Below are 41,128 nucleotides of genomic sequence, written 5' to 3' on the forward strand. Positions count from 1 at the left end.
GGTACTTCGTGTTCTACAATAGCCGGCGGCCCCATTCGAGTCTCGGCGGGATGACCCCGGACGAGCGCTATGCGAGGTCGTTGCCGGCGCCCGCGGCAACCCACAACACCGCAGCATGATTCCACTTATCGCACAGGGCCCGGCTGTTCAGATAAACGGAGCCACCTCTCCCCATGAGCAGATGAGATGGGGACGGTGCGGGAAAGAGGGCTGACTTGGCGAGGTGAGAGGCAAGGCAGAGGGTGCGGAGGCACTGGGAGGGAGTCCCAGAAGGGGAACTGAAGGGCGACGCTTGACACTTTCTTCAGAGCAACCTATACTTTCCCTTTGTCCGACCCGTTAGGCTGCACCGCCGACGGAAGGAGCGAACGAGACGTTGGTGCTGGGACTCACATAGCAAAACTCCGGTAGATGACGCTGAGCGTGCAAAGCGGCTTGGTGAACATCGAGCCGCTTTTGTTATGCCCAAAAAACGGGCAGTCTCGAAATCCTCGAAGGCACTGACCGTAGTTCAGTATCTTCGAGGGAGTCGCAAGGCTCCCGGAGCCGCAGGGGAAAGACCCGGCGGCGCGCACATTGACAAGTGAAGAGCGAGTAGAGAGAACGTGACGATCGAAGACTGAAGAGTCTTCGACGCCGAAGCTTCTCGTCAAACCTTAATGTAGGTCAAGCTACTAAGGGCCGACGGTGGATGCCTTGGCGCCAAGAGCCGAAGAAGGACGCGGTAAGACTGCGAAAAGCCCCGGTGAGCCGTCTAACGGGCTAAGCCGGGGGTCTCCGAATGGGGCAACCCCGCCGACTGAACGTCGGCGACTCCACGCTGAATCCATAGGCGTGAGAGAGGTAAGTGCGGGAACTGAAACATCTTAGTACCGCGAGGAACAGAAAACTATTCCGTCAGTAGTGGCGAGCGAACGCGGAAGAGCCTAAACCCGAAGGATTCAGTGGACTGGGTCCTATATCTTTCGGGGGTTGTAAGAACGGCACGCAGGTCCCAGGCCTGCAGCAGAGTTATCAATCCAATCCCTAGCCGAACGCTCTGGAACGGGCGACCGCAGAGGGTGATTGTCCCGTAGGCGAAAGGGAGCGGACTCTGGCCGGTTTCTTGAGTACCACTGGGTATCCGTGGTGCCTGGTGGGAATCTGGTGCGCCCACGTACCAAGGCTAAATACTCTTGGCGACCGATAGTGAACCAGTACCGTGAGGGAAAGGTGAAAAACACCCCGGGAGGGGAGTGAAATAGATCTGAAACCGTCGGCTTACAAGCGGTCATAGGTCCGATTTATCGGACTGATGGCGTGCCTATTGAAGAATGAGCCAGCGAGTTACTGCATGTGGCGAGGTTAAGGGACTGGAGTCCTGGAGCCGTAGCGAAAGCGAGTCCTAAATGGGCGATCAGTCGCATGTAGTAGACCCGAAACCGTGTGAGCTACCCATGGCCAGGGTGAAGCGAGGGTAAAACCTCGTGGAGGCCCGAACCTATGACACGTGCAAATGTCTGGGATGAGTTGTGGGTAGAGGTGAAATGCCAATCGAACACGGAGATAGCTGGTTCTCCCTGAAATGTATTAGGGTACAGCGTCAAGCAGTAACTGCGGGAGGTAGGGCTCTGAATGGGCTAGGGGTCGTAAGATTACTAAACCCAATCAAACCACGAATGCCCGCAGTGGAAGCTTGGCAGTGAGACAGTGGGGGATAAGCTCCATTGTCATGAGGGTAACAGCCCAGATCATCAGTTAAGGCCCCAAAGTAATGGCTTAGTGGAAAAGGATGTGGATTCGCTCAGACAGCCAGGATGTTGGCTTAGAAGCAGCCATCATTTAAAGAGTGCGTAATAGCTCACTGGTCGAGGGAATCTGCGCCGACAATGACTCGGGGCTCAAGCCATTCGCCGAAACTATGGGATGCATCGGGAAACCGGTGCATCGGTAAGGGAGCGTTCCCAGCGCGTCGAAGTCAGCTCGTGAGGGCTGGTGGAGTGCTGGGAAGTGAGAATGCTGGCATGAGTAGCGTGAATCCTGGTGAAAACCCAGGACACCGGAAATCTAAGGTTTCCTACGCAACGTCAATCGGCGTAGGGTTAGGCGGACCTAAGTCGAGGCCGTCAGGCGTAGACGATGGACAGCAGGTCAATATTCCTGCCCCGCCTTTGATTCGTTCGATGCCGAGAGGGAGAGCAGAAGGATAGGCAGAACGCACCCACTGGACATGGTGCGCCCCCGATCGTAGGAGAGTCGGCCGCAGGCAAAACCACGGCCGGCGCTACCACCTGAGGAGAGGGGATAGTCTTGGGTTCGCCCAGGACCAGTTTGCTGAGTCCATGCTGCCGAGAAAAGCCTCGCGGCTAGAGTCAGAGGCGACCGTACCGAAATCCGACACTGGTAGATGATCTGAAAGCAGATAAGGTGGACGAGAGAACCCTCGTTAAGGAACTAGGCAAAATTACCCCGTAACTTCGGGAAAAGGGGGGCCCCGCTGTGTGAAGGAGCATGCCTCCGTAGCGCGGCAGGGCCGCAGGTAATCGGCTCGGGCGACTGTTTAGCTAAAACACAGGTCTGTGCCAAAGCGTAAGCTGAGGTATACGGGCTGACGCGTGCCCAGTGTCGGAAGGTTAAGGTGAGGGGTGTATGCCCTGAACTGAAGCCCCGATGAACGGCGGCCGTAACTATAACGGTCCTAAGGTAGCGAAACCCCTTGTCGGGTAAGTTCCGACCCGCATGAATCGCGCAACGACTTGAGCGCTGTCTCAACGAGGGACTCGGCGAAATTGAAGTACCCGTGAAGATGCGGGTTACCCGTAGATGGACAAAAAGACCCCGTGAAGCTTTACTGTAACTTGGCATTGATTCGAAACGACTGCTGCGTAGGATAGGTGGGAGGCTGCGAACCTTCACTTGCGGGTGGAGGTGAGCCAACGGTGAAATACCACTCTTCGGTTGTTTTGGGTCTACCTTGCTCTATGATCTAGAGCGAAAACAGTGCCTGGTGGGCAGTTTGGCTGGGGCGGCCGCCTCCCAAAAAGTAACGGAGGCGCCCAAAGGTTCCCTCAGGGCGGATGGTAATCGCCCGTCGAGTGCATTGGCATAAGGGAGCTTGACTGCGAGACCTACAAGTCGAGCAGATGCGAAAGCAGGGCAAAGTGATCCTACGGCTCCTCGTGGTAGGGCCGTGGCTTAACGGATAAAAGCTACTCCGGGGATAACAGGCTGATCGTGCCCAAGAGTTCACATCGACGGCACGGTTTGGCACCTCGATGTCGGCTCGTCGCATCCTGGGGCTGCAGGCGGTCCCAAGGGTCCGGCTGTTCGCCGGTTAAAGCGGTACGCGAGCTGGGTTCAGAACGTCGTGAGACAGTTCGGTCTCTATCCTCTATGGGCGCAGGAGATTTGAGGGGAGCTCTCTCTAGTACGAGAGGACCGAGAGGGATCAACCTCTGGTGTTCCAGCTGTCCTGCCAAGGGCATAGCTGGGTAGCCATTGTTGAGAAGGGATAAGCGCTGAAAGCATCTAAGCACGAAGCCCCCCCCAAGATGAGATCTCCAGTTGGAGCAATCCAAGTAAGACCCCAGGAAGACTACCTGGTTGATAGGCGGCAGGTGTAAGGACAGCAATGTCTTCAGCTAAGCCGTACTAATCGGTCGAGGGCTTGACCTACATTAAGGTCTGGTGAGAAGCAATTTCGGCTAATCGTTCTCTTTTCCGTTCTTCACTCGACGCGGGGTGGAGCAGTGGCAGCTCGTCGGGCTCATAACCCGAAGGTCACAGGTTCGAGTCCTGTCCCCGCTACCAGTGAGTTGAAACAAAACGGGCCCGGGTCCATACCGGGCCCGTTTCTTTTTGTGTGACAATGGAAGCCTATGCCTACTCACAAATTTTCCAAGTTCCTCTTCGCTAGCATCGTCGGTATTTTCATGCTGGCAGCTTGCATTTCCTCAGGGGATGAAGAGCCGCCACAGCCTACCGCCACAAGAGAAAGCGCACCGACGGCGACGTTGGAAGCGACGGCTGTCCCCTCGCCATTAGCGGCAACGCCCACAAGCGCGCCAACACCGACAAGGCCACCGACGATCGCCCCTACAGCCACGTCTCCGCCGACGGCAGTCGTTCTACCGACAGATACCGCAAGGCCCACGCTCGCGCCTACAGCGACCAGGACATCGGCGGCCACTCCTGTTGCAACGCCTACCCAGGGCCTACCGCCAGGCCCCACGCGCCCACCAACGCCCACACAGAGCGGCACTCCTGAGATCGCGCAACTGCGGGTCTACATGCTGGACCTGATCAACGCAGACAGGGCAAAGTTCGGAAGGCCGCCCGTGCGGCTGGGAATGAACGCGGCGGCGCAGCAGCATGCGGAGGATATGCTGAACAATTTCTACATCGGGCATGTGGATAGCGGAGGGATGAAGCCCTACATGCGCTACAGCCTGGCAGGCGGCCTAGGGGCCATGGGCGAGAACGCGGCCTATGCGGGGACGGAGGACCCGAACGATACGAGGCTCTATGCGCCCATCGTGCCGCGGGAGCGGCTGGCGCAGCTGCAGTACGCCATGATGTATGACGACGCCGATTCCAACTGGGGGCACCGGGACCAGATACTAGAACCGCAGCACCAGGTGGTGAATATCGGCATCGCCTTCACGCAGACGCGACTGGCGCTCATCCAGCACTTCGAAGAGAACTATGTGACCTTCACCCATGCGCCCATACTGGCGAACGGGGTGCTGACACTCGGCGGAACGGTAGACGCGATGCTGGGAGCACTACGCTCAGTAGACATCTACTACGACCCGACGCCTCGGGCCTATACCCATGCACAGCTTTTGGCGCAGCCGCACTCATATTCGGTTGGGACAAGCACCCGTCCGGCGATCCAGGTAATCCTACCGGCTCCGCCAGGCTCGTTCTATCCCAGCCTGCCGACGTATGTCAGCGTCGCTGAATCATGGACGGGGACGGGCACGAGCTTCCAGATCTCGGCAAATATCGCATCTCGTATCACACAGCCGGGGGTCTATACGCTGCTGCTTTGGTCTGCGAATGCGGACTATCCGCTGACCACCATCGCGCTGTTTGCGGGGTAGAGCGCTTGCCCCTCCAGGAGTAACCTGGAGGGGCAAGCGCTCTTAATCTTAAGCCTAGCTGACACCAGCGGCGACTTGAATATGGGTTACCTGGGCGATTGTAAGGCCCATCCCTAAAAGGCCATCAACGCCAAAGTTAGCCAGAATGTTCTTGGCGGTCTCCGGGTCTACAGTGGAGACTTCCGGCTGAGATGCGGGCGAGAGTGTCTCCGAGAGGACGGGCTGGGCCATCGCGCCGCTTGCGATGAGTTTGAGCTGGGCAAGTTGCTCGAGGCTTAGGCCCATGTTCCGCAAGCCCTCCTCCCCATAGTTTGAGAGCATCTCTTGGGCCTGCTGTTGACTCATTATGTCTTCGGCATGTGTGACGGCAGGTAGGATAGAGCCGACGAGCAGAACGCTCGGAACCGCTACCAACGCCAACCTCTTCCAAATTTTCATTTGGCTTCTCCCTTTTTGCGCTGTTTTGCTTGCCTCGCACTAGGAGAAACGCCAAAGGCCCTTGTGGGATAGGAATTAATTATCCGCCAGATTCACGCTTCTGGAGAGAAGCCGTACCACTTTGTTTGGAAGTAGGTAACAAGGGCATGAGAAAACGGTGAGAAAGGGCAAACGTGACGAGCGAGGGTGCTTACAGCCTGCAGAAGAACAAAGAAGAAGCTAAGAGAAGACGCCGCTGGCCTTGAGACGCTCGGCTTCAGCCGGGGCAAACCCCAGAAGTTCCAAAGAGACATAGGGGTTATGCTGGCCCCAGAGCGGGGCAGGGCGAAAGATCTCGCGGGGTGCGCCAGCAAGGCGGATCGTGGAGGCGGCGATGCGACGGTCCTTGGTGATGGGATGAGGATCGGGAAGGTAGGTCTTGCGAGCGATAGTGTGTTTGCCCTCAGTTACTTCCTTGATGGAGTACATCGGGCCAGCAGAGACTCCGTGACGCTGAAGGAGGGCAAAGGCCTCATCGCGGGTGATGGTGGCGGTCCACTGCCCTACAAGGCGCTCAAGCTCATCTTGACGCTGGAGTCGGCTTGCCTCAGTCGCGAACTCGGGCCTTCGGGTCCACTCCGCATCACCCGTCGCCTTGCAGAAGGCCTGCCATTCGGCTTCATCACGGATACTGATGGCGATCCAATCATCGTTCCCCTTGCAGGGGAAGAACTCATGGATGGCATGGTGCAGGGTCCGGCTGCCATTGCGAGACCACATCCGGCCGTTGACGGCGCCATCATAAAAGGTGGCAGGGATGGCGTTCGTGGCAACCTGGGCTTCCGAGATATCGGCGTGAAGGCCCTGGCCTGTGATGCGCCTCCGATAGAGGGCGGACATGACCAATTGGGAGGCATACAGGGCCGAGACGTAGTCCGTGTAGGAGAAGGGGCAAATCTCGGGAGGGCCGTCCTTCCAGCCGTTGAGGTTCATGATGCCGCCGACGCCCTCCAACACGGGGCCGTAGGCGACGAAGCTCCTGTCCGGGCCGGTGGCGCCAAAGCCGGAGAGGGAGATCATAATGAGATCGGGGCGGTACTTGCGAAGCTCGTTATAGCCCAGGCCCAGGCTATCCATAGTGCCTGCGGCGAAGTTTTCGACAACGATATCGGTGACGGAGACGATCTGCTTGAAGATGCCCTTGGCTTCCTCTTTGCGGAGATCAAGAAGGAGGCCGAGCTTGTTCCGGTTCAGCTTGTTGAAGTAGTAACTCGCATCCAGATCGCGCTTTTCCCCAACCCAGGGATTGGTGTAGCGGATGTTGTCCGGGCGCTTCTCCGTCTCCATCTTGATCACTTCGGCGCCCATATCGGCGTACATGCTGGTCTGATAGGGGGAGGCGATGGCCGCGCCAAGCTCAATGACGCGGACGTTCTTGAGCGGCAAAAGGGGGTGCGTCTTCACAGAACCCCTTTCCGGCGAAAGGTATTCAGATGAGCTTTGGGGATGCCAAGGCGCTTCCCCAGGACTGTATTTGTGTGCTGGCCGAGCCTGGGGGCGAAGAGAGGACGCTGCCAGGATTCGCCAGCGAGGTCGTACGGGGGGCGGAGGTATGGGACCGAGCCGAAGGAAGGATGCGTAGCCTCTGGGAAGGCGTTACGGAAGAGGAACTGCTTGTCCTTAAGGGTCTCATCAATGGCATAGACGGCGCCAGACGGGATATCGTTTTCCTGGCAGAGGCGGTAGATTTCTTCCTTGCCGTGGGACATGAACCAGGGGCTGATCATCTCCCAGATGTCAGGCCAGTGCTGGCGGCGGCGCGCACCATCGTTGAACAACTCGATCTCGCTTACCTCCGGCATGCCGATGACCTTGAGCAGACGGTGCCAATGGTCTTCCTGCGGACAAAAGATGCCGACATAGCCGTCCTTGCAGGGCAGGCAGTCATAGGGAGAACTAGTGCCGACGATGCCTCCTGCCCGCTCCCAGATGCCTTCGTGCTCAAACCGGCTCAGCGAGGCATGGAGCAACGAGGCTTGGATCTCATTCTCCGCGACCTCCAAATGCGCGCCAAGACCCTGATCCTGGCGGCGTATGAGGCCCATCACAGCAGCCGTCGCCCCCTGGTGGCCCGCCAGGAAAGAGGGGACATTGCCTGGGTAGACGAGGGGCGGACGCCCAGGCTTGTCCATAACCCGGGGGTTGGAGTAGGTAGCGCCGCTCATCGCGGAGACGACGAGGTCATCGGCTACTAGGTTGCGATAGGGTCCGGTCTGGCCGAAGGGAGAGAGGGAGACCATGACGATGCGCGGGCTTGCCCTCGCAATCTCTTTGTAATCGAGTCGGAGGGCCTGCTTACGCTTGACCGGGACATTTTCTACAAGGATATCTACGGTCTTGAGGAATTGAAGGAAGAGGCGACGCCCATTTTCACTATCCACATTGAGCGTGACGCCCTGCTTGCCTGCATTAAAGTACTCGAAGAAGAGGCTGCTGTTCGTCCCCGGCCTATCGTGAAAGAAGGGAGGGATGCGGCGAGCAAATTCGCCTGTTTTGGGAGGTTCAATCTTAATGACTTCAGCGCCAAGCTCAGCAAGAAGCTTGCCACAGAGAGGAGCGGAGATGTTATCGCCCCATTCAACAACGGTGACCCCCTGGAGCAGGGGGCGTTGAGAGGCGCTCTTCTGGAGGTGTTGCTTGGTAGACGGCATGCTGTGCTGTTCTATCCGGGAAGGCGACGGCGATTATAGCAAAACCAGGAGGGTCGAATCAGGAAAGCGTATAATGCCGGACGAGCCACCACATCAAGAGGAGAACCATATGAAGGCAGCCGTGCTTCACCAGCCAAAGACGCCGCTGCGAATCGAAGAGGTTGAGCTAGGGGAGCCGGGCGCGGGTGAAGTGCTAGTGAAGCTGATGGCAAGCGGCGTCTGCCATTCCGATTGGCACGTGGTGAAGGGTGATTGGTCCATGATGCCGCTGCCCGGGATATTGGGCCACGAAGGAGCGGGCATCGTGGAGGCGACGGGGCCGAACGTCACCGGCGTGAACAAGGGCGATCACGTCATCCTTTCATGGAAGACGAGTTGCGGTCTGTGCGAGATGTGCCAGAAGGGGTGGCCGCAGGTTTGCGAACGCTCGCCGGCACCCAAGTCCAAGCCTACGGTAAAAGGGACGGCGACCAGGCTCTACCCCATGGCGGGCCTGGGGACCTTCGGCGAATATGCCATCGTGCCGGCAGTGGCGGCGATACCCATCGAGAAGGACATCCCCTTCGCCCAGGCGGCGCTGGTAGGCTGCGGCGTGACGACGGGCGTGGGCGCGGCGATCAATACGGCCAATGTGCAGCCGGGGAGCACCTGCGCGGTCTTTGGCGCGGGAGGCGTAGGACTGAACGTCATCCAGGGCTGCCGCATCGCCGGGGCGACGCAGATCATCGCCGTGGACGTGCTGGACAATAAGCTGGCGATGGCGAAGGAGTTCGGCGCAACGGACGCGGTGAATGCCGCCAAGGACGACCCGGTGGCGAAGGTCAGGGAACTGACCGGGGGAGCGGGCGTTCACTACGCCTTCGAGGCGATAGGAACGGTGGAAAAGCCCTTTGTGCAGAGCATCCTCTGCACGCGGAAGCGCGGGGTGACAGTGTGGGTAGGCCATGCGCCGGTGAACACGCCGGTGACGCTGGATGCGCGCATCCTGTTCCTGGAAAAATCGGTCATCGGCTCCATGTACGGGTCATCGCGGCCGCACGTGGACTTCCCGCGGCTCCTGAGGCTGTACAAGGCGGGGAAGCTGCGGATAGATGAGCTCATTACCAAGCGGATGCGCTTAGGCGATGTGAATACGGCCTTTGATCTGCTGGCACAGGGCAAGGTGGCGCGCAGCGTTTTGACGTTCGACTAGGCGCGGCGCAGCCCCCTCCGCTCACCAGCTCTATGCCCAACAATGAGAGCGCCGTAGATAGCACACAGGCATCACCCGGCAAGATCAAGCCCTGGGAGTCGTTGAAACACCGCGATTTCAGACTGCTCTGGATGGGCTTCCCATTCAGCGGCGTGGGCCTCTGGATGCGGAATACAACCAACGCCTGGCAGGTCTATCATCTGACTGATTCGGAAACGCTCCTCGGCTTGACGTTCCTTTTCCAAGGCATACCCACTGTCATCGTCGGACTCTTCGGCGGCACGCTGGCAGACTTCCTACCGAAGAACCTTGTGATCCGAACGACGATGAGCTTCGAGATGTGCCTGGCAATCTTGCTGGCCATCCTTACACTGAACGGCCACATCGAGGTTTGGCATATCTACGCGATCACATTTACGTCTTCGGCGCTGGCGGCCTGCGAGCACCCCGCGCGAGCGGCGCTCCTGCCGAAGCTGGTGCCGCGCCACCTGCTGCTGAATGCAACAACGCTCACCGCCTTCGGGTTCAACACCGCATCGCTTGTAGGGCCTGTTCTCGCCGGAGGGCTTATTGACACCGCCGGTCCCGGCTGGTCGTACGTGGTTAACGCCTTCTTGGTCCTCCCGGCGATCATTGCCCTTTCGCTGATGCGGCTAACGGATGAGGGGCAACGAGCCAAACTACGACTGAACGTTGCGACGATCTTTGAGGGGCTCATCTTCGCGATCAGGACGCGCACCCTCATCATCATGATCCTGCTTGATGTGGTAACGATGATCTTTGGGTATTACCCGGCGCTCATGGCCGTCTTCGCAAAGGATGTCCTATACGTGGGCGGAACGGGTCTCGGTGCGCTGTTAGCGGCGGCGCCCCTAGGAGCGATGGCCGGCCTGCTCTTGCTGTTGGCTATAGGCAACGTGGAGCGCAAGGGGCGAATGCTCATCATTGTGACGATCATCCACGGCATAGGGCTGATCGCGTTTGCGGCCTCTCCATGGTTCGGCCTTTCGATCATCCTCATCGCCCTGCTTGGGCTTGTGGACTCCATCAGCGTCTCTGTGCGGCAAACGAGCTTCCAGTTGGTGGCAAAGGATGAGAACCGGGGGCGCGTTGTGAGCCTCGTGGGCCTTGTAGCGCAAAGCTCCAACTCACTGGGGGGCGCGTACCTGGGCCTAGCCGCGGCGCTGATGGGCCCACAGCTTTCCCTGGCCATCGGTGGGGCCATCGGAGCGGGATTCGCCCTTATCATGGCTGTAGCGTACCCAAAACTGCGAGAGTTTCGTCCCTAGAGGGCGAAGGAGCTTCATGGAAGGCAGACACCACACAGGCGTCACCATCGGTTTGCTGAACCCCCAGGATCCAACACAAGAGGCGGCGTGGAACCGCTGGTATAACGAGATCCATCTGCCTGATATGCTGGGCTTGGGACAGTTCCCCATCGGCGCACGATACCAGCGTGTGGGCGACTACAAGACCCCGGGAGACGCACGCTACCTAGTGCTAACGGAGACGATCAAGGCCGACCCCCAGGCGGCCTATGATGCGCAGCTTGCCGCCTACCGGGCGTTGCCGGCGTCGCGGCGGGAGAACCGGTCTGCGACGCAGATAGGGCACATAGGCGTCTACAAAATGGCAACAGCGGTAGGAAATGGCAGAGGCAGGAAGGCGAAGGGCATCCTCAACGCGCTCTCCAACTGCAAGGACAAGGCTAAGGAGAAGGAACTCAGCACCTGGTATGACGAGCATCACATGCCGGAGATCCTCAGCAGCAGGGCCTATTACGCAGGGACTCGCTACACAGCCACGAAGTTGACTGCCAGCGGGACACAGTTCTTGGCGATTTATGAGACGGAAATGGATGACCCCGTTGCGGCATACCAGGAAGTGGGGAAGATACGCTCGCGTAGACGCCACGCCCGGAGTTCTTGGACCTGCCGTACGTCGCGGCATTCAAGCGCATCGGGGTGTAGAAGGCGCGCATGCCGTCCAAAAGCCGCCTCTTCGCCGCTGTGTACGACCGGGTGACGGCAAGCGCCGAGCGGAGTGTCTTCCCCGCGTGGCGGGCATACGTGGCGGGGGAGGCGAAAGGCCGTGTGCTGGAGATCGGCGCTGGCACGGGCGCGAACCTCCCGTATTATCCGAAGGGGGTACGCCTTACGGTTATCGAGCCAAACCCGCACATGATGAAGCGCTTAAAGGCAAAGTCAACGAGGCTCGGCCTGCAGGTCACCTACGTGACAGAAGCTGTCGCAGAGAGGCTGCCGTTCCTTAATGCATCGTTCGACACCGTTGTGTCCACACTCGTCTTGTGCAGTGTGGATGACCCAATCCACAGCCTTAGGGAAGTGAGGCGTGTGCTGGCAGCTAGGGGAGAGCTTCGTTTCATGGAGCATGTGCGCGACAGTGGCAGGTGGCGACACTTCCAGGATATCTCGACGCCGCTATGGAGGAGGGTGGGTGCAGTATGCCACCCGAATCGCGATACGGTGGCGGCTATCAGGGCGGCAGGGCTTGAGGTGGCGGAGGTGCGCGCCATTCGATTCGGGCCATACCCGGTACGCCCACACGTGGTAGGTATGGCGAGGAAGGCCGTCTAGCTAGTTCACATACGGGGCAGTCAATCTGGTACAATGGCTGGGTCATGAAAGAGAAGGAGTGGCGAAGCTCTGATCTGATTTCAGAGTATTGGACCGTCCAGCCCGACGAGTCCCTTCGAGTGCCGACAAACGGCGTCGCGCCCTCCGTCCAAGCCGAGTGGTACTCGTACAAACTCGGCTCGATGGCCATAGGCAACATGGTCACATGGCAACCCGATGCGGAAGAGTACTGGGGAACGCAACGGTAGCTGAAAGTGTCGGGACGTAGCGCAGCCCGGTAGCGCGCCACGATCGGGCCGTGGAGGCCCCGAGTTCGAATCTCGGCGTCCCGACCACACTTTTCATTAGCCCGCCGGAATCGGCGGGCTTTTTCTTTTCCAAAGGGAGGGCTTGCCATGCCCTGGAAGCCTCTCGAGGCTGAACCGGGACGTCCCGACACTCAACTCCTTCTGGGAAGCTGGGCGCCTCCTTCGCCAGCAGTAACAGTCTCTCCCCTCTGATTTCTTACCCATACCTGACATGTGACAACCGCTCCGCGCCCATCGGCGGTTTTCCCGGTTACCTTCCCGCCGCACGTGAGCACGTCTCCGGCAATCGCCATCCCACGATTTTGGTAGTCCAGACGGAGGAGTTGAGCGCGAGGGCCGGCCCATGAAGTCAACAATTGACCAAGGAAGGCGGCCTGAAGATGCCCGTGCACCAGAAGGCCTGGCAATCTGTCCACCCCTTTTGCGAAGGGGGCATCGAAATGAGTCCTACGGGTATCCCACGTCTCCGTGCTTCATCGGCACAAACCACTCCCACTTGTCGGAGGCCCAGAAGCGATGCACGCCGGGGAAACCTCTGAAACCGCCTGTCGAACGGCCATGCCACATGGGGCCCGTGCGGACAGACTGGAGATAGGAGGGCGGCACGAGGATGGTTCCATGGCGGGTCTTTGCCGCGTAGGCGGAATCGAGCCAGAGAGGATTATCGTCGCCGATGCCTTCCGCCCAGTGGCGGACCATATCGAGCTGGACTTCCGTGTTGAACCCGCCTATGAGGGCAGTCTTCTCGCCAATACGGGCCCGGGCGCGTTCCAGGGCCTCTTTTGTGATCTTGCTGTCTATGTTGAGATCAGTCGTCATGGCCTTACCTCACTCACAAGGAAATGAACCGTCGTTTCAAGTAGTCTCCAAGCTCCTTGCGAAAGTCGGGGTGCGCGATGGCGATGAGGGCATTCGCCCGCTCTTGGAGTGTCTTCCAGCGCATATGGGCCACGCCATATTCGGTTACGACGATGTCGGTCATGTACCGAGGGACCGTCACAGCCGTGCCTTGCGGCAGTTCAGGCAAGACGCGCGATTTCTTACCATCGTTGGAGGTGCTCGGCAGAAAGAGGATGGAGCGTCCGCCCTTACTCATCAGCGCGCCCAAGGCCATGGCAGGCTGGCCTCCCGCACCGGAATATTGCATCGAGCCGAGGCTTTCGGCAGTCGCCTGCCCTGCCAAGTCAACCGCCAGGCCTTGGTTCATCGCAACAAAGTTCTCATGCTGGGCCGCCGTTACCGGGTTTACTACGTAGTCCACGGTGTACAGCTCAAACTTCGGGTTGCCGTTGATGAACGCCACGTCATTGCGCCCACCGCCCGCCGCCGCGGCGATGCACTTGCCGGTGTGGATGGTCTTGTACTTGTTGGTGATGACGCCATCTTTCACGAGCGCAGTCGTGCCGCGAGGCGTAATCTCCGTGAATAGTCCCAGATCGGTCAGGTTGTCAAAGGCCCCGGCACGCGGCAGCCATTCGGTGATGGTCCCCAGGCCCATCTGAATCGTGTCGCCGCTGCGAACCAGGCCGCTGGCCAGTTCGGCAAAGCGCTTGGCAAGCGCCGGGATCTCATGCTTAGGCGTGCGCGAAATGGTCCAACCGGTGGAGGCTTGATTGTGCACGAAGTAATCAATCTCCGTAACGTGAACGAAGTTCTCGCCGAAGGTGCGTATCATGCTCGGGTTGACTTCCGCCAGGACCAGTTTGGCCGTGCGGACCGCTGTAGGCTTGTCCCATACCGAGGCGCCGAAGCTGCAGTAGCCATGCTCATCCGGGGGTGAGATTTCTACGAGATAGACATCTGCTCCGTAGCTCGGGTTATAGCCTAGCTCCGGCGTGCTCCACGAGAAATCGGCGTTGACGCGGAAGTGTATCCAGCCCTGGTTGATGCCCTCTCTCGAGAGTCCCGTGCTGAGCCCGACGGTAACGAGGAAAGAGCTCTTCCAGGACTCATCGTCATACCAGCCGAAGTCGCGGCCAGGCTGGGGGAGGGAGATGCGCACGTTACGGAGATCGTCTTTGCGAGCGGCGAGGGCCAGACCGAGAGCCTCGGGCTCACGTCCTCGGCAGAAAGCGACCGAATCGCCCGACTTCACATGAGCAATGGCTGTCTGCGCATCAACGGTACGCGACTCGTAGTGCTTGCGCCAATCGGCATTGAGATCGGCCTTGCGCGTGATGGGGAAGCCCTGGGCACGGTGAAACATTCAGAACATCTCCTCAAAAAAATAACGCGGCATCTCTCTCAGTTTCATCTCGGCTCTTCCGGGGTAGACGCAACCGCGCCTTCACGCTGCAGAGCCTCGACCCGTTTCGCATCACAGCCCAGAACTCGACGCAGCACATGCTGCGTGTCCTCACCGGGGAGAGGCCCAGCGTTGATGCGCACGAACATCTGAATCTTTCCGCCCAGATCCTCCAGCACGCTCCGCACCATCCTCCTCGCCTTCGGCAACTCTGATTGCGGGATCGCGCTCTCCATATCGAAGATAAGCGCATCCGACCCATACTTGGGTGCGCTACGCATCCATTCCTCACGGTTCGTAGATACAAATAGCCCTGATCGTATCGGCCTCGCCTGAATTGGCATGACTTACCTTTCGCAGGCAACTTTCGGCCAGTTTAGGTCTACCCACTTTCCTGGAGCGGCCCATCCTAGCTTTGCAGTTGAGCACCCGTCAAGCAGGGAAGTGGGTGTCATGTATCGTGTCAGTCAATCTCTGCCCATGGAAGGGGCGTCAGCATAGCGATCAGATAGGTCCTAAGGTAACTACTCCACACAAGACAGGATCATCAAGAGAGCGGACCGGTCGGGCACCAAGGACGAGACTACGGCAGCCTTTGCATCATGCTGAGCACAAAGACAAGGGTCTTCCCGTTACAGAGGGATTCGCCTTTCGCATTTCTCACCTACAGAGTGATCACGCATGAAGTGTCGTCGGGAGGAATGGAACGGAGTCAACGTGCTACTCAGACCTTCTCCACCAATTCCAGCTGCATGCCGTCAGGCCCCTGCCACCAGGAGGTGCGGCGGCCAATAACTTCCGCGCGCTCATCGAGGAGCCTTGAGCCATCCCCTTTCAGCTTCGCATACTCGGCATCGTAGGTATCTGTGCTCAGGGCGATGTGCTCCAAGCCGAAGCGCTGTCTCCCTTTATCCTGGCCTTGAAAGATACCGGTCACATAGGCCGGCATGCCCTGGAGGTCAAGCTGGATGAAGGCTCCGCCTTCGCGGACGGATTCAGAGACGATCTTGGCCCCGACGTGGTCAACGTACCATCGGGCAGTCTTCACCGGATCGGGGCTCTTGAAGTGCAGGTGGTTGAAGACGACGGCCATAGAACCTCCCAGCGAACGATCGAGTTTTGGAGACTATAGCCAGGGGGAGACCGGAGCGCAAATCGAATCCGGGGCTACATCTGGCAGAAGCCATCCTTCTCTGCTACCATCGCACCAGTTCACTCCGGGAGGCCGCGATGGAAGGCCGAAGCCACACAGGCATCATGTTTACGATGAACGGCTGTAAAGATCCGGCCCAAGAGGCCGATTGGAACCACTGGTACAACACCACGCACCGCACCGACATGCTGAAGCACGGTGTCTTCACGCAAATGACGCGCTTCAAGAAGATTGACGGGCTGACGCCTACCGCCGAGCCGATGTATCTGGCTATCTACGAGACATCTAAGCCTGACCCAGTGGCGGCTTATGCCGAGCAGCGGGAGCGCTCGAAGGCGAATCCGCCGCAACTGCATCCTGCGCTGGCAAGCGGGACGGCGGCGGTCGTGAAGTCCCACAGAACGTACGGCGGTGATGGCAAGGGCAAACGCGCAAGCGGGGTGGTTGTCGCGCAGGTCCATGCGAAGGACCCGGCGTTGGACGGGCAATTCAACGAGTGGTACGACCGGCACCACGGGCGAGAGGTCACGGCGGCCGGAGGCTTCTATACAGCGACACGCTATATCAACGCCGACCCTAAGCCGGGGCAAGCCCGGAATATCATCGTCTATGAGACGGATATCGCCGACCCGGCAAAGGCCCAAGCGGGGATACGGGAGCATGGAAAGACGATGGTGCCATCCCCGATGCCGCTGGAAGTAGTTACCTTCGCGGTCTATAAGCGAATCTAGGGCCTCTTATGGACGAGACGAGAGGCGAGCGCCGGGAGAAGAAGCAGCAGGCCAAGCGGAAGATGAAGGTGCACAACGCCGCCCGGTGGGCCGTTATCCAGCAGCTTCAGCAGAAGCGGGCGCAGAAGAAGCAGAGCTGAGGCGTTCTTATTTCTTCTTCCCGTTCTTCGGCGTGGCTTCCTTCTCCTTCTTCGCGGCGAAGTCGCGGGCGTAAGGGCGCGGCTGCTGCATGCGCTCCTTGACATGGGCGGCGGAGTCGCTGAAGCGCGTGGTGAGGAAGCGCACATCGTTGCTCATCTGCAGGTGCATGCGGAGGCCCATCAGCTCCCAGGCCCGCTTGATGAGCGTCTTGGTCATCATGAGTGCGCTGCCGGGCGCTTGAGCGATGTGCCGCGCCATCATCTCCGTCGTCTCTTCCAGCTTCTCGCGTGGGACGACACGATTGACCAGCCCCATGTCCATGGCCTCTTGCGCCGTCAGCGTGCGGGCGGTGTAGAGATACTCCGCCGTGCGCTTCCAGTTCATGAAGGCCCAGGGCTCAACCATCGTCTGGCCGCCGGGGATGCCTAACCCCGGCACAAGGGGCATCTGGAAATAGGCGTCTTCCGAGGCGATGGTGATATCGCTTAGGTAGGCCAGGTAGGTGCCGCCGCCGATGCAGTAGCCGTGGACCTGGGAGATAACCGGCTTGGGAAACTCCCAGAAGTAGAGCATGGGCCAGAGGTGAAGATCGCCTTGAGCCTTAAAGATATGCTCCGTCTCGCCCTTGATCTCGGGATAGGGCGAGACGCCCTCGGCAGGGCCGCGAAGGGCGTGGCCTGCGCAAAAGCCGTTGCCGTTACCCTTCAGGATAACGAGCTTGACGTCCCAGTCCTTCTCCGCCTCCTTCAGGCAATTGTCTATGTCCCACACCATCGCCGAATCCTGGACGTTCGCGCGCTCGGGGTAGTTCATGATGATCCGCGCGATAGGCGGATCCTTCTCATAGATGACGCGGGAGAGGACCTTGCGCTCCATGGATGCTCCTTCGGCTAGCGGTGGAGAACCATAATGGCGGCGACCGTAAGGCCGCCGCCGCTGACCACAGCGGCATCCGCCTTTTTCAACTGTCGGGCCCCGGCGCGCCCCTGCAGCTGGAGGGTCGCCTCGACGGTGTGGCCCAGGGCATGCAGGCGCCCTTCGTTGAGCTGGCCTCCGTTGAGGTTGGTGGGGAGAACACCAGTGGGCCTTAGCGCGCCGCTTCCGACGAACTCATGGGCTTCGCCGCGCTTGGCAAAGCCCAAAGCCTCCATCCAGTAAAAGATGAAGGGGGCAAAGCCATCGTAGATCTGCTGGAAGTTGATGTCCTTCCGGGCGATGCCGGCCTTCTCCCAGATGTCCTTGGCTGCCCAGTGCGCCGCCATGACCGTGTAGTCCGGCCAAAAGACAAAGTCAGGGTGCGGGCCCTGGCCCGTGGCGACGGCGCTGATATAGACCGGCTTCTGCTTCATCGTCTTGGCGCGCTCAGGAGTAGTGATAATAACGGCTGCAGCGCCATCGCATGGAAAGTCGCAATCCAGGAGGTTCATCGGGTCGGAGATCATGCGAGCGTTCAGATAGTCGTCCATCGTGATGGCCTGGCGGGGGGCGACGATGGGCTTATCATTTAGCAGCGCGTTCTTGCGCGATTGCACCACGTATTCACCAAGTTGCTCGCGCTTGACCCCAAACTCATGGACATAGCGCATATACCACGAGGAGAACTTCTGGGGGAAGACGCCGTATCCATAGGGATTGATGAAGGAATCCACCCCATGAGCCCGGTTGCTGCTGACGTGGCCGTAGCCTTTGTCCTTAGGGCGCCAATTGAGACGGCAGGCCAGAGCTACATCGCACATGCCGCTGGAGACGGCCAACGCCGCCATGCAAGCGGAGCCGAGGCCGGGCACGCCGCCGACGTGATGGTCTATCCACCAGCGGACACTGGGAAGCCCCAACATCTCAACCAAGTAGTTGCAGTTGATGATGTCATACCCCGCGATACCAGGCATGGGCGAGGTGATGACCCCGTCAATATCGGTGGGCTTGAGGCCCGCATCCGAGATGGCTTGCATGCAGGCGCGGGCCACCAGCGTTCCTCCGGGAACTCCAGCATCCCGGAAACAGCCGCTATGACCGACGCCGACGATGCATGATTGATCGCGGATAGGGTTGCGAATAGCCATCTGGTTATCCTTTGCGCGCCGGGCGGAACTGTGGGAGCGTCACTTCGGGAGTGACATCTTCAAAGACGACTTCCAAAGGCATGCCAATCTTGATCTTGTCCAACGGGCAATCCCGCAGATTGGAGACGGTGTAGAGCGCCTTCTGCTCCACGAGCTCAACGATGGCCACGGCGTAGGGGATCTCGGCCTCAAAGCCGGGATTCCCGGCATTCCGCATGATGGAATAGGAGTAGAGGGTTCCCTTGCCGCTCGCCGGCGCCGCCACCATCTTCTCTGATCGGCAGTTCGAGCACGTGGGCAGCGGCGGGTGCGAGTAGTAGCCGCAATCGGCACAGCGCCTCAGGACAAGCTGGTGGCGCTTGGCGCCTTCCCAATAGTCCTTGGTCAACTCATTTGCGACAGGTATCGCCTTCTTGTATTCGGCCATCTGACACCACCGGGAATCCTCAGAGTCCCGTTATGGTATGGCCTGCAACGCAAACCCGCAATGAGCGGAAGCAGGAGCAGAGAGCAGCTAACCGACGCGAACGCCAAGCTGCCTGCCGAGGGCGGTGAACTGGCGCACCCATTCCTGGGCTGACGCCTCTCCCTGGGACTCACGGGCGCGATAGGCCTGGTAGACATTGGAGAGGATGGTATGGAAATCGTTCTGGACTTTCCAAAGGTCAACCTGTAAGGACATCCGCTGCGTTATAGCCGCCAGAGCAACGATTTTGGCGATAAGCGCCGTATCTGAGTGCTTCAGCGTGAGGCGCTTCATAAGACGCTCGATGGTCGTACGAAAGGCGAAGGAGAGGTTCACTTGATCGAGGGTTACTTTGTAGCGCTTGGCGTCGCTCATCAGCCACTCCAGGCGTGCCGCACCCGGCTCTTCCTGCGCCAGGACAGCTTGGAAGTCTATGTTGATAAGGAACTCAGCGGTCGCTTGGAAGGCCTTAGGAGGCGCGATGCCGAGTTCGACAAGGAAGCGCATCAGCGGAGCATCGCGCTCGTAGAGCTGGCGGAAGGAGGCCTCCGCGTTTGCGCGAGCAGACTTGAGAATCACATCCAGCACCTTTCGCCGTTCGTCCCGGAAGAGGCTTCTCAGGGAGTAGGCGCTTAGTCCGAAGTACTTATCCATGGTGCGCACAAGCTCCCGCATCTCGGACTTCTCGTAGGCCTCCTCCATCTCTTTCATGGCGGCCTGATAGCGGCCCTCGCTGCGATAGTCGCGCATCCCCGCCACGACGTTGTGGTCGCCCAAGTGAAGAACGCCGAACATGAAGGTGGCCGCCTCGCCGATCTGCTCGGATGTTATCCGCAGCCGGCCTAGGGCCAGTTTGGTGCGCCCAGCTTGGTGCAAGCGATAGTCCTGCCGCTCCACTTCGTAGATAAAGAGCTGCGTCCTATCGTCATACGACTCGAAGAGCGAGCTGATAGCCCAGTGAGCGGCGACCTTCTCCAGGTCTACGACAGATGGGCGAACATGCCTTTCAAAGACCTGCGCCCCATCGCCCTGTTCGGGGTCATTGCTGACGGCTTTGGAGAGCCGCTCTAAGAACCCCTGCTCGGTATGGTCGCCGAACAGCTCCTGGGCCAACTGAGCAGCCCGCCCAGCGAAATGCAGGATCTGGATGCCCTCTATCCCCGCTAGGTCATCAAAAAACCAGCCGCAGCTGGCGTACATAAGCTGAAGGTTCCGCTGGAGCTCCATCAGCTTCAGCGCCGTGATCTTCTCCGGTTCGGATGGGCTCACTGCCATGTGGCGGGAGAGGAAGCGCTGGACGTTGCGCGGGGATCGGTCAAGGATGACGTCTATGTAGTCGTCCCGGGCGGCCCAAGGGTCCTTGAATTGACGCGCGGCGAGACTCTGATAGGACTCGTTCGCCGTGTCACGAAGCCAATCAAGGGCCTCCCGAAGGGGCGCGCGCCACCGCTGATTCCAATCCGGGTGAAACCCGGTATCGCAGCCGCAATCGCTCCTCCAACGCTCGATGCCGTGGGAGCAGCTCCACGATGTCCGCTCGAAGATCTCCGCCTCGAAAGAGGGTGGGAACTTCTCAAGGAATTCGCCGTAGTTGGTGATGCGCGCGAGGTCTTCTTTCTGGATGCGATTCAGCGCATAGGCAAGGGCCATATCTCCGAAGCGGTGGTGGTGACCGTAGGTCTCGCCGTCATTGGCGATATGGGCAAGCTGCGGCTGACTGCCCTGCTCCCGGAAGATGCCCAGGATGCGGTTCATGAACTGCTCACCGGATGTCAGGAGCCGTTCGAAGGCTACTCCATGGGAGACAGGCGTGTCATAGAAGAAGACGGCGATGTTCTTCCCAGTAGGGAGATTGACCCGGTAGGGCCGTGTTGTATCCACACGCTGCCCGCTGACGTCTTCCCAATCGCCTCCATCGAGCCACCGGATGCGGCGAGCCTGATGCGGCGCAAGGATGGTGAACTTGATGCCTTGGTTGGCTAGCTCGGCGAGGGTTTCAAGGTCAACAGCCGTCTCCGGTAGCCACATCCCCTCCGGGTCACGGCCGAATCGGCGCTGGAAGTCCCGGATGCCCCAGATGACTTGCGTCCGCTTATCGCGCGCGTTGCAGAGCGGCAGGATCGTGTGATTGTAGGCTTGAGCGATGGCCGACCCGTGGCCTGAAAAGAGTCGGCGGCTCTCCTTATCAGCCTCGATGACGGCGGCGTAGATCTCCGGCTGTTGGCTCTCCAGCCAGGAAAGGAGTGTAGGGCCGAAGTTGAAGCTGATTCTGGCGTAGTTGCTGACGATCTCGACGATCTTGCTCTCGGAATCCAGGATGCGGGAGAAGGCGTTGGGACCGTAGCACTCGGCAGTGATGCGATCGTTCCAGTCATGGTAGGGGTAGGCGCCCTGCTGCTCTTCGATGACCTCCAGCCACGGGTTCTCTCGTGGCGGCTGGTAGAAGTGGCCGTGGATGCAGACGTATCGGTCCACGCCCTAGGCCTCCGGTTTCAGAAAGACTATACCGAGGGGCGGCACAGTGATCCTGAGCGAATGGGAGAGGCCGTCACTCGGTTCGCCCACGGAGGAGACGCGTCCCAGGTTTCCGGTGCCGCTGCCGCCGTACTCCTTCGCATCGCTGTTCACCAGCTCCAGCCACACGCCCCCCACCGGGACGCCGACCTTGTAGTCGTAGCGGGGTACGGGTGTGAAGTTCGCGGTAACCAGGACGATATCACGTTCAGCCTGGCCCCTGCGGATGAAGGTTAGGGTGCTAGTATCAGCATCAGTCGCATTGACCCATTGAAAGCCCCCAGGCTCACAATCAAGGGCGTGGAGAGCAGGCAAACTGGCGTAGAGGCGATTGAGATCGGCCACCCATTGCTGGACACCGGCGTGAGGGGCATAGTCCAAGAGATCCCAGTCCAGGCTCTCCTCATGGCTCCACTCGCGCCACTGGGCAAGCTCCGTTCCCATGAAGAGAAGCTTCTTGCCGGGAAGGCCGTACATATAGCCGAGAAGCAAGCGCAGATTGGCGAAGCGCCTCCAATCGTCCCCGGGCATCTTGCTCAAGAGCGAACGCTTCCCGTGCACGACTTCGTCATGCGAAAGCGGCATGATGTAGTTCTCGGAGTAGGCGTAGACCTGGCGGAATGTCAGGTCGCTGTGGTGATAGCGCCGATGGATCGGATCGCGGGTGATGTACTGCAGGGTATCGTGCATCCATCCCATGTCCCACTTGAAGCCGAAGCCCAAACCCCCGGAAAAGGTAGGACGGGAAACCATGGGCCAAGCCGTGGACTCTTCAGCGATCATCTGCGCATCCGGGTAATGCTTGTAGGCCTCCACGTTAAGACGCCTTAGGAAATTGAGCGCCTCAAGGTTCTCTCGGCCGCCGTACTCGTTCGGGGCCCACTCCCCTTCGCCGCGCGAATAGTCGAGATAGAGCATCGAGGCGACGGCGTCCACGCGGATGGCATCGGCATGGTAGCGATCGAGCCAGAAGAGCGCGCTGCTGATAAGGAAGCTCTGGACTTCACGACGGCCGTAGTTAAAGATCATCGTCTTCCAATCAGGATGGAAGCCCTTGCGCCTATCTTGATGCTCATAGAGATGCGAGCCGTCGAAAAACGCGAGGCCGTGCTCATCGCCGGGCGTGTGCGAGGGCACCCAGTCCAGGATGACGCCGATGCCCTGCTGGTGCAGATAATCCACCAGCGCCATGAACTCCTGCGGCGTCCCATATCGGCTCGTCGGGGCGAAGTAGCCCGTCGTCTGGTAGCCCCACGAGCCATAGAAGGGATGCTCCATCACCGGAAGAAACTCCACATGGGTGAAGCCCAGCCTCTTGACGTGCGCGGCCAGCTTGGGCGCGAGCTCCGTGTAGGAAAGGAAGCGATTGCCCTCCGCGGGCACGCGCATCCAGGAGCCAAGGTGTACCTCATAGATAGCCATCGGCGCAGTGTGGGATTGTCTTCCCATCCGCTTTGACATCCAATCGCCGTCGTGCCAGGTATAGTCCAGGTCCCATACGATCGAGGCTGTACGAGGCGGTTTCTCGGCGCGCGTGGCGAACGGGTCAGCCTTTTCCACCCGATAGCCGTCGTGGCGGGAGACGATTGAGAACTTATAAATGGCTCCTTTTATTACCCCGGGGGCAAAGGCCTCCCAGATACCGGATTGCTGGCGCGGCGTAAGCGGGTTCGCCGCCTTATTCCAATTATTGAAGTCTCCGATGACGCTGACCTCCAGCGCATCTGGGGCCCAGACGGAGAAGTAACAGCCTTGGTGACCGCCGACGTTACCAAGGTGCGCGCCAAGCTTGTTATAGAGACGGAAGTGCGTCCCCTCGTTGAAGAGATAGAGATCGTCAGCCGTCAACAATGTAGAGTTCGTAGCAGGCACGGGGGCTGAAGGCGTCACGGCAGGTTTGGGCGCCGTTCGCACCTTCGAGTTCCTCTCCTTCTTAACGCGCTCTCTCTTTTTCACGGCCTCTTCCTGCTTCGCGTTAGCACGATCTCTTCTAACGCCTGCATGACCGCCCTATTCCGGGAGAACTCCTCCAAGCTCATCCGGGCCCTCCGCCGCCAGTTCGGCTGCGGGTCGCCGGTGCCTGGAACATTCTGCGGCTGCGTCTCACCCCACAGATCCTCCAGGCTCACCACCACCAGCTTCGCCCGGCTCTTCACCAGATAGCGGTGGAGCGCAGAAAGAATCGTTTGCGTTGTCGCTTGTCCATCGAAGCTCCCACGTTCCTTAAGGAAGCGAGCAATCGCCTTCACCTGAGCGCCGCGGGCCCTTTTCTCTTCAAGCTCGGTCTTCCTTGTTAGGATGCCGAGTCGTCTTCTCCACTTGAAGTCGTCCCCGCTCCAGAAAGAAGCGAAAGGCGGCATGTCATGGTTGTTCAGCGCCGCGACGGCTCCCTTCGGCACCTCTCCAAGTGCCGCCTGAGGGTCGGCGCGGATAGAAAATTGTAGCATGTACATGCTGCCGAACCTGTGCCGCTCCAGGGATGCGTTCACCTCCGGCGGCACAACGCCCAAGTTCTCGCCGATGACCCAGCACTTGTTCCGGTGAGACTCCAAACTCAGGATGGCATACCATTCCTCAGGATGGTATCGGACGTAAATGCCGTCCACCGGCTTGAGGCCGCGGGGCACCCAGAAGAGTCGCTGGAAGCCCATGACGTGGTCCACGCGGAGCGCCTTTGCCATCTGCATGTGCTTGCGCAGATAGGCGATAGGATAGCCGTAGCCCTGTTCCCGGATCCGCTCAGGATGGAGCGGCGGGAAGCCCCAGTCCTGCCCTGTCTCGATATAGGAATCAGGCGGCGCGCCGACGGACATGCCCAGAGCAAAGGCATCTCGATGGGCCCAAGTATCGTAGCCGCCGCCGTGGACGCCTATAGGCAGATCCAAATATAGACCCGCGCCCTTGCGCGAGGCCTGGCGCAACTGACGGTGCGCCGCCCACTGGACGTAGCAGTGATAATCGCGCGCGGCTATGTCATAGGAAGCAGCATCGTTCTTCGGCCAGGCGGGCCAGGCATCGCCGTATCGCTCGACGGTCGCGCGGAAGGCTGCATAGCGCTCCACACCAGCATCGCTCTTCAGGAAGCGCTCTAGCCCATGCGAGCCTCTACCACGAACGACCCGAGTTGTAAGGAGTTCTAACACCCGACGCTTGAGGGCCATGACGCGCTTGTAGTCCACATGCGCGCCTTTTCGGAGTACCGCGATTGCCTCCCGGAAACCCCGCGATGCCACGAGCCGCTGTGCCTCATCGCAGTCGCGGTACTCAGGTAGGGCCTCCACGTTAACGTAGAACTCGTTCCAATGGAGGCGACTCACCGGCGCATAAGGGCTTGGGTCGAACGGCCTGTCCAGAAAGGAGGCGAGCATCGGAAGCGCTCCAATAAGGCCGACTCTCTGTCGCTTGGCCCACTGGGCAAGCTCTCCAAGGTCAACGAAATCGCCTGCGCCCCAGGAGCGTCGTGATTGAAGGGCGTAGAGCGGGAGAAAGATGCCGACTCCGCGCTGTTCGCCCCCAGGCAGGGCGTCATAGCTCCTTGTGGGAGCAACGATAACCATCGCCTCCGCGCGGGCAGACTCTGTGCGTACCTCTATGCGATGATACCCAAACGGCAGCGGCCCCGAAATCACCAGGCGCTTCTGCACAAAGCGTTCTCTCCCGATAGACGCCGATGCCGTATCACGCAAAGTCTTCCCAGGGCGCGTGATGGCCCGCCTTTCGCCTGACTCCAGAGTCAGCTCAGCCGTTATGCGGCCATCAGCAATCGCGACTGGGACTTGCACATCAACTGCCAGGGAACCTTTGTCCCAGACCACATAGACCGGCTCGCAGATGCGTCGCGCCATCTCTTCACTCCGCTCGCGCAAAGCAACGGCAGCATCAGCGCTGCCTTCGATAGACGCGCCCAGTACCTTGAGGGCAGCGACTATCGCATCACTGGGAGAGTGCACACGCTTTCCCTTGATATCAAGATATGCAGACTGCACGCCGTAGAGAGCGGCCAGCCGTTTGAGTGCCGCCATCTCTTGCGCCATGACGTCTACGCGCCACCGGTGAGGAGGTGAAGGGCTCCGGCAAGCGGCACTTCGACCCAATCAGGTCGGTTGTTCAGCTCGTATTCGATTTCATAAAGGGCCTTCTCCAAAAGTAGGGCCTCCAGAAGAACGGCCATCTCCCTTTCCGATTGCGGCAACAGCCCGCTGCCCTTCATTGCTTTCAGATAAGCGTCAAGGAAGGTCGCTTGCGCCCAGAACCTCCAGGCCTTCGTCCAGCCCTGCAGACGTGAAGCCTGGGCCTTGGGCAGTTGGCGTGAGGAGACGGTGGCGGCGTAGTCCAGGGAGCGCAGCATCCCGGCAACGTCCTTGAGCGGGGAGCGTTTCAGGCGCCGCCACCCGATCGCGCGGGCTGGCTCGCCCTCAAAGTCAATGACAACGAAGTCATCGCCTGTCCAGAGAACTTGGCCCAAATGATAATCGCCGTGAACGCGAATGCGCATGCCGCCATCTTCCAGCTTCGTCACCATTTCAAATCGAGCAAGCAGTGCATCCTCCATCTCTAAAAAAGCCTTCGCTTGCCGCTGAACGGCTCGCGGCAAAGTGCCTATGCGCCCTCGCAGCAAGGCAAGGGTCTGCAGCCCGCCTCCACGCATAGACTGGTAGAGCGATTGCTGATAGATAGTCCCAAAAGGCTCGGGCGTGAAGGCCGCGAGGCTAGGCTCGGAGGCCAGCGCGAGGTGCAGTTCGCCCGTGCGCCTCCCTAGCTGACTCACCGCACTCAGGTAACCGCCGGCATACTTCGCCAGAGCAGCTGGTGATGATCTCCTTGCGAAAGCTAGCAGCCTTCCGGAAGAAAGCGCCGAGGGTGCTGAAGAGGTTCCTCCTTCGAGAACACGCCGGTGGAACTCTTCGATCGCATCTTGGGTGAATTTCCACGCGTCGCCCTTGTTCCCAACAAAGCCGTGGATGATGGCGAGCGTCGTCGATTCTTGTCCCTCGCGACGATACTCTACTGCGCCCGCCAAGCGCGGCACAGCATCGAAGGTCGTGCGCTCCGCTAAAAAGCGTCCGATCTCCAAGTCAGGATTGACGCCTGGTTCTAAGCGGCGGAAAAGCTTCAAAACGGCGCGTTTCCCGAAAAATACTGAGGTATTGCTCTGTTCGCCGAGAGCTAGCGTAGGCTGCGGTAACGTATCTGGAGCGCCTAGAGCCGTTGCGAATTGCCCTTCAGCGATACAGCCGATGTCTCCCCTCTCGGCAGCAAAGCTCTCGCCGACATCAATAGCAACCACAAGCCTCTTCGCAAATCCCCCCTTCAGCAGGGCGTCATACAGGACGCCCTCGGCCTTCGACCCGCTTCCTTTCACCCAGGCAACCACCGATTGCAACGCATCTCGGACGATGGCACGCGCTGTAGCGCCGGAATCAAAAGCGACCGGGACCTGATAGCGCTCCGATTCGCCCTGCACGTACTTCATTCCTATGATGACGATAGCTGAACCATCGTCCACAGCAATCACGTCCTCCACCTGCGCCGCTTGGACAACCCGCGCCTTGCCGCCGAACCACCGCTGTCGCTCGATAAATCCAGTGAGAGCATCGGCTAGAACTGCTCGGTTGCCCGGGGCAAAAACATCCCGCCAGCTCTTGCTGATGGTGAGCGTAGCCTGCGCTGCTGGAGTATCAGAAAACCGAATCCTCTCCAATGCCTTCGGCTTAAGCGATAGGAGGAAATATCCATACGGAGCAAGCGTCAGAGAGAGGGTGCCGCTCGAATGCGTCGTGAAGCGCGTGCCGCTCAGGAGGTCCACAAGCGACCCCCCACGAAGCCTGCTATCGGAGAGGCTGACCTGTTGAGACGCCCGTGAGAGGTTCCCCACCACCAGCACGCTCTCTCCCTCGCTGCGACTGAGGAAGGCCAGAACCTTCCGATTCCCCGTTTCAAGAAACTCCGGCGCGCCTCGCCCAAGCGCCTTACTGCCCTTCCGCACCGCGATCAGCCGCTTGACCCAGTGGAGCAGGGAGTCCGGATTCGCCTGCTGCGCCGCAACATTCACCGATTGGTAGTGGTATTCGGATTCGGTGATGACGGGCAGATAGAGCCTCTCGGCAGGGGCCGAGGAGAATCCGGCATTGAGAGAGGCGTCCCACTGCATCGGCGTGCGGACACCGTTGCGGTCATGGAGAAGATAGTTGTCCCCCATGCCGATCTCGTCGCCGTAATAAAGTACCGGCGTCCCAGGCATGGAAAAGAGCAGCACATTCATCAACTCGATCTTCCGGCGGTCGTTGTTCATGAGAGGCGCGAGACGGCGGCGTATACCGAGATTCAGGCGGGCTTTAGGATCCTGCGCATAGATGCGCCACATGTAATCCCGCTCTTCCTCCGTCACCATTTCAAGGGTCAGCTCGTCGTGGTTGCGCAGGAAGACAGCCCACTGGCATCCCTCCGGGATGGTCGGAGTCTGCTCCAAGATGTCCTGGATGGGGAAGCTGTCCTCCAGGCGTATCGCCATGAAGAGGCGAGGCATGAGGGGGAAATGGAAGTTCACATGGCACTCATCGCCGGCGCCGAAATAGGCCGCGGCGTCCTCAGGCCACTGGTTCGCCTCGGCAAGCAGCATGCGGCCCTTGAAATGCGCGTCCACATGGCGGCGCAGGTCGCGAAGGAAGGCATGTGTCTGCGGGAGATTCTCACAGTTCGTCCCTTCCTTCTCATAGAGGTACGGGACGGCGTCCAACCGCAGGCCGGAGACTCCCATCTTGAGCCAGAAATTCATCGCGTCAAAGACGGCCTTCTTCACCGCGGGATTTTCGAAGTTCAGGTCCGGCTGGTGAGCATAGAACCGATGCCAGTAATAGGCTCCCGCAACTTCGTCTTTCGTCCAGTTGGACTTTTCAAAGTCCTTAAAGATGATGCGCGCCTCTTTGTATTTATCCGGGGTATCGCTCCAGACGTAGAAGTTCCGATCGCTGCTGCCGGGAGCCGCACGCCGGGCCCGCTGGAACCAGGGATGCTGATCGGAGGTGTGGTTGACCACCAGCTCCGTGATCACGTTCAGGCCGCGGCGATTCGCCTCCGCCAGGAACGTCTTGAAGTCATGAAGGTCACCATAGATCGGATTCACCGCTTTGTAGTCCGCGATGTCATACCCCTCGTCACGCAAGGGTGAGGGATAGAAGGGGAGCAACCAGAGCGCGGTGACGCCCAAGTCTTGCAGGTAATCCAGCTTCGCGGTCAGCCCGTTGAAATCACCTACGCCATCACCCTTGTTATCAAAGAATGACCGTACGTGGACTTCGTATATGATTGCGTCGCGATACCAACCCGGCCTATGTACATCAGACATCAGATCCCCTCCATCGCTGGAAGCCGTGTCACGCGAAAGATGTGCGCCGGGGACTGTGCGGGGTCAAGCTTGAAGTAGTTGCGCCTTCCCTGCCAACGGTAGCGCGAACCATCGAGGAGATCATGCACCTCGAACGGCTCCCCCTCCACAAGGCCTAAAGCCTTCAGATCCAGATGCACCCATCCCTCATGAACATGTGCAGGATGCAGGTTGAGCACCGTGAGCACAACATTGCGCCCATCCTCGGAGGCTTTGCTATAGCAGAGCACGTCGCTGCTATCAGTCTCGTGGAAACACAGCGACCAATCGCTCTGGAGCGCAGGGTTGTGCTTGCGTATCGCATTCACTGTGCCGATGAACCCGCTGATGGAGCCCTGTTGCTGCAGGTTCCAGTGCTTGATCTCGTACTTCTCAGAATCAAGATACTCCTCGCTCTTCGGCTCCCGAGGCTTGTGCAGGCATAGCTCATAGGCAGGGCCGTAGATGCCGCAGTTCGCGCCCAAGGTCGCGGCCAGGGCGTAGCGGACGCGAAAGGCTGCGGGGCGGCCCTGTTGAAGGTACTCATGCAGGATGTCAGGGGTGTTCGGCCAGAGATTCGGACGGAAGAATTCTCGAACCTTGCTCTTCGTCAACTCGGTGAAGTAGTCCTGGATCTCGGTCTTCTCGTTCCGCCAGGTGAAATAGGTATACGACTGGGTGAACCCTACCTTCGCCAGGCGATACATCACCTTGGGGCGCGTGAAGGCCTCTGCCAAAAAGATAACGTCCGGGCGCTGGCTCTTCACTTCAGCGATGAGCCACTGCCAAAAACGAAAGGGCTTAGTGTGCGGGTTGTCCACACGGAAGATGCGCACGCCGTGGCCCACCCAAAAGAGAACAACGTCCTTCACCGCCTCCCAGAGGTCACGCCAGGCTTCCGATTCGAAGTTGAGCGGGTAGATGTCCTGATATTTTTTTGGCGGGTTCTCCGCATACTGTATCGAGCCGTCGGCGCGCCGCTTGAACCACTCAGGGTGCTCTTTTACCCAGGGATGATTAGGGGAACACTGCAGCGCCAGGTCAAAAGCGATCTCCATGCCGTGCTCTTCAGCCTTTGCAACCAGACGGCGAAAGCCCGCAAGATCGCCAAGTTGAGGGTGGATCGCCGTGTGGCCGCCTTCAGCCGAGCCGATGCCCCACGGACTGCCTGGCTCATCGGGTCCCGCCATTAGGGTATTGTTCTTCCCCTTCCGAAAGGTCTTGCCGATAGGATGGATCGGTGGGAAGTAGAGCACGTCAAAGCCCATCCCTGCGATGTACGGGAGGCGCCTCTCCACATCGGCGAAGGTGCCGTGGCGGCCCGGCTCCTGGGCAGCCGAGCGGGGGAACATCTCATACCAAGTGCTGAAGCGCGCTTTGACCCGGTCCACCACCACCGCCAGCTCCTTCTCATATCTGGTGGCGTGACCGATGTCGACATAACGGGTAGCCAGCGCAGCTAGACGCTCATCAAGGGCAAACTCGGCGCGGGTCTTGAGCGGCGTCGCGCTGGAGGAAAGGCGTTCCGCCCATTTCTCTAGCGTCTCTTCGTTCTTTCCTTTGGCCCGCGCGCCTGCTTCTCGCAGCAATCGGGCCCCTTCCAGAAGGTCTCCGGAGACATCCTGCCCCGCCTCAAGGCGCTTCTGCAGGTCGCGTCGCCAGGTGGCAAAGTGGTCAACCCACGCGGCGATGGTGTAGTAGTAGCGGCCCAGCTCTGTCACTTGGAAGAAGGCCCGCCAGCGGTCGTTCCCCAATTCCTGCATCGGCGCGCGGTGCCAGGTGGCCGTCTGCTCCTTGCGGTGAAAGAGCATGGCGATAAGCACGTCATGCCCATCGGCAAAGACATCCGCCTCCACCGCAACGTCTTCCCCGATAACCCGCTTGATGGCGAAATCGCCGCCGTCAATCTCCGGCTCCACGCCCTCAATGACAACGCGTGTGCGACCAAGCGTAGAGCCGGGGTGCTGTGGGCGGCTAGGCTTCTTCTCCATATAGAGATTCCAGCCTATGGCTGTGGGCCGGAGTCGTCAAGAAGCGCCCCCTGAGAGCCGATTGACCCTGTGCAGGGGCGAATCGTATAGTCACTGGGCACAAGCTGCACCTAGGAGCGCCGCCGATGGACCCCTTCGGGAAGGAATTCCTCCTCGCATTCTTCCCCCTTTTGGTCGCCATTGACGCCATCGGCACGGTCCCCATCCTCCTCGGCATCCTAGAGTCGGCCTCCCCGCAACAGCGGCGAAGGGCCATCAACATCGCGCTTCTGACCGCCATGGCCGTCGGCCTCGCCTTCCTCTTCCTGGGCCACGCCCTCTTGCGCTTCCTGGACATCGAAGTGGGTCACTTCGCTATCGCAGGCGGCATTGTCCTGCTTGCCATAGCGTTGGGCGAGCTTGTGGGGACCGGCTTCCTTCGCCAGCAGCCGCCTGATGTGCGCGAGCTTGCCGCCGTTGTGCCCATCGGGACGCCCCTCACCGCCGGGCCCGGGACCCTCGCCACCCTCCTCGTGCTGACCGACCAGTACTCCTACGGAATCGTCGTCTCCGCCTTTGTGGTCAATATCGTCATCGCCTGGATCATCTTCACCTTCGGAACTACCATCGCCCGCTTCCTCGGGAAAGGAGGCCTGCGCGCCTCTTCCAAGATAGCGGCTCTGCTCCTAGCCGCCATCGCCGTGCGGCTTGCGGTGACGGGCATCAAGGAGAGCTTCGCGATCTAGCTACACGCAGCGGCATACGATTCTGCATCTTGGCTGGAGGCGTATAATCGGTTGCTGTCCGCACGTGACGCAGGCGACCAAGGAGCAAATACCCGGCAATGGATAGCGATGATGATGAAGGTCCTCTATTCCGCTTAGAGGCACGTACGCATGCCCCTCACCGCCTTTTACCTCGCCCCGGATTCGACGCTCCAGAAAAACCTCACTGAAGCTGAGGTCAAGGCCGCCTTCGAATCGAAGCGGGGCCTGCTCTGGGTTGATATCACCAGCACCGACCAGCGCGATGCCCGCTTCCTGGAAAGCGTCTTCAAGTTCCATCGCCTAGCCATTGAGGACTGCGTTGACCCCTTGGTCCACCCGCCCAAGATCGACGACTTCGAGGAATATCTATTCATCATCGTCCACGGCATCAACCACCAGGCGGAGTCGGAAGTTGTGGAGACAACGGAGCTTGAGATCTTTCTCGGGCCGCACTTCGTCGTCAGCAACCACAACTTTGCGATGATGAGCGTTGACGGCGTCCGCCGCCGCGCCGATGAAGACGGCCGCCCCATGCGCTATGGTGCGCAATTCCTCACCCACGCCCTTATAGATGCCGTCATGGATAACGTGATGCCCACCATTGACCGGATGGCTGAGGTGGCGGAGAAGATCGAAGAGGCCATCGTGGACAACCCGGATCGGGCAACGCTGGACACCATCATCGCCCTTCGCCGTTCTACCCTGCGGATCCACCGTGTCATGGCTCCACAGCGGGAAGTGCTGAATCGCATGAGCCGCGGCGAGTTTCCCATTGTCTCGGCAGAGACGGAGTTCTACTACCGCAACGTCTATGACCACATCGTGCGCATAGAAGACCTGAACCAGACCCTTCGGGAGCGCGCAGATACCGCCCTCTCGTCCTACTACCTCGCTGTGGCCTACCGCCAAAACGAGATCGTGAAGGTCCTCTCCTTGATCGCCGCCGTCTTCCTTCCCCTGAACCTCATCGCCGGCATCTACGGGATGAATCTTGTCCTGCCCGGTGAGCATTTCACGTGGGCATTCTATCTGCTCCTGGGTATCATGATCCTGGTGGGCGTAGGAACCGTGGCATGGTTCGTCTATCGGGGATGGTTCAATTTCCAGTGGTTCCTTTGGGAGCGTGAACCGCCGTCTCTGCTACGCCTCTTCAAGGTCGAGCCGAAGCATTTGAAGCGCATGGGGGAGACTCGATTGCACACCCCCAACGGGCCGGATCGCCCGCCTGCGGCGCAGCCCCGCGAGCAGAACCCCAAGCCGCCGCTAGACGGCTAGATCTTCGATTCCGTGTGGTAGGCGTCTAGCACATATTGGCGCACCATCCGCTGGGCGTTGAAGAACGAGCCGTTGAGCGCGATGGCGGAGCGCATCACCTCCGCATAGCCCTTCGGATTCTGATAGTAGAGCGGCAGAATCGCGCTCTCCAGCTTCCCATAGAGCGATTGCGCCTCCGCGGCATCGTCGCTCTGACCCTCCCAGCTATCGCCGATGGCCCATCCCGTGACGCCCTCCACATGCCCCTCCACCCACCAGCCGTCCAGTACGCTCAGGCTCGGCACGCCGTTCAGCGCAGCCTTCATCCCGCTGGTGCCGGAGGCCTCGAGCGGTTTGCGAGGCGTGTTCAGCCAGAGATCCGTTCCCGAGCACATCAGCTTCCCCATCGCCATGTCATAGCCCTCCACGTACACCACGGAGACAGCCTCTCCCAACTCGGTCGAAGCATCAACGATGCGACGGATGAGCGATTTCCCTTCTTCATCGCGCGGGTGGGCCTTCCCTGAGTAGATGACCTGGATCGGCCCGGCCTTCTTCACGATCTTCCGCAGCCGCTCCTCGTCGCTGAAGAGCATGTCGGCGCGCTTATAGCCCGTCGCGCGCCTGGCGAAGCCGATAGTGAGCTTTTCGGGGTCCAAGCGCCGACCGGTCCTGCGATCCACTTCATCCAGCAGGTCGCGCTTTGCGGCGGCATGGGCCGATTGGATATTCTCGAGCGGGATCCCCGCGGCATGGCGCAGACAGTTGTTGTCGCGGCGCCATTCGGGAAATTGCTGATCGAACAGTCGGCGGAAGGGCGGTGACATCCACGTGACTGCATGGACACCGTTGGTGATGGCGCTGAGGGAGTAGCCGGGGAACATCTCCTGGGCCACTAGGCGGTGGCGCATGGAGACGCCGTTGATATGGCGCGAGCAGAAGAGCGCCAGATGGCTCATATTGAGTGAGTGGTTTCGCGCACCGAGGCTCGCCAGCATGTCCGACCACTCTCTGCCGAGCACCTCATTCGCCAGGCCGATGGAAAACTCATCATGACCAGAGCGCACCGGTGTGTGGGTGGTAAAGATGCACTGCTGGCGCACCGCTTCGATGTCCGCCTTCGTGGCCGCAGGCCTGCCCTTTCCCACCGTTCGCTCATGCAACAGCGCCAGCGTGAGGAGCGCCGAATGTCCTTCGTTCATGTGATAAACGCTCACCTTTTGGTAGCCGAGCGCGCGTAACACAGCAACGCCCCCGATGCCGAGAACCACTTCCTGAGCCAGGCGATAGCGGTCATCGCCGCCGTAGAGCGTATCGGTCAGCGTCCTGTCCCAAGGACTGTTCTCTGGAAGCGCCGTGTCCAGGAAATAGACCGGAACGGCATGACCGGACGCGCCGCGAAGCATGTATCGCCACGCGCGGACGGTAACGTGGCGGTCCTCGATCTCGACGACGACCCGGGGCGGCAGCGGCTGGAGGAACTCCTCGGGGAACCATTCTTCGGGCGCTTCCGATTGTGCTCCCTCGGCAGTCAGCTTTTGGCGAAAGTAGCCCTTGCGATGGAGGAGAGTGATTCCCACCATCGGGACGCCCATATCGGCGGCGGCGCGAAGAGTATCGCCCGCCAGCACGCCCATCCCCCCGCTGTAGGTCGGCATCCCAGACTCAAGGCCGACTTCCATGGAAAAGTAGGCGATCACGGGCGCCCGAGCGGCGCCCAAATCTTCATTCATACGTGCTCCAATTCCAGTCCCTCAACACATATCACAGGCCGGTGGGCCTATAGAGACCAAGCATGCAATGCTTGAGATAGAGATAATGATGCAAGATCAATTCTGGGGACGATGCTACTTATTGAGGTTTGTGTCGCTAGATTATCGCTGGAAGAAATAGATATGTCATTCTAAGGCCAGGAGAAACCCACACTCGGATGGTGTCAGCGGCGGCGTCCACTTATGTAAATTGCGTTATCCTTAAGGCATCCAGAGCGCCATACCTGAAGTGTAAGACGCCGAATGAACCTTCCCCGCTGGATCCCGTTCAGCCCCAAAGCAGGCGTGCTCCCAAAGATGCTGGGGGTCATGTCCTCGTCGCAGTCGTACCGCTCAGCGTCGCGCTTCTGGCATCGAGCCTTGTGCTCGAAGATCGCGAAGAGGCGAATGCCAAAGAGCGCCTTGCGAACATCGCTGATTTGAGTTCAGCCGAAGTTCAGCGATGGCTCTTCATCGGACGTCAGGAGCTGACCGCCCTCGCCGCCTCCTCGCCAACCAATCGCAAGGACTTCCCTCCTGAGTTGAAAGAGGAGATTTTCAGGATCCTCAAACAAAATTTCAAGACTTTCGAGCACGTCTATATCCTTGACCTCCAGGGAAATATCCTGGCCTCCGAACCAAAACCTCCGCCGATACAACAATGGCGAGACCTGGAGGTCTACACCTCCACCGTCTCCGGCCAGCCCTCCCTCTCCCAAGCGATTTACGATCCGCAGGCTAAGACTGCCTCCTATATCTTCACCGTGCCCGTGCTGGAGAACGGAAGACAGTGGGGTGTCCTTGCCGCAACGCTTGTTGATAGCCCGCAAGAGCAGTTCGCTACAGGCATCCAAACGGAAGACAACTTCGCCTTTGTCATAGAGGGCAATGGGCTCATCATCGGCCACTCAGATCGGGAGAAGCTTGGCGAGATATGGACTACCGGCAAAGAACTCTACATGGAAGATATCCAAAAGGCCAGGTGGGTCACGGACCAGGGAAAGCGCCTTTTGTGTGTCCAGCGACCGATAGTAATCAGCGGCAAGGTCGGTACGCCATGGAGGGCCGTGGCCTGCAGTTCAGAGAGCAATGTATTCTCCGCGTTGCCCTCGGCGCGCGGGGTCATCCGTTTCTCTCTTCTCGGCTCCCTGGCTCTTGCCATCGTGACGGGTACGCTGCTGAGCCGAGGCATCACGGAACCGCTGAAAAAGCTGGCGCGTAGCGCCAAGCAGATCCAGAGCGGAAGGTTGGACCACCGCGCCGAGGTTATCGGCGGCGATGAGATCGCGGATCTGGCCGTCTCATTCAACAAGATGACAGACACACTGAAGTCCCAGATCGAAGAGATTCGCCGCGAACGCGAAATGCTGGACGCCATCCAAAGCAGCATGGTAGAGGGTCTTGCCATCATCGATGAATCAGCGCGGGTGCTCTATGTGAACAACGCGGCGCTAACGATCTTTGGGCTGAAGGCCAGTCAGATCATCGGCCAGCCATTGGACGCGATCATCGATCGCAGCCGCAGCGCCTTTGAGCCCAAGAATGCTGAAGCGCTCCTCTTCGATGCCGTGCACGGCAGGAAGCCCCTGCCGGTTCAGTTGGAGGTGACGGTTCTCCGCCCTGAGCGCAAGTCCATCGTCATCTCCATCTTTGACATCTTCAGCGAACTGCTGCCCAAGAGCCGCGGCTTGCTCTTCCGCGACGTGACTGAAGAGCGCGATCTTGTTCGCAGGCGCGATGAGTTCGTCTCGGTCGCCTCCCACGAACTCCGCACGCCCCTCACAACCATCATCGCCTTCACCGAGCTTCTGCTGGACAGCGAAGACAAGGGAAAAGTGCCCTCCGAATGGGTTGAACGCATGCGGGCCGATGCGCAGCGCCTGGCCGCCATCGTGGATGACTTGCTGGACGTCTCGCGCCTCAGGGCGGGGAAAATCGTCATGCGCCTCCAGCAGGTGTCGGTTGTGGACGCTGTGCGAGAGGCCATCGCCACGTCTCACGCCACGGATGAAAGCCATCCAGTCTCGATCAACATCCCGGACAACCTCCCTACCGTCCTTGCAGACAAGAGCAAATTTGGGCAAGTGCTGACAAACCTGCTCCAGAACGCCGTCAAGTACAGCCCCACAGGTAGGAACGTCACGGTCTCAGCGCAGTCCCACCCTGATACAAAACACGTCGTCATCGCCGTTTCCGACCAAGGCATTGGCATCGCGCCGGAAGACCAAAAGACGCTGTTTACGCCCTTCCACCGTGTGCAACGCTCAGAGACTGTAGGCATCCGTGGGACCGGTCTAGGCCTCTACATCGTCAAAGAGTATGTCACGCTGATGAACGGTGAGGTCTGGGTGGAAAGCGAGCTGAATAAGGGCTCCACCTTCTACATCGCACTCCCCACGGAGGACCCAAACCTGGAGCAGCCGGTATGAGCGCCGCGCAAAAGACGATCCTCCTTGCGGAAGACGAGGAAGGCATCCGTGTGGTGCTGGACGCCATCTTCGGCCGGGATAAGCGCTACCGTCTCCTCTATGCAAAAGACGGCGAAGAGGCCCTGGCCATCGCCCAGAAGGAGTTGCCGGACCTCCTGCTCACGGACATCGTGTTGCCGCGCAGGGATGGCAAAGACCTCTGCCGTGCGCTCAAGACCAACCCCGTCACCCGCCATATCAAGGTCTTGCTCTTTAGCGCCCTCGACCAGGAAGCGGGGAAAGCTGCAGCGACAGCCTCAGGGGCAGACGGGTTTGTCGCCAAACCTTTCAGCCCTCGGGCGCTTCAGGGCCTCGTGGCGGAACTCCTCGCCGTCAACTGAGCTTCCCTACCTTGGGGCAGGGGTAGCGGTCATCGGCGTAGACGTCGCCATGCCGGGGACAATAGGCCGTGGAAGCGGCCTCAGGGGATTCGGGGCGCTGCCGATCATCTTCAGCGGGGCAAACGCCGTCGTGCCGAGTGAGACATCGGGCGATGTGCCCATCCACTCCTGCAGCACTGTGGCATAGACGGACCTGAAGTCCGTCGTGAAGCGCAGATTATCGGCGTCAAGATTGCTCAAACTGGGTCTCTCGCCGTACACGCCGCCCTGTACCTTCGCGCCCACGATAAACATCGGCCCGGCTGAGCCATGGTCCGTCCCAGCGCTTCCATTGCCCTTCGCGCGCCTGCCGAACTCGGACCACGTCATCACCACCACATCCTCATCTCGCCCGTGCTCTCGGAGGTCGCTGTAGAAAGCGGCGATGGCGTCAGCAAGCTGCTGCAAGAGCCGTTGCTGGGTGCCCCGCTGTGCTGAATGCGTATCGAAGCCGCCCAAGGAGATATGCGCCACGCGCACGCCAAGCCCTGCGTCTATGGCGGTGGCGATCAGCCGCAGACCGGCGGCCAGCGAATTGTTGGGATAGGTGACCCCGGGACGATAGGCGGCGTTCGCCGTTTGCAGCTTCGTCGTGCTCTCCACCATCGAGCTCATCGTGCCGTCCAGAAGGAGGGAGTACGGGATATCCTTGGGGAATGAACTGTATAGAGTCGTCAGCGCCTTGATGCGGCGGCTCGATCGATCGGCGGTCAGCCCGTCCGTCTGGATGCGGTAGGCGTTCACGCTTTCGATGAGCGGGAGCGGGATGGAAGACTGGAACTCCTTGGGCAGCACTCCTCCTACGGCCATGCCTTCAAAAGCCGCTGCGGATTTCCTATCGAGTTTCTCAAGATAACGGCCAAGCCAGCCGGTGCGCAGCTTCAGCGTCGGATCGGCCGTCTGCCATATATCCATCGCGCTGAAGTGCGAAAAGGTGGGGCTCGGGTAGCCCACACCCTGGACCACTGCCAGAAGCCCGGCATCCCAAAGCTCCTTGAACTTGGTCATGCTCCCATGCAGCGAGATATCATCCGTAAGCGGGATAACCTCATTCTGCTGAAGCGCAAGCCCCGGGCGATAGGACTGATAGAGCGATTCCTTATACGGAACGACGGTGTTCAAGCCATCGTTCCCGCCCGCCATCTGCACAACCACTAGCGTCCTCGTTCGCTTCTTCGCATCCTCCCCAGCGGGCGGGTCAACCAGCGCCGCAACACCTGCACGCCTGAAAACAGCCGGGAGCAGCACCGATCCGGCGGTAACTACTGCTGTAGATGTGAGGAATTGTCTCCTGGTGAGCTGCATGGCGCTCCCTTAAGCCAACTGATACTCGGGCGAAGCCAGCATTAGGTACATGACATCCGCCAGCACATCCGCATCCTGGCTGGCGTTGGGAAAGGCCTTCATGTAGTCGGCGATGGCCTCTGCATGCCCCGGCGGCAGATTCCGATCCAGAAGCACCTTGCCGAAAAACCCGGCGACGGCATCTCGCGTCGTCACGCCTCGCGGCGGCGTGATTGAGGAGGTGATGCGCGGCACCTCGCGCTTGATCGTCTGGGTCAGCCGGTGCGCATAGTTCACGCGCTGTAGGAGCGCGGAGCTGTTGATCCACACCTCTCCGCCCGGCCACCCGGCAACGTTCGGCGGGTTAAAGAGCGCCTGGCCCATCGCCGTGGCCACACTTCCCAGCGTGTTGCCGTCCGTTGGCAGGCCCAGGCTGCGGATGGCGCCCGCCACGAACTCAACCGGGCTCTTCACTTTTGCGCGGTAGGCCCTGTCCGAGTAGAACTCCGGAGACATGAAGATTTCCCGCATGACTTCCCGGATGCTGAAATTATAGGACTTGAAGGCGTCCGCCAGGCGCCTGATGACCTGAGGCTCGGGATCGTCATAGACGAAGAACCTGAAGAGGCGGCGGCAGATGTACTCGTGGCAGGCACGCTGCTGCAGGATGATGTCAATGATGTCATCCCCGTCAAAGGTGCCGCGGCGGCCTAGGAAAGTCTTCACGTCGAAATCATGCTGGCCGATGTTGAAGACGAACTGTCCCCCTGAGATCGTCCATCCGGTGAACGCCTTCGCCGCCTCTCGAACGTCCTGCTCCGTATAGTTGCCTACGCCCATGGAGAAGAGCTCCATCAACTCTCGGGCATAGTTCTCGTTCGGGCGGTCCTTGCGGTTGTTCCGGCTGTCCAGCCAGGTGAGCATGGAGTAGTCGCGGGAGATGGCCTTCAGCAGCACGTCATACGAGCCCAAGGCATGCTTGCGGAGCAGCTGGTTCTGCTCAATCATGAAGGGCCCCTGGCCCACCCTGCTAAAGCCGCTGGTGAGCAGCCCGTGCCAGAAGAAGGTCATCTTTTCTTGCAGCGGCCGCTTGCTGTAGATCATCCGCAGGAACCACCAGCGCTGTTGGCCTACAAACTCATTCAAGTCGTTCTGCGCCAATGGCTTCGTGCCCTCTGGCGGCGGCGCAAAGTAGAGCTGCAGCTTTGCCTCAAGCTCGCCATCGTTCACCTGGTCGTAATTCAACAGGTCCACGATGGTGTTCTGGAGCCCCATGTTCAGGTAGGTCTCCAGCTCCTGCCTGGTGGCGCCAAAGCCCGCTCTGCGGAGCAGATGCGCGATCTTGGCTTCTTCGGTTTGCGGGAAAGGCCCCGGCTTGAGCACAAGTGGGCCGGAAGAGGTACCGCCCGATGTAGTGTCGGCGGCCGCCCGCCGGGGCGAAATCGCCTCCGCCAGTTCGTTCCCCGCTGCTCCCAAGGCGATGGCCGAGGCGCCGAGCATAGCGGCCTTCGTGACAAAGGCCTTCCGCTCCATCGGGACCTCAAGTATCCCCGGAGAGGAGCCAGTGCCCTTGGCAGAAGGTCTCTCCTTCACTCTTCCTCCCTTATAGCGCTTCACAGTTACTCTCTATAACGCCTAGCAGAACAAAAAGTTAGGAACTAGCCTACCACATCTTGCATATTGCGGTCGTCTTTATGACAAGCCGCCTTGTAACAAACCATAACTACTCGGTATACTGACCAGCCTGAGCCTCTCCTGGCGGTTTGAGGGGTCGCCGCTAGTGCTCAGCCCCAACTGAAAGAGGGCTTGCACAGTTATGCGCCTGCGGACTCGCTCACTCGCCATCATCGCGGCGCTGTACCGCCCCTGATTTCTTGGACAGTGATGTGATTGTATTCATGCGGCAACCACAGGGCAAGCGAGCAACTGACGGCGTGCTTGCTCTGGCGTCGCGTAGCGATGGCGCTCGATGAGCCACTCCCGGTTGTACCGCTCCTTGAAGGCAAGGAGCGCGAGGCGCAGCTCCTCCACGGTCTCAAAGGTTCGCACCCGGAGCAGTTGCTCCTTGAGGGTGCGGATGAACCGCTCCACGCAGCCATTGCCCTCCGGCTCCCGCACGAAAGCGGGACTGGAGGCAATCCGCAGGAAGCGGAGCTCGTCTTGGAAGTGGTCGCTCATGTACTGGCTGCCGTGGTCATGGCGCAGGACAAGGCCCGAGGCGACGTCGGCGCCGTAGCCGCCAAGGTGCTGGCGCACTCCTTGGCGCAGC

Annotated in this window: 31 protein-coding genes, 2 tRNA genes and 1 rRNA gene; 15 read left to right on the plus strand and 19 right to left on the minus strand. The window is 59.8% G+C overall.

Going from position 1 to position 41,128, the window contains the following annotated elements:
• The 4 genes from FJ039_06625 to FJ039_06640 form a co-directional block, all read left to right on the plus strand.
• Positions 1-119, plus strand: a 119-nt coding sequence (locus FJ039_06625; GenBank protein MBM4405840.1) for a transposase, incomplete at its 5' end; no start/stop codon positions are given.
• A 541-nt stretch (positions 120-660) separates the two neighbouring features.
• Positions 661-3,656: ribosomal RNA gene (locus tag FJ039_06630) — 23S ribosomal RNA — on the plus strand.
• 58 nt (positions 3,657-3,714) lie between these two features.
• Positions 3,715-3,789, plus strand: a tRNA-Met gene (locus FJ039_06635).
• Between the two features lie 479 nt (positions 3,790-4,268).
• On the plus strand, positions 4,269-5,084 hold the full coding sequence (locus FJ039_06640) for a hypothetical protein (GenBank protein ID MBM4405841.1): 816 nt from the start codon (positions 4,269-4,271) through the stop codon (positions 5,082-5,084).
• Positions 5,085-5,138: 54 nt separating this feature from the next.
• Here the strand turns inward: FJ039_06640 and FJ039_06645 are convergent, their stop codons facing one another.
• From FJ039_06645 to FJ039_06655, 3 genes are all read right to left on the minus strand, one after another.
• Complete coding sequence (locus FJ039_06645; protein ID MBM4405842.1) at positions 5,139-5,522, minus strand: hypothetical protein; 384 nt, start codon at positions 5,520-5,522, stop codon at positions 5,139-5,141.
• A 219-nt stretch (positions 5,523-5,741) separates the two neighbouring features.
• Positions 5,742-7,115: a CoA transferase gene (locus FJ039_06650; protein ID MBM4405843.1), complete on the minus strand. Its 1,374-nt coding sequence runs from the start codon at positions 7,113-7,115 to the stop codon at positions 5,742-5,744.
• A complete protein-coding gene (locus FJ039_06655; GenBank protein MBM4405844.1) occupies positions 6,962-8,212 on the minus strand; it encodes a CoA transferase in 1,251 nt (416 codons plus the stop codon). The genes FJ039_06650 and FJ039_06655 overlap by 154 nt, the downstream gene beginning before the upstream one ends.
• A 109-nt stretch (positions 8,213-8,321) precedes the next feature.
• On the opposite strand from FJ039_06655, the gene FJ039_06660 reads away from it, so the two are divergent.
• The 6 genes from FJ039_06660 (at position 8,322) to FJ039_06685 (ending at position 12,336) form a co-directional block, all read left to right on the plus strand.
• Positions 8,322-9,404, plus strand: coding sequence for a Zn-dependent alcohol dehydrogenase (locus FJ039_06660; GenBank protein ID MBM4405845.1), 1,083 nt, complete (start codon positions 8,322-8,324; stop codon positions 9,402-9,404).
• Positions 9,405-9,436: 32 nt separating this feature from the next.
• Positions 9,437-10,693: an MFS transporter gene (locus FJ039_06665; protein ID MBM4405846.1), complete on the plus strand. Its 1,257-nt coding sequence runs from the start codon at positions 9,437-9,439 to the stop codon at positions 10,691-10,693.
• A gap of 16 nt (positions 10,694-10,709) precedes the next feature.
• Positions 10,710-11,429, plus strand: coding sequence for a hypothetical protein (locus FJ039_06670; GenBank protein ID MBM4405847.1), 720 nt, complete (start codon positions 10,710-10,712; stop codon positions 11,427-11,429).
• On the plus strand, positions 11,384-12,001 hold the full coding sequence (locus FJ039_06675) for a class I SAM-dependent methyltransferase (protein MBM4405848.1): 618 nt from the start codon (positions 11,384-11,386) through the stop codon (positions 11,999-12,001). The genes FJ039_06670 and FJ039_06675 overlap by 46 nt, the downstream gene beginning before the upstream one ends.
• Before the next feature lie 44 nt (positions 12,002-12,045).
• Entirely contained in the window at positions 12,046-12,249 is a 204-nt protein-coding gene (locus FJ039_06680; GenBank protein ID MBM4405849.1) for a hypothetical protein, read from the plus strand.
• Positions 12,250-12,259: 10 nt separating this feature from the next.
• Positions 12,260-12,336, plus strand: a tRNA-Pro gene (locus FJ039_06685).
• A gap of 420 nt (positions 12,337-12,756) precedes the next feature.
• Here the strand turns inward: FJ039_06685 and FJ039_06690 are convergent.
• The 4 genes from FJ039_06690 to FJ039_06705 all read right to left on the minus strand — a co-directional run bounded on the left by FJ039_06690 (position 12,757) and on the right by FJ039_06705 (position 15,647).
• Positions 12,757-13,128, minus strand: coding sequence for a MaoC family dehydratase (locus tag FJ039_06690; protein MBM4405850.1), 372 nt, complete (start codon positions 13,126-13,128; stop codon positions 12,757-12,759).
• Between the two features lie 13 nt (positions 13,129-13,141).
• Positions 13,142-14,515, minus strand: coding sequence for an acetyl-CoA hydrolase/transferase family protein (locus FJ039_06695; protein ID MBM4405851.1), 1,374 nt, complete (start codon positions 14,513-14,515; stop codon positions 13,142-13,144).
• Positions 14,516-14,559: 44 nt separating this feature from the next.
• Positions 14,560-14,898, minus strand: a complete 339-nt coding sequence (locus FJ039_06700; GenBank protein ID MBM4405852.1) for a hypothetical protein — start codon at positions 14,896-14,898, stop codon at positions 14,560-14,562.
• Positions 14,899-15,278: 380 nt separating this feature from the next.
• On the minus strand, positions 15,279-15,647 hold the full coding sequence (locus FJ039_06705) for a VOC family protein (GenBank protein MBM4405853.1): 369 nt from the start codon (positions 15,645-15,647) through the stop codon (positions 15,279-15,281).
• 137 nt (positions 15,648-15,784) lie between these two features.
• On the opposite strand from FJ039_06705, the gene FJ039_06710 reads away from it, so the two are divergent.
• The gene (locus FJ039_06710) at positions 15,785-16,438 is read left to right on the plus strand and encodes a hypothetical protein (GenBank protein MBM4405854.1); all 654 of its coding nucleotides are present in this window, start codon (positions 15,785-15,787) and stop codon (positions 16,436-16,438) included.
• Positions 16,439-16,585: 147 nt separating this feature from the next.
• On the opposite strand, the gene FJ039_06715 is transcribed toward FJ039_06710, so the two are convergent.
• The 8 genes from FJ039_06715 to FJ039_06750 form a co-directional block, all read right to left on the minus strand.
• Complete coding sequence (locus tag FJ039_06715) at positions 16,586-17,455, minus strand: enoyl-CoA hydratase (protein MBM4405855.1); 870 nt, start codon at positions 17,453-17,455, stop codon at positions 16,586-16,588.
• Between the two features lie 14 nt (positions 17,456-17,469).
• On the minus strand, positions 17,470-18,642 hold the full coding sequence (locus FJ039_06720) for a thiolase family protein (GenBank protein ID MBM4405856.1): 1,173 nt from the start codon (positions 18,640-18,642) through the stop codon (positions 17,470-17,472).
• A gap of 4 nt (positions 18,643-18,646) precedes the next feature.
• Positions 18,647-19,069 carry a hypothetical protein gene (locus tag FJ039_06725; GenBank protein MBM4405857.1) on the minus strand — a complete coding sequence of 141 codons (423 nt, stop codon included), beginning with the start codon at positions 19,067-19,069 and terminating at the stop codon, positions 18,647-18,649.
• Positions 19,070-19,156: 87 nt separating this feature from the next.
• Positions 19,157-21,583 carry a DUF3536 domain-containing protein gene (locus FJ039_06730; GenBank protein MBM4405858.1) on the minus strand — a complete coding sequence of 809 codons (2,427 nt, stop codon included), beginning with the start codon at positions 21,581-21,583 and terminating at the stop codon, positions 19,157-19,159.
• A gap of 3 nt (positions 21,584-21,586) precedes the next feature.
• Complete coding sequence (gene glgB / locus FJ039_06735) at positions 21,587-23,536, minus strand: 1,4-alpha-glucan branching protein GlgB (protein MBM4405859.1); 1,950 nt, start codon at positions 23,534-23,536, stop codon at positions 21,587-21,589.
• 38 nt (positions 23,537-23,574) lie between these two features.
• On the minus strand, positions 23,575-25,656 hold the full coding sequence (gene malQ / locus FJ039_06740; protein MBM4405860.1) for a 4-alpha-glucanotransferase: 2,082 nt from the start codon (positions 25,654-25,656) through the stop codon (positions 23,575-23,577).
• Between the two features lie 5 nt (positions 25,657-25,661).
• Positions 25,662-28,967, minus strand: coding sequence for a maltose alpha-D-glucosyltransferase (treS, locus tag FJ039_06745; protein MBM4405861.1), 3,306 nt, complete (start codon positions 28,965-28,967; stop codon positions 25,662-25,664).
• Positions 28,967-30,976 carry an alpha-1,4-glucan--maltose-1-phosphate maltosyltransferase gene (locus FJ039_06750; GenBank protein MBM4405862.1) on the minus strand — a complete coding sequence of 670 codons (2,010 nt, stop codon included), beginning with the start codon at positions 30,974-30,976 and terminating at the stop codon, positions 28,967-28,969. Before FJ039_06750 ends, treS begins: the two co-directional genes overlap by 1 nt.
• Before the next feature lie 125 nt (positions 30,977-31,101).
• On the opposite strand from FJ039_06750, the gene FJ039_06755 reads away from it, so the two are divergent.
• Positions 31,102-31,701 carry a MarC family protein gene (locus FJ039_06755; protein ID MBM4405863.1) on the plus strand — a complete coding sequence of 200 codons (600 nt, stop codon included), beginning with the start codon at positions 31,102-31,104 and terminating at the stop codon, positions 31,699-31,701.
• A gap of 150 nt (positions 31,702-31,851) precedes the next feature.
• Positions 31,852-32,997, plus strand: a complete 1,146-nt coding sequence (gene corA, locus FJ039_06760; protein ID MBM4405864.1) for a magnesium/cobalt transporter CorA — start codon at positions 31,852-31,854, stop codon at positions 32,995-32,997.
• Here the strand turns inward: corA and glgP are convergent.
• On the minus strand, positions 32,994-34,709 hold the full coding sequence (gene glgP, locus FJ039_06765; GenBank protein MBM4405865.1) for an alpha-glucan family phosphorylase: 1,716 nt from the start codon (positions 34,707-34,709) through the stop codon (positions 32,994-32,996). The two genes, corA and glgP, sit on opposite strands and share 4 nt — an antisense overlap.
• A gap of 197 nt (positions 34,710-34,906) precedes the next feature.
• Between glgP and FJ039_06770 the strand changes: the two genes are divergently transcribed.
• Entirely contained in the window at positions 34,907-37,156 is a 2,250-nt protein-coding gene (locus FJ039_06770) for a HAMP domain-containing protein (GenBank protein MBM4405866.1), read from the plus strand.
• Positions 37,153-37,536, plus strand: coding sequence for a response regulator (locus FJ039_06775; GenBank protein ID MBM4405867.1), 384 nt, complete (start codon positions 37,153-37,155; stop codon positions 37,534-37,536). Before FJ039_06770 ends, FJ039_06775 begins: the two co-directional genes overlap by 4 nt.
• Positions 37,537-37,542: 6 nt before the next feature.
• Here FJ039_06775 and FJ039_06780 read toward each other — a convergent pair whose 3' ends face one another.
• The 3 genes from FJ039_06780 to FJ039_06790 all read right to left on the minus strand — a co-directional run.
• Positions 37,543-38,880, minus strand: a complete 1,338-nt coding sequence (locus FJ039_06780) for a DUF1501 domain-containing protein (protein ID MBM4405868.1) — start codon at positions 38,878-38,880, stop codon at positions 37,543-37,545.
• Positions 38,881-38,889: 9 nt separating this feature from the next.
• The gene (locus tag FJ039_06785) at positions 38,890-40,392 is read right to left on the minus strand and encodes a DUF1800 domain-containing protein (protein MBM4405869.1); all 1,503 of its coding nucleotides are present in this window, start codon (positions 40,390-40,392) and stop codon (positions 38,890-38,892) included.
• A 363-nt stretch (positions 40,393-40,755) separates the two neighbouring features.
• Positions 40,756-41,128 (minus strand): transposase (locus FJ039_06790; protein MBM4405870.1); only part of this gene is annotated, 373 nt, incomplete at its 5' end.

The sequence above is a fragment of the Chloroflexota bacterium genome (assembly GCA_016875535.1).
Taxonomy (GTDB): Bacteria; Chloroflexota; Dehalococcoidia; order SHYB01; family SHYB01; genus VGPF01.

What these genes read in the sequence shown, in the direction of transcription:
- FJ039_06775 (MBM4405867.1), top strand. Translation starts at nt 37,153, where the DNA reads ATGAGCGCCGCGCAAAAGACGATCCTCCTTGCGGAAGACGAGGAAGGC.
- FJ039_06695 (MBM4405851.1), bottom strand. Translation starts at nt 14,515, where the DNA reads ATGTTTCACCGTGCCCAGGGCTTCCCCATCACGCGCAAGGCCGATCTC.
- FJ039_06665 (MBM4405846.1), top strand. Translation starts at nt 9,437, where the DNA reads ATGCCCAACAATGAGAGCGCCGTAGATAGCACACAGGCATCACCCGGC.
- FJ039_06780 (MBM4405868.1), bottom strand. Translation starts at nt 38,880, where the DNA reads ATGCAGCTCACCAGGAGACAATTCCTCACATCTACAGCAGTAGTTACC.
- FJ039_06750 (MBM4405862.1), bottom strand. Translation starts at nt 30,976, where the DNA reads ATGGAGAAGAAGCCTAGCCGCCCACAGCACCCCGGCTCTACGCTTGGT.
- malQ (MBM4405860.1), bottom strand. Translation starts at nt 25,656, where the DNA reads ATGGCGCAAGAGATGGCGGCACTCAAACGGCTGGCCGCTCTCTACGGC.
- FJ039_06645 (MBM4405842.1), bottom strand. Translation starts at nt 5,522, where the DNA reads ATGAAAATTTGGAAGAGGTTGGCGTTGGTAGCGGTTCCGAGCGTTCTG.
- FJ039_06675 (MBM4405848.1), top strand. Translation starts at nt 11,384, where the DNA reads ATGCCGTCCAAAAGCCGCCTCTTCGCCGCTGTGTACGACCGGGTGACG.
- FJ039_06705 (MBM4405853.1), bottom strand. Translation starts at nt 15,647, where the DNA reads ATGGCCGTCGTCTTCAACCACCTGCACTTCAAGAGCCCCGATCCGGTG.
- FJ039_06785 (MBM4405869.1), bottom strand. Translation starts at nt 40,392, where the DNA reads ATGGAGCGGAAGGCCTTTGTCACGAAGGCCGCTATGCTCGGCGCCTCG.
- corA (MBM4405864.1), top strand. Translation starts at nt 31,852, where the DNA reads ATGCCCCTCACCGCCTTTTACCTCGCCCCGGATTCGACGCTCCAGAAA.
- treS (MBM4405861.1), bottom strand. Translation starts at nt 28,967, where the DNA reads ATGTCTGATGTACATAGGCCGGGTTGGTATCGCGACGCAATCATATAC.
- FJ039_06715 (MBM4405855.1), bottom strand. Translation starts at nt 17,455, where the DNA reads ATGGAGCGCAAGGTCCTCTCCCGCGTCATCTATGAGAAGGATCCGCCT.
- FJ039_06670 (MBM4405847.1), top strand. Translation starts at nt 10,710, where the DNA reads ATGGAAGGCAGACACCACACAGGCGTCACCATCGGTTTGCTGAACCCC.
- FJ039_06725 (MBM4405857.1), bottom strand. Translation starts at nt 19,069, where the DNA reads ATGGCCGAATACAAGAAGGCGATACCTGTCGCAAATGAGTTGACCAAG.
- FJ039_06770 (MBM4405866.1), top strand. Translation starts at nt 34,907, where the DNA reads ATGGTGTCAGCGGCGGCGTCCACTTATGTAAATTGCGTTATCCTTAAG.
- FJ039_06655 (MBM4405844.1), bottom strand. Translation starts at nt 8,212, where the DNA reads ATGCCGTCTACCAAGCAACACCTCCAGAAGAGCGCCTCTCAACGCCCC.
- FJ039_06700 (MBM4405852.1), bottom strand. Translation starts at nt 14,898, where the DNA reads ATGCCAATTCAGGCGAGGCCGATACGATCAGGGCTATTTGTATCTACG.
- FJ039_06720 (MBM4405856.1), bottom strand. Translation starts at nt 18,642, where the DNA reads ATGGCTATTCGCAACCCTATCCGCGATCAATCATGCATCGTCGGCGTC.
- FJ039_06640 (MBM4405841.1), top strand. Translation starts at nt 4,269, where the DNA reads ATGCTGGACCTGATCAACGCAGACAGGGCAAAGTTCGGAAGGCCGCCC.
- FJ039_06755 (MBM4405863.1), top strand. Translation starts at nt 31,102, where the DNA reads ATGGACCCCTTCGGGAAGGAATTCCTCCTCGCATTCTTCCCCCTTTTG.
- glgP (MBM4405865.1), bottom strand. Translation starts at nt 34,709, where the DNA reads ATGAATGAAGATTTGGGCGCCGCTCGGGCGCCCGTGATCGCCTACTTT.
- FJ039_06710 (MBM4405854.1), top strand. Translation starts at nt 15,785, where the DNA reads ATGGAAGGCCGAAGCCACACAGGCATCATGTTTACGATGAACGGCTGT.
- FJ039_06680 (MBM4405849.1), top strand. Translation starts at nt 12,046, where the DNA reads ATGAAAGAGAAGGAGTGGCGAAGCTCTGATCTGATTTCAGAGTATTGG.
- FJ039_06660 (MBM4405845.1), top strand. Translation starts at nt 8,322, where the DNA reads ATGAAGGCAGCCGTGCTTCACCAGCCAAAGACGCCGCTGCGAATCGAA.
- FJ039_06690 (MBM4405850.1), bottom strand. Translation starts at nt 13,128, where the DNA reads ATGACGACTGATCTCAACATAGACAGCAAGATCACAAAAGAGGCCCTG.